48 protein-coding genes and 1 tRNA gene (2 of these 49 only partly in view) are annotated in these 57,671 nt (G+C 69.2%); 27 read left to right on the top strand and 22 right to left on the bottom strand.

The annotated features are described in order from the left end of the window. The 4 genes from ACO073_RS29625 to ACO073_RS29610 form a co-directional block, all read left to right on the top strand. A protein-coding gene (locus ACO073_RS29625) for a hypothetical protein (protein ID WP_422002940.1) crosses the window boundary here: on the top strand, positions 1-477 show its 3' portion. It extends 33 nt beyond the left edge of the window; the window shows 477 of its 510 coding nt (coding positions 34-510); its start codon lies off the left edge, out of view; it ends in the stop codon at positions 475-477. Next, on the top strand, positions 474-761 hold the full coding sequence (locus ACO073_RS29620; protein ID WP_422002938.1) for a hypothetical protein: 288 nt from the start codon (positions 474-476) through the stop codon (positions 759-761). Before ACO073_RS29625 ends, ACO073_RS29620 begins: the two co-directional genes overlap by 4 nt. Positions 762-826: 65 nt before the next feature. Beyond that, entirely contained in the window at positions 827-1,870 is a 1,044-nt protein-coding gene (locus ACO073_RS29615; protein ID WP_422002936.1) for an AI-2E family transporter, read from the top strand. After that, on the top strand, positions 1,867-3,084 hold the full coding sequence (locus tag ACO073_RS29610) for an META domain-containing protein (protein ID WP_422002934.1): 1,218 nt from the start codon (positions 1,867-1,869) through the stop codon (positions 3,082-3,084). The genes ACO073_RS29615 and ACO073_RS29610 overlap by 4 nt, the downstream gene beginning before the upstream one ends. Positions 3,085-3,121: 37 nt before the next feature. Here ACO073_RS29610 and ACO073_RS29605 read toward each other — a convergent pair whose 3' ends face one another. From ACO073_RS29605 to ACO073_RS29595, 3 genes are all read right to left on the bottom strand, one after another. Beyond that, the gene (locus ACO073_RS29605; RefSeq protein ID WP_422002932.1) at positions 3,122-4,624 is read right to left on the bottom strand and encodes a hypothetical protein; all 1,503 of its coding nucleotides are present in this window, start codon (positions 4,622-4,624) and stop codon (positions 3,122-3,124) included. Between the two features lie 203 nt (positions 4,625-4,827). Beyond that, positions 4,828-5,634 carry a universal stress protein gene (locus ACO073_RS29600; protein ID WP_422002931.1) on the bottom strand — a complete coding sequence of 269 codons (807 nt, stop codon included), beginning with the start codon at positions 5,632-5,634 and terminating at the stop codon, positions 4,828-4,830. A 140-nt stretch (positions 5,635-5,774) separates the two neighbouring features. After that, positions 5,775-6,437 carry a cysteine hydrolase family protein gene (locus ACO073_RS29595; protein ID WP_422002929.1) on the bottom strand — a complete coding sequence of 221 codons (663 nt, stop codon included), beginning with the start codon at positions 6,435-6,437 and terminating at the stop codon, positions 5,775-5,777. A gap of 105 nt (positions 6,438-6,542) precedes the next feature. On the opposite strand from ACO073_RS29595, the gene ACO073_RS29590 reads away from it, so the two are divergent. The 7 genes from ACO073_RS29590 (at position 6,543) to ACO073_RS29560 (ending at position 16,865) form a co-directional block, all read left to right on the top strand. Continuing rightward, the gene (locus ACO073_RS29590; RefSeq protein WP_422002927.1) at positions 6,543-6,860 is read left to right on the top strand and encodes a hypothetical protein; all 318 of its coding nucleotides are present in this window, start codon (positions 6,543-6,545) and stop codon (positions 6,858-6,860) included. 128 nt (positions 6,861-6,988) lie between these two features. Further along, a complete protein-coding gene (locus tag ACO073_RS29585; RefSeq protein ID WP_422002925.1) occupies positions 6,989-8,107 on the top strand; it encodes an NAD(P)/FAD-dependent oxidoreductase in 1,119 nt (372 codons plus the stop codon). A gap of 31 nt (positions 8,108-8,138) precedes the next feature. Further along, positions 8,139-9,878, top strand: coding sequence for an IlvD/Edd family dehydratase (locus tag ACO073_RS29580; protein ID WP_422002924.1), 1,740 nt, complete (start codon positions 8,139-8,141; stop codon positions 9,876-9,878). Next, positions 9,875-10,870, top strand: coding sequence for a glycosyltransferase family 2 protein (locus ACO073_RS29575; RefSeq protein ID WP_422002922.1), 996 nt, complete (start codon positions 9,875-9,877; stop codon positions 10,868-10,870). The genes ACO073_RS29580 and ACO073_RS29575 overlap by 4 nt, the downstream gene beginning before the upstream one ends. Before the next feature lie 64 nt (positions 10,871-10,934). Then, a complete protein-coding gene (locus ACO073_RS29570) occupies positions 10,935-12,284 on the top strand; it encodes a tetratricopeptide repeat protein (protein WP_422002920.1) in 1,350 nt (449 codons plus the stop codon). Between the two features lie 115 nt (positions 12,285-12,399). Further along, on the top strand, positions 12,400-15,303 hold the full coding sequence (locus ACO073_RS29565) for a FecR domain-containing protein (RefSeq protein WP_422002919.1): 2,904 nt from the start codon (positions 12,400-12,402) through the stop codon (positions 15,301-15,303). A gap of 158 nt (positions 15,304-15,461) precedes the next feature. Further along, a complete protein-coding gene (locus ACO073_RS29560; protein ID WP_422002917.1) occupies positions 15,462-16,865 on the top strand; it encodes a FecR family protein in 1,404 nt (467 codons plus the stop codon). On the opposite strand, the gene mobB is transcribed toward ACO073_RS29560, so the two are convergent. The 5 genes from mobB to ACO073_RS29535 all read right to left on the bottom strand — a co-directional run bounded on the left by mobB (position 16,862) and on the right by ACO073_RS29535 (position 19,856). Further along, on the bottom strand, positions 16,862-17,374 hold the full coding sequence (gene mobB, locus ACO073_RS29555) for a molybdopterin-guanine dinucleotide biosynthesis protein B (RefSeq protein WP_422002916.1): 513 nt from the start codon (positions 17,372-17,374) through the stop codon (positions 16,862-16,864). The genes ACO073_RS29560 and mobB overlap by 4 nt on opposite strands. Beyond that, positions 17,371-18,165, bottom strand: coding sequence for a formate dehydrogenase accessory sulfurtransferase FdhD (gene fdhD / locus ACO073_RS29550; RefSeq protein WP_422002914.1), 795 nt, complete (start codon positions 18,163-18,165; stop codon positions 17,371-17,373). Before fdhD ends, mobB begins: the two co-directional genes overlap by 4 nt. Then, positions 18,162-18,530, bottom strand: a complete 369-nt coding sequence (locus ACO073_RS29545; protein WP_422002912.1) for a hypothetical protein — start codon at positions 18,528-18,530, stop codon at positions 18,162-18,164. The genes fdhD and ACO073_RS29545 overlap by 4 nt, the downstream gene beginning before the upstream one ends. A gap of 146 nt (positions 18,531-18,676) precedes the next feature. Further along, positions 18,677-19,189 (bottom strand): DUF992 domain-containing protein, encoded by a 513-nt coding sequence (locus ACO073_RS29540; protein WP_422002910.1) that lies wholly within the window; start codon positions 19,187-19,189, stop codon positions 18,677-18,679. A 352-nt stretch (positions 19,190-19,541) separates the two neighbouring features. Beyond that, entirely contained in the window at positions 19,542-19,856 is a 315-nt protein-coding gene (locus tag ACO073_RS29535; RefSeq protein WP_422002909.1) for a hypothetical protein, read from the bottom strand. Between the two features lie 233 nt (positions 19,857-20,089). Between ACO073_RS29535 and ACO073_RS29530 the strand changes: the two genes are divergently transcribed. Further along, complete coding sequence (locus tag ACO073_RS29530) at positions 20,090-20,401, top strand: hypothetical protein (RefSeq protein ID WP_422002907.1); 312 nt, start codon at positions 20,090-20,092, stop codon at positions 20,399-20,401. Between the two features lie 38 nt (positions 20,402-20,439). Here the strand turns inward: ACO073_RS29530 and ACO073_RS29525 are convergent, their stop codons facing one another. Then, positions 20,440-21,252 carry a hypothetical protein gene (locus ACO073_RS29525; RefSeq protein WP_422002905.1) on the bottom strand — a complete coding sequence of 271 codons (813 nt, stop codon included), beginning with the start codon at positions 21,250-21,252 and terminating at the stop codon, positions 20,440-20,442. Positions 21,253-21,449: 197 nt separating this feature from the next. Between ACO073_RS29525 and ACO073_RS29520 the strand changes: the two genes are divergently transcribed. Together ACO073_RS29520 and ACO073_RS29515 are read left to right on the top strand one after the other, a co-directional pair. Beyond that, positions 21,450-22,445, top strand: coding sequence for a fatty acid desaturase (locus tag ACO073_RS29520; RefSeq protein WP_422002904.1), 996 nt, complete (start codon positions 21,450-21,452; stop codon positions 22,443-22,445). A gap of 3 nt (positions 22,446-22,448) precedes the next feature. Continuing rightward, positions 22,449-23,429: a class I SAM-dependent methyltransferase gene (locus ACO073_RS29515; protein WP_422002903.1), complete on the top strand. Its 981-nt coding sequence runs from the start codon at positions 22,449-22,451 to the stop codon at positions 23,427-23,429. A gap of 15 nt (positions 23,430-23,444) precedes the next feature. On the opposite strand, the gene ACO073_RS29510 is transcribed toward ACO073_RS29515, so the two are convergent. The 7 genes from ACO073_RS29510 to ACO073_RS29480 all read right to left on the bottom strand — a co-directional run bounded on the left by ACO073_RS29510 (position 23,445) and on the right by ACO073_RS29480 (position 34,364). Further along, positions 23,445-25,595 (bottom strand): hypothetical protein, encoded by a 2,151-nt coding sequence (locus ACO073_RS29510; protein WP_422002901.1) that lies wholly within the window; start codon positions 25,593-25,595, stop codon positions 23,445-23,447. Between the two features lie 686 nt (positions 25,596-26,281). Then, a tRNA-Sec gene (locus tag ACO073_RS29505) sits at positions 26,282-26,377 on the bottom strand. Positions 26,378-26,410: 33 nt separating this feature from the next. Next, the gene (gene selB / locus ACO073_RS29500) at positions 26,411-28,330 is read right to left on the bottom strand and encodes a selenocysteine-specific translation elongation factor (protein WP_422002899.1); all 1,920 of its coding nucleotides are present in this window, start codon (positions 28,328-28,330) and stop codon (positions 26,411-26,413) included. A gap of 45 nt (positions 28,331-28,375) precedes the next feature. Further along, complete coding sequence (gene selA / locus ACO073_RS29495) at positions 28,376-29,758, bottom strand: L-seryl-tRNA(Sec) selenium transferase (RefSeq protein WP_422003187.1); 1,383 nt, start codon at positions 29,756-29,758, stop codon at positions 28,376-28,378. 141 nt (positions 29,759-29,899) lie between these two features. Then, a complete protein-coding gene (locus ACO073_RS29490; RefSeq protein ID WP_422002897.1) occupies positions 29,900-31,141 on the bottom strand; it encodes a hypothetical protein in 1,242 nt (413 codons plus the stop codon). A gap of 10 nt (positions 31,142-31,151) precedes the next feature. Continuing rightward, positions 31,152-33,449: a xanthine dehydrogenase family protein molybdopterin-binding subunit gene (locus ACO073_RS29485; protein ID WP_422002895.1), complete on the bottom strand. Its 2,298-nt coding sequence runs from the start codon at positions 33,447-33,449 to the stop codon at positions 31,152-31,154. Between the two features lie 123 nt (positions 33,450-33,572). Next, positions 33,573-34,364, bottom strand: a complete 792-nt coding sequence (locus tag ACO073_RS29480) for a LamB/YcsF family protein (protein ID WP_422002893.1) — start codon at positions 34,362-34,364, stop codon at positions 33,573-33,575. 79 nt (positions 34,365-34,443) lie between these two features. On the opposite strand from ACO073_RS29480, the gene pxpB reads away from it, so the two are divergent. The 3 genes from pxpB to ACO073_RS29465 all read left to right on the top strand — a co-directional run bounded on the left by pxpB (position 34,444) and on the right by ACO073_RS29465 (position 37,909). Next, positions 34,444-35,169 (top strand): 5-oxoprolinase subunit PxpB, encoded by a 726-nt coding sequence (gene pxpB / locus ACO073_RS29475; RefSeq protein WP_422002892.1) that lies wholly within the window; start codon positions 34,444-34,446, stop codon positions 35,167-35,169. Beyond that, the gene (locus ACO073_RS29470) at positions 35,166-36,230 is read left to right on the top strand and encodes a biotin-dependent carboxyltransferase family protein (RefSeq protein WP_422002890.1); all 1,065 of its coding nucleotides are present in this window, start codon (positions 35,166-35,168) and stop codon (positions 36,228-36,230) included. The genes pxpB and ACO073_RS29470 overlap by 4 nt, the downstream gene beginning before the upstream one ends. Before the next feature lie 128 nt (positions 36,231-36,358). Then, a complete protein-coding gene (locus ACO073_RS29465; RefSeq protein ID WP_422002888.1) occupies positions 36,359-37,909 on the top strand; it encodes an acyl-CoA carboxylase subunit beta in 1,551 nt (516 codons plus the stop codon). Positions 37,910-37,913: 4 nt separating this feature from the next. Here ACO073_RS29465 and ACO073_RS29460 read toward each other — a convergent pair whose 3' ends face one another. Together ACO073_RS29460 and ACO073_RS29455 are read right to left on the bottom strand one after the other, a co-directional pair. Next, positions 37,914-39,257, bottom strand: coding sequence for a hypothetical protein (locus ACO073_RS29460; RefSeq protein WP_422002887.1), 1,344 nt, complete (start codon positions 39,255-39,257; stop codon positions 37,914-37,916). An 11-nt stretch (positions 39,258-39,268) separates the two neighbouring features. Continuing rightward, entirely contained in the window at positions 39,269-40,618 is a 1,350-nt protein-coding gene (locus ACO073_RS29455) for a hypothetical protein (RefSeq protein ID WP_422002886.1), read from the bottom strand. 87 nt (positions 40,619-40,705) lie between these two features. Between ACO073_RS29455 and ACO073_RS29450 the strand changes: the two genes are divergently transcribed. Next, entirely contained in the window at positions 40,706-41,530 is an 825-nt protein-coding gene (locus ACO073_RS29450; RefSeq protein ID WP_422002885.1) for a class I SAM-dependent methyltransferase, read from the top strand. A gap of 12 nt (positions 41,531-41,542) precedes the next feature. Here the strand turns inward: ACO073_RS29450 and denD are convergent, their stop codons facing one another. Then, the gene (denD, locus tag ACO073_RS29445; RefSeq protein WP_422002883.1) at positions 41,543-42,556 is read right to left on the bottom strand and encodes a D-erythronate dehydrogenase; all 1,014 of its coding nucleotides are present in this window, start codon (positions 42,554-42,556) and stop codon (positions 41,543-41,545) included. An 86-nt stretch (positions 42,557-42,642) separates the two neighbouring features. Here denD and ACO073_RS29440 point away from each other — a divergent pair, with 86 nt between their 5' ends. Together ACO073_RS29440 and ACO073_RS29435 are read left to right on the top strand one after the other, a co-directional pair. After that, positions 42,643-44,448, top strand: a complete 1,806-nt coding sequence (locus ACO073_RS29440; RefSeq protein WP_422002882.1) for a cation:proton antiporter — start codon at positions 42,643-42,645, stop codon at positions 44,446-44,448. A gap of 7 nt (positions 44,449-44,455) precedes the next feature. Then, a complete protein-coding gene (locus ACO073_RS29435) occupies positions 44,456-45,148 on the top strand; it encodes an endonuclease/exonuclease/phosphatase family protein (RefSeq protein WP_422002880.1) in 693 nt (230 codons plus the stop codon). Positions 45,149-45,312: 164 nt separating this feature from the next. On the opposite strand, the gene ACO073_RS29430 is transcribed toward ACO073_RS29435, so the two are convergent. The 3 genes from ACO073_RS29430 to ACO073_RS29420 form a co-directional block, all read right to left on the bottom strand. Continuing rightward, the gene (locus tag ACO073_RS29430) at positions 45,313-46,728 is read right to left on the bottom strand and encodes a phospholipase D-like domain-containing protein (RefSeq protein ID WP_422002879.1); all 1,416 of its coding nucleotides are present in this window, start codon (positions 46,726-46,728) and stop codon (positions 45,313-45,315) included. A 100-nt stretch (positions 46,729-46,828) separates the two neighbouring features. Next, positions 46,829-48,160 carry an aspartate aminotransferase family protein gene (locus ACO073_RS29425; RefSeq protein WP_422002877.1) on the bottom strand — a complete coding sequence of 444 codons (1,332 nt, stop codon included), beginning with the start codon at positions 48,158-48,160 and terminating at the stop codon, positions 46,829-46,831. Positions 48,161-48,332: 172 nt separating this feature from the next. Then, entirely contained in the window at positions 48,333-49,325 is a 993-nt protein-coding gene (locus tag ACO073_RS29420) for an MDR family oxidoreductase (protein ID WP_422002876.1), read from the bottom strand. A gap of 156 nt (positions 49,326-49,481) precedes the next feature. On the opposite strand from ACO073_RS29420, the gene ACO073_RS29415 reads away from it, so the two are divergent. From ACO073_RS29415 to ACO073_RS29385, 7 genes are all read left to right on the top strand, one after another. Then, positions 49,482-50,552 carry a hypothetical protein gene (locus ACO073_RS29415; RefSeq protein WP_422002874.1) on the top strand — a complete coding sequence of 357 codons (1,071 nt, stop codon included), beginning with the start codon at positions 49,482-49,484 and terminating at the stop codon, positions 50,550-50,552. A 102-nt stretch (positions 50,553-50,654) separates the two neighbouring features. After that, positions 50,655-51,533 carry a YgfZ/GcvT domain-containing protein gene (locus tag ACO073_RS29410; RefSeq protein ID WP_422002872.1) on the top strand — a complete coding sequence of 293 codons (879 nt, stop codon included), beginning with the start codon at positions 50,655-50,657 and terminating at the stop codon, positions 51,531-51,533. A gap of 59 nt (positions 51,534-51,592) precedes the next feature. Continuing rightward, positions 51,593-53,398 (top strand): gamma-glutamyltransferase family protein, encoded by a 1,806-nt coding sequence (locus ACO073_RS29405; RefSeq protein WP_422002870.1) that lies wholly within the window; start codon positions 51,593-51,595, stop codon positions 53,396-53,398. Positions 53,399-53,475: 77 nt separating this feature from the next. Continuing rightward, complete coding sequence (locus ACO073_RS29400) at positions 53,476-54,201, top strand: DUF1028 domain-containing protein (RefSeq protein WP_422002868.1); 726 nt, start codon at positions 53,476-53,478, stop codon at positions 54,199-54,201. Then, entirely contained in the window at positions 54,198-55,181 is a 984-nt protein-coding gene (locus tag ACO073_RS29395; RefSeq protein WP_422002867.1) for an ABC transporter ATP-binding protein, read from the top strand. Before ACO073_RS29400 ends, ACO073_RS29395 begins: the two co-directional genes overlap by 4 nt. After that, positions 55,178-56,254: an ABC transporter ATP-binding protein gene (locus tag ACO073_RS29390; protein WP_422002866.1), complete on the top strand. Its 1,077-nt coding sequence runs from the start codon at positions 55,178-55,180 to the stop codon at positions 56,252-56,254. The genes ACO073_RS29395 and ACO073_RS29390 overlap by 4 nt, the downstream gene beginning before the upstream one ends. After that, positions 56,251-57,671 carry the 5' portion of an ABC transporter substrate-binding protein gene (locus ACO073_RS29385; protein ID WP_422002865.1) on the top strand. 97 nt of this gene lie beyond the right edge of the window, so 1,421 of the gene's 1,518 nt are visible here — the first part of the coding sequence; the start codon lies at positions 56,251-56,253; its stop codon lies off the right edge, out of view. The genes ACO073_RS29390 and ACO073_RS29385 overlap by 4 nt, the downstream gene beginning before the upstream one ends.

The following is a 57,671-nucleotide window of genomic DNA, read 5'->3' as shown; positions in this document are numbered from 1 at the left end:
ATGCTGCTGAGCGCTCTGGCGGCCACGGCCGCCGCGTTTCCCGAATGCCGGGGCCGGGTCGTGCACCGGTGGTGGCCGGCCCTGCCTGCGTTGCTCGCCGCCGTCTCGGCGCTCGCGCTGATCGCCTATCCCACCTGGGGCGAGCTCAAGAATCCCGGTCTCTGGATGTTCGCCATCATCGCCTGCGTGGCCGGCGTGGCGCGCGGCTACACGCTCAACCTGGACGTCGACCAGATCCGGGGGCTGATCCGCCCGCAGCGCAGCTTCGACGGCACGCTTGCCGCCGCCGCCATGTCGGTGCTGGCGGTCATCGAGCTCGTCATCGCGGAGGTCAGGCCCGAAGACCAGCCCACCATGGAACTCGGCCTGACCCTTGCGGCGTCCTTCCTCGTGGGCCGGGCGGGCGCCCTCCAGTTTCGCGCCAAGGACGAGCCGCATGCCGACCTGGCCGATCCCTCGCGGCAGGCACGCGCATGACGCAGCGCCGCGAAAAGGAAGCCGCGACGATGGTCGAGACGCCGAGCCTCATCATGATCCAGTTCCTGCAGTGGGTGGACGAGCGGCCGCGCAGCCGTGAGGACGTCATGGAAGCGTGGCGCAGCTCCTGCCCGCGCTTCCCGGTGTGGGAGGATGCGCGGGCAGAGGGCCTCGTCCGCCAGTGCGGCGGCGAGCGGCGCGAACACCGCGTCGAGCTCACCGACCGAGGCCGGGCCGCGCTGCACGGCGCCGAGCGTCCGCCGCCGGCGGCGCGACAGCGATAGTCCCGGCGGCGGCCTCGCACAGAATCCTCAGGCGGCCACGCGCAACCTCGGGCTACTATGCCGGCATGTCGCTCCAGCGTGCCGCCCTGTGGGCCATCATCGTCGCGGCCACGATGTATCTCCTGGTCGCGGGCCGCGGCCTGATCCTGCCCTTCGTGCTGGGAATCGTCCTCTGGTACATGATCGATGCGCTGGCCGACGTGTTCGAGCAGCCGCGCCTGGCCGGGTTGCGCCTGCCCCGACCGCTCGCCCTGCTGGCGGCGATCTGCGTCATCGGCGGGCTGCTGTGGGTCGTCGGCCGGACGATCGGGCGCAACGTGACCGCGGTCGCCGCCGCCGCGCCGTCCTATGAGCGGCGCCTGCAGGCACTGATCAACGACGGAGCGAGGCTGGTGGGCCTCGACCAGGCGCCGACAATCAGCGAGCTCTTCGACCGAATCAGCCTCACCGACACCGTCGCCAGCATCGCCGGCGCCGCCGCCTCGCTCGTCAGCGTCGCAGGCATCGTGCTGGTCTATGCCGGATTCCTGTTCGTCGAGCAGGTGCGCTTCCGCCGCAAGCTCGCGATCATCCTGGGCTCCATCGAGAACCAGGCGCGCGTCCACTCCGTCCTCGACCAGATCGACCGCGACATCCGCGTCTACATCCGCATCAAGACGACCCTCGCCGTCGTGACGTCGACGCTCGCCTACTCGGTCATGGCCGCAGTCGGCGTCGACTTCGCCGGCTTCTGGGCCGTGCTGGTCTTCTTCTTCTACTACATCCCCACCGTCGGCTCGATCCTGGCCATCGTGGCGCCCGCCATCCTGACCCTGGTCCAGTTCGACCACCTCACGCCGTTCCTGATCGTGCTGCTGGTCTTCGGCACCATCCAGATCGTGACGGCCAATGTGATCGAGCCGGCCATCATGGGGCAGTCCCTCAATCTTTCCCCGCTGGTCGTCATCGTTTCGTTGATGGTTTGGGGTACAATATGGGGTGTCGTCGGCATGTTCCTGTGCGTCCCCATCATGGTCGTGGGACTGATCGTGCTGGCGCAGTTCGAGACCACCCGGCCGATCGCGGTCCTGCTGTCGGCCGACGGCACCATCCCGGAGTCGCACACATGAGGATCCCCGGCCTGCTCGCCAGCCTCATCGCGGTCTCGGCCGTCGCGGCCGGGGCGCAGACGCCGCCCGCCGCCGAACCGCCCGCCACGCCCCAGAGCAAGCCGCCCGGCCCGGAGGTCATGTATGCCTGCCCGGGCGGCTCCGACTTCACGGCGACCTTCTCCGCCGACGGATCGCTGGCCACCCTGCTCGTCCCCGGACAGCCCGAGATCGAGCTGTCGCGCCTGCGATCCGGCGCCGGCTTCGCCTACGGCGATTCCTACTACGAGCTGCGCGGCCGCGGCCGCGAGGCGACCTTGACGGCAGCCGGCCGTTCGCTGCGCTGCCATGCCGTCGGCCGCCCCGGCCAGCCTACGCGAACCTACCAGGGAGACGGACTCACGCTCACGCTGTTTCCCGACGGCGTGTTCCGGCTGCGCGAGCGCAAGCCCAACGAATCTCCTGTCCTCGACCTCGGCCAGTGGTCGCAGGAGGTCGAGGGCGGCGCCCGGCTGGTGCTGCGCGGCGGGATGGCGCGGCGCGCCTATCGCGAAGCCGACGGCGACCGGCTGATCGCCGGCGACGGCGCCACGCTCACCCGCGCGTCGACCGTCGATCCCGTCGGCGACAGGTTCGAGCTCGCCGGCCTCTATCGCGATACGCAGAACGGCGGTCTCTTCACCGAATGCGTGACCGGGCGCACCTATGCCGTCGCCCCGACGGGCGCCGAGCCCGACCTCGAGCGCGCCTGGACGGAAGCGACCCCGTCCAAGGAGGCCCAGCTCTATGTCGAGATCCTCGGCCGGTTCTCGCCGGGCGAGGTCGCCGCCGAGCGCTTCATCGCGCTGAAGGCGGGCGCGTCGTGCCCGCCGCAGCCGCCGCGCAGCGCCGCGCTTCGTGACACCGAGTGGCGGGCCGCCGATATCGACGGCCAGCGACCGACATTCGACGACTGGCGCCTGCGGCCGAAGCTCACCCTCGACGAGCAGGGTGGCTATACGGGCGCGACCGGATGCAACGTCATCGAGGGCCGTTACCAGCTCGACTCCGACGGGATCCGCTTCCTGGCGCCGACGACGACCCTGGCGGCCTGCCCGCCCGCGCTGGCCGCGTCCGAGCGTCGTTTCCTCGATGCGCTGGCAGCGGTGCGCCAGGCCCAGATCGCCGGGACGGTGCTCGATCTGCTCGACGAGAGCGGCAAGCGCCGCCTCCGGCTCGACGCCCACGGACGCTGAGCCGACCGCGGGCGGACGGCCAAGGGCCGGGCCGCCGTCAGGGCCGGGCGGCGGGATCGGCCGTCAGCACGACGACGTTGCCGCCCTCTTTGCGGCTGATCCGGAGGAAAGGCGTCACCTCGGCCGGCAGCGCGGTCGTCGCCGCGCCCGAGAACTCGCGGTCGACATCGTCGAACAGCCGCACGTAGAGCTTCCATTCGATCATGCCGGGCTCCATCGCCACCCGCACCGGCTCCCGCCAGTCCAGCGCGCGCACCCCGCTCTTCACGGCCTTGTCGCTGGGAAGGTCGCGAACCAGCGTGGCTTCGAAGCGGCCGATGGTCGCCGTGCGCGCTCTGGGGGAAGCCGGACGGGCGACCACGGCGATGCAGACCTGCCCCGGCGTCTCGGCGGGAACGAAGTCGACGGCGCCCGTGTTCAGGCCGGGATCGCCGTTGTCGTCCTGCCAGCCCAGCCGCTCCACGACGACGACGCGCAGACGTTCGCGGTCGAAACGCCATCCGGGCGGCGGATCGAAGCAGCGGCGCACCGTGCGCGTCTCCCCTTCCGGCGCCCGGGCGAGGATCTCCGGCGAGACGAGGGTGTTGGTCTCCTGCACCGCCGTGCGCACGCGCTGATCGAGGGCAAACGAGCCGGGACGGTCGGGCAGGACGGTGAACAGGAGCTGGAACGTCGCCGCCCGGCCACCGCCGCGCAGCGACAGCGTGCCGACGGCGAAGCTCGTGCGCCGGCCGTCGGTCGCGAAGGCGGTTCGCGGAACCACGAAGCGCAGGCGCTCGATGCCGACCGTGGCCCGCCCCCGCCAGGCGCCGATCGACAGCACCGCCGCCTCGCCCCGCGTCAGGTAGGAGCCGACGATCTCGACCGGCACAGGCGCGTCGGGCTCGCTGCCGGCCGCGAACTCCGGCGCATAGCGGGGCACGGGGGCCGCGGACCGCCGTTCCTCGGCCGGGAGGACCGGAGGCACGAGCGGCAGCGTCCGCTCCGTCGGCGCCGCGCCGTGAGCGTCGGCCTCCAGCGTGATCTCGCTGGCGCCGCGACGCGGCGGCACGAAGCGCGGCGAATAGGACAGGACCAGCGGAGACCGCTCCGGCGCCAGCCGCTCGACCCCGGCCACCGCGCGGGCGGCGGCCGCCATTGCCGCGCGCCGCGCCCCCTCCCCGGGCCGCTCGAGCGCATCGCCGAGCGCCAAGTTCAGCCGCGCCAGCTCGTCGAATGACCGGAGCCGGAACGCCGGCAGATCGTCAAAGGGCTGCCGGTCGCCGGCCTGCACGCGCGCCGCGAGCGCGTCGAGCAGCAGGCTGGCGGCGCGAAAGGCCGGCAGCAATGCGATCCGCGCCTCGCCGTCGGCGCGTGCCTGGAGGGCGGCCCGCTCGGCGCGCAGGGCGGCGAGCTTCTCCTCGACCGTGACGCCCGTCGTGTCGCCCTCTCCGGACAGGATCCAACCGGTCCCGCCGGCCACGAGGACGAGCACTGCGAGGAAGGCGACGATCAGGATGCGCCTTCGGCTGTCGTCGTGGCGAGAATGACCGGCGGTCATCCGGCGGGTTCTAAAGCATGATGAGATTGGCTGGAAACAGCCAATCTCATCATGCCCTCCGGCAACCTACGACAATCGTGCGCGCGGATGAGATGAGGTGGAAGCGCAAGCGATTCCACCTCATCTCATCCTGCTGTAGAGCATATCCCGCCGGACTGGAATCAGGTCGGACCGCCCCCGCAGCAGGGGCTTCGCCGGCGCGATCAGTAGGAGAACAGCACCGGCAGGGGCGAATGCAGGATGAGATGGCGGGTCATCCCGCCGAAGATCATCTGCCTCAGGCGGCTCTGCGTGTATGCGCCCTTGACGATGAGGTCGGCGCCGCCGGCCACGGCGGTGTCGACGATGGTCTGGCCGGCCGACCGGCTGCCCGGCTTCACGTGCTGGCTGGTGACGTTGAGCCCATGGCTGCGCAGGGACTCGGCAATCTCGGCGGAGGACGGGCCCGGCACCATGGCGCCATCGACGCTCAGCACGTCGATCGACTCGGCGCCGCTCAACACCGGCATGGCCAGCGAGATCGCGCGGGCGCTTTCGGTCGAACCGTTCCAGGCGAACAGGACCCGCTTGCCCACCATGCCGGTGAAGCCCTGCGGGACCACGAGAACGGGACGGCCGGAGTCGAACAATGCCGTCTCGAACACGCTCTCGGGCATCTTGGGCAATGCGCCGGGCTGCGGCATCACGATGAGGTCGAAGGCGCGGCCGATCGTGCCGATCGCCGTCGGGCCGGCATCGTCGGCCGTGCGCCACTCGGACACCAGGCCGGCGGCATGCTGATCGAACGCCTGCCGGACGGCGGCGACGCGCTGGCGCTCCTCGGCATCCTCCGCGAGGCCGCCGCCGATCGGCGCCCCCATGCCGGCGTCGGCCCAGGCCATGCTCATCACGCCGTACGACGGCGGCTCGAGCCCCACCAGCCTGGCCCCGAACTGGCGGGCCAGCTTGGCGGCCAGATCGAAGGCAGCCGGGTCCTCGGCCGTCCAGGCCATGGTCAGAATCGACTTCATCGCGCGCCTCCCCTGTCGAGGTACGATAGCACAAGGGAACGGATTCCCTTTGCCATCAATATCCTAGCCTTCTCCTGCGCCGACAAGCGCTGGGGAAGATTCGACAGGAAGGGGAGATCGCGCGTCCCGCGACAGGGCGCTCAGCGAATCTGCAACGCCGCGGGGACGACCCAGGCGAAGCGGTCGGACAGCGCCGCCAGCGTGGCTCGGTTGAGTTCGTTGGCGGTCACGGTCGGGCCGCCCGTGGCATCCGGCAGGTCGCGCGTCGCCACGGCGTCGGCAGGGACCGTGCTCATGTAGCCGTTGTCGGTCGCCGAGCGCACCGTCGCCGAGACGCACATGTGCGTCATGAAGCCGCCGACGATGAGGTTCTTCCGCCCGAAGGCCGCGAGGTGCGACGCGAGCTCGGTGCCGGCAAAGGCGTTGGGAAGCGCCTTGTCGACGATGGTCTCGCCATTCCGCGGCGCCAGCGGCGCGACGAACTCGTAGCCGCTGGATGTCGGATTGAAAGCCTTGCCCTTCGACTGGTGGCGGATATGCACGACGGGCGCGCTGGCGATGCGCGCCTTCTCGAGCAGCTCCGCCAGCGCGTCGATCGCCTTCGTCACGCCCGGGAGAGGCAACAACCCATCGGTGTATTCGCGCTGGGCGTCGATGATCATCAGGACGCCATCGGCCATGGTCGCCGGCGTGGGCGCCGCCCCCGCCATCTGCAGCATGGTCATTGCCATTTGATCGTCTCCGCAACTTATGGGTTGTACAAGCGTGGCCCGCATCAACGCCCAAGGCTTGCCGAATTGCAAGCCCTACGGACGCATTCCTTGAGCAAAGGACGGGAAACGCGCGGCGTCCCCGTGGTTCAATCCACCATGGACCCCTGCAAGGGCCGCTGGCAGGATGGAGCGCGCATGGACTCTCCCCGCGAACTCCTGGCCGCGACCCTGGCGCGCCGACCCGACCTCGATCTGCGGACGCTGTCGCTGACGATCGGGTGCAACCATGCCTACCTGCACCAGTACCTGATGCGCGGCACGCCGCGCGAGCTCCCCGATTCCGTGCGCCAGGCGCTCGCGCCCCTTCTCGGCGTGCCGGCGGACGCGTTGTGCGCCGCCTCGCCGCCCCTCACGACCGAAACTGCGGAAGCGGACACGCAAGGCACCGCGGCGCGCGACGACCGGCACGAGCTGCCCGTGTACGTCCTGGCGGAGCCGACGGCGCGCCCGTAAGCCATGCGCTACCGCGTCGGCTACCGCCTCATCGCTGAACGTGCAGGTCCGTCGTGCGGCGGGGACAGCGGCCCCGGCATCGCACACGCCGTGCAGCCTCCGCCCATCCGCCCGGCCGAAGGTGCCGCATGAAGACGATCGTCGTGGGCGGCGGCATCATGGGACTGGCGACCGCGTGGGGACTGACCCGCGAAGGCCATCAGGTCGAGCTCTTCGAGCAGGGTCCGCTGCCCGATCCGAGGGCTTCCTCGTTCGACGAGCATCGCCTGATCCGCCATCCCTATGGCGACCATGGCGGATACGCCGCGATGATCGACGACGCTTACGCCGCCTGGGACACGATGTGGCAGGACATCGGCCAGCGGCTCTATGCCTCGACCGGCACCCTGGCCCTGTCCGGATCAGGCGACAGCTGGGCCGTGCGTTCGGCAGCGGTGCTCGGCGCGATCGGCCGGCCGATGCTCGAGCTGACGGCCGACGCGCTGCGGCGGCGCGTGCCGCAACTCGACGTGACCGGCGTCGAGCGTGCCTTCTGGCTGGACACCGGCGGCGTCCTGTTCGCCCAGGACATCGTCGGCGCGCTCGCCCGCCATCTCTCCGGCCAGGCCACCGTGACGCTGCGGCCCCACACGCCGGTCGAAACCGTCGACCTGGAACGGGGTGTCGTGAGGGCCGGCGGCCGCGACCACGGGGCGGACTGCGTCGTCGTCGCGGCCGGCGCCTGGGCCGGCCGTCTGCTGGCCGAGACGGCTCGCCTGCAGCCTTCCCGCCAGATCGTCGTCTACTTCGACCTGCCGGCCGATCAGCGCGCCGCCTGGGCGACAGCCCCGATGATCATCGACAAGACGACGGACGTCGGCCTCTACCTCGTGCCGCCGGCGCAGGGACGCGGCCTCAAGGTCGGCGACCACACGTTCAGCCGCGTCGGCGATCCTTCCGACGATCGCGTGGCCACCGAGGACGAGATGCGGCCGCTGCTCGACCGCTGCCGCAGCCTGCTGCGCGATTTCGCGCGGTGGCGGATCGACCGGCTCAAGGTCTGCTACTACACCGTCACCGCCGACGAACGGTTCGTCGTCGAGAAGCGCGGCTCGAAGGGCTGGCTGATGTCGCCCTGCTCGGGCCACGGCTTCAAGTTCGGGGCGCTGATGGGCCTCGAGCTGGCGCGCACCATCGCCGGCGGACGCGACCCGGCGGCGCATGCGCGCTGGGCGGCCGGGCTGGAAGGCGATAAATCCTTCGGGTGAGATCGCCCGGAGAGCTAGGGAGAGGAACGTCATGGCATCCCGCAAAGGGCGCCCCGCCGGCGGACAAAAGGCGACCGGCCTGCGCCAGGGGCTGGCAAACTACGGCGATGCCGGCTTCTCGCTGTTCCTGCGCAAGGCCTTCATCAAGGCCGGCGGCTACTCCGACGACGCGCTCGACCGGCCGATCGTCGGCATCACCAACACGTTCAGCGACTACAATCCCTGCCACGGCAACGTGCCGGACCTGATCGAGGCGGTGAAGCGCGGCGTCATGCTGGCCGGCGCGCTCCCCATGGTCTTTCCGACCGTGTCGATCCACGAGAGCTTCTCCCATCCGACCAGCATGTTCCTGCGCAACCTCATGTCGATGGACACCGAGGAGATGATCCGCGCCCAGCCGATGGACTCGGTGGTATTGATCGGCGGCTGCGACAAGACCCTGCCGGCCCAGCTCATGGCCGCCGCGAGCGTCGACCGGCCGGCCGTCGTCCTGCCGGTCGGGCCGATGCTGGTCGGCCACTTCAAGGGCGAGGTGCTGGGCGCCTGCACCGACTGCCGACGCCTGTGGGGCCAGTATCGCGCCGGCACCTTTTCGGAGACCGACATCGAGCGGGTGAGCGAACGGCTGGCGCCGACCAAGGGCACCTGCATGGTGATGGGGACCGCCAGCACCATGGGCTGCATCGTCGAGACCCTGGGCATGGGCCTGCCGGGCAGCGGCTCGATTCCGGCGACGCATTCCGACCGGCTGCGCGTCGCCGAGGCGACCGGACGGCTGGCGGCGGAGATGGCGAGGAAGCAGGGCCCGCGGCCGAGCGAGATCATGACCGAGGCCGCCTTCCGCAATGCCCTCACCGTCCTGCAGGCGATCGGCGGCTCGACCAATGCGCTGGTTCATCTCACGGCCGTGGCGCGCCGGCTGGGCATCCGCCTCGAGCTCGAGGCGTTCGACGCGATCGGCCGCAAGGTGCCGGTGCTGGTCGACCTGAAGCCGTCGGGCGACCACTACATGGAACACTTCCACTGGGCCGGCGGCAATTCGCGCCTGATGCGCGAGATCCGCCCGCATCTCGACGAGACGTGCCGCACCGTGGCCGGCCGCACGCTGAGGCAGGTGATCGACGCCGCCGAGATGGTGCCCGGCCAGACGGTCATCCGCACGCCCGCCAACCCGATCAAGCCGACCGGCGGCATGGCGGTGCTGCGCGGCAACCTGGCCCCGCTCGGCGCGGTCATCAAGCATGCCGCCGCCTCGCCGGCGCTGATGACCCACACCGGGCGGGCCGTGGTGTTCGACTCCCTGGAGGACCTCGCCGCGCGCGGCGACGATCCGAAGCTCGACGTCAAGGCCGAGGACATCCTCGTGCTGCGCAACGCCGGTCCGAAGGGCGCGCCCGGCATGCCGGAGGCCGGCTCCTTCCCGATCCCCATGAAGCTGGCCCGCGCCGGCGTGAAGGACATGATCCGCATCTCCGACGCGCGCATGAGCGGCACCGCCTTCGGCACGATCGTGCTGCACGTGGCGCCCGAGGCCGCGGTCGGCGGGCCGCTCGCGCTGGTGAAGACCGGCGATCGCATCACGCTCGACGTGCCCAACCGCCGGCTCGAGCTGCACGTCGCCGCCCGCGAACTGGCGGCCCGGCGCAAGGCCTGGAAGGCACCGCCCCCGCCCGCCGGCAGCGACCGCGGATACACCGGCCTCTTCCACAGGGAGGTGCTGCAAGCCGACGAAGGCGTCGATTTCGGCTTCCTGGGCCCCGCCAAGCCGTGACGGATCCGACGCTTCCCGGCGTTTCCGTCGTCGTCACCTGCTACAACTGCCGCGACTATATCGCCGATGCCATCCGGTCGGTCGCGGTCCAGACCCTGCGCGACTTCGAATGCGTGATCGTCGACGACGCCTCGACCGACGATTCGGCGGCGGTCGTGCAGCAGCTTCTCGACGAGATCGCCGATCCCCGCTTCTCGCTGATCCGGCTGGAGAAGAACGTCGGCCAGACCGGCGCCACGCGGCGCGGCCTTGCAGCGACGCGCGCGACCTTCGTCTGCTTCCTCGATTCGGACGACCTCTGGAACGCCGACTTCCTCGAACGCCACCTCGCCGCCCACCTGAACGAGACCTATGCGGTCGGCTTCACCGCGTGCAATGCGCGCCTGATCGACGAAAGCGGCAAGCTGATCGCAGGCTGCGTCTACTGGTTCGGCAAGGATCGCGCGAGCGCCGACCGCGATCGCGCCTTCGTCCCCATCGATCCCGCCCGCGTTCCGACGCTCGACGTCGCCGCGGGGACGGCGCACTGGCGGGGACAGGTCCCCTATCGCCTCTACACCAAACGGGTGGTGCACTGGGTCTGGGTGAGCACCTCCTCGATGATGTTCCGCCGCTCGCTGATCGACCTCGTCTTCCCGGAGGACGACGAGGCCTTCCGGCTGCACATGGACTTCTATGTCGTGGTGATGGCCCAGATGGTGGCGGGCTCGCTGCTGATCGACGAGGCGCTCTATTCCTACCGCCTGCACGGCCGCAACGGCGCCGCCGACAATCCGGTGCTCGGCGGACGCCTCCACCTGTCGAGCCGCAACTGGGGCAACACCTACTCGGTCATGCTCGATCGCATGCAGGCCACGCTGGAACGGGAGCGCGACCGGTTCGAGGCCGCGCTCGGACCGCGCCAGTACCGCCGCGTGCTGCTGCGCATGAAGGCGGCCCGCGCGAACTGGCCGGTCTCCTGGCTGCTCGTGGCACGAAGCTGGCTCGCCTGATCATCTTGCAGTAGGATTACAGAACGTCGGAGCAGGAAAGGCTCCGCAGGGGAGAGTGCGCGTCTTGGGTGGGGTAAGGCGGTTCGTCTCGGTTTGGCTGGTGTGGCTCGGCCTGGGTGCCGACGCCTTTGCTCAAGGTCCGGTCGACGCGACCCCGGAACAGGAGCGCCAGTACAACGCGGCGTTCGACGAGATGCTGAAGCAGCCGGCGAACCTCGACGTGCTGTTCAAGTTCGCGACCATCGCGACCCAGATCGGCGACTATGAGGGCGCCATCTCAGCCCTCGAGCGCATGCTCCTTATCAGCCCCGACCTGCCGCGGGTACGGCTCGAGCTCGGCGTGCTCTACTTCCGTCTCGGCTCGTACGAGGTCGCCCGCACGTACCTCGAGACCGCGCTCGCCTCGCCCGCGCTGCCGCCGGAGGTGCGATCCCGCGCCGAGCAGTTCATGGCGGAGATCAGCAAGCGCCAGTCGCCCTCGCGCTTCCTCGGCGAGGTCTTTGCCGGCGTCCGCTATCAGTCGAACGCCAATCTCGGCCCGGCGACCTCGGCGGTCCGGCTGTTCGGCCAGGTCGCCAATCTCAACCAGTCCTCGCTCGGGACGGCCGACTGGGGCGTCGTGGGCTCGGCGATGGTCCGCCACATCTACGACCTGCAGACCCAGGACCGGGCTCAGATGGAGACCCAGCTCACCGCCTACGCCAACCGCCAGTTCCAGGTCTCGGCCGCGAACGTCGCCATCCTCGACCTGACGACGGGCCCGCGCTTCCAGGTCTTCCAGGGGATCTTCGAGGACGTCACGCTGAAGCCGTTCGCCACCGCAGGCTACATCTGGGTCAACGACACGCCGTTCTACGGCAGCTATGGCTCCGGGCTGGAGAGCGGGGTCCTGCTCACGAGCAAGCTGCGCAACACCTCCAATTTCGTATGGCGTCGCCAGATGCATCCCGACACCTGGTACGTGCCGTTCAACAGCCTTCTCTTCAACGGCGTCGAGTTTTCCGCCAACACGACCTTCCAGTACGCGCTGACCGAGTCGGTCTCGCTGTTCGCCAACGGCGCGGCCCAGCGCTACCAGACGGACAACGCGCCGTGGCAGAGCTACCAGCTCTACGGGGTCGGCGGCGCGATGCAGTTCCGTTTCGAGGATCCGCTGTTCAACAGCAAGCTGCCGTGGACGATCGGCCTCGCGGCGAACGTGCAGTGGTGGTCCTACGATCAGCCCGATGTCGTGGTCGACCCGGCCGTGACGCGCCAGCAGAACGACACGATCCTCAACCTGACCCTGTCCGTGCCGTTCGACGAACGGACGACGCTCACCGTGTCGGCGGGGCGTTTCGTCCGGTCTGCAAATCTGCCAAACTACTCCTTCGTCAATAACAGCACCCTGATCGGCGTGAGCTGGCGCTTCTAGGCGCCGTCCATCCGGTCGGACAACGCTTCATCGTCGCGTAGGCGCGTTCCCGGGCCGGCCTCTCGCCGGCGGCTCCAGCCGAACCGGGACGCCGGCTCCAGTCCGGGAGGTCCTGATGCCGAAGGTCGAACGAGCGCAGCGTGGACAGCGGCTGGCCTTGCTCGCCGCCACCGCATTCTCGGCCTCCTTCCTGGCCGCGCCGGATCCGGCAACCGCCAAGGTCGGCGTGACCTCGGCGACCAACGGCGACCCGCTCGGCCGGCCCCCGAGCGAGGCGGAACGCATCCTGCGCATCGGCATCGACATCCAGGCCAACGAGCTCGTCACGACGCGGGCCAACGATCGCGCCCATCTCGTCTTCCTCGACGGGACCTCCCTGACGGTCGGGCCCAATGCCCAGCTCACCATCGACCGGTTCGTCTACGACCCGAGCAGCAAGTCCGGCGATCTCGCGATCAATGCCACCCGCGGCGTGCTGCGGATCGTCGGCGGGCGCATCAGCAAGAAGAACGCCATCACGGTGACGACGCCGTCGAGCACGATCGGCATCCGCGGCGGCATCTCCCTGCTGGACGTGCAGCCCAATCGCACGGTCTCGACCTTCGTGTTCGGCTCCAGCATGACCGTGACCGGCGCCGGACAGACCCAGAGCGTGACCCGTCCCGGCTCCCAGGTGACGACCAATTCCGGTGCCACACCCGGCCAGCCGACGCTGGTCGGCCAGGGGTCGCTCTCCGGCCAGCTCACCCAGCTCGAGGGGGGTGGCCCGGGCACCGGCGGCTCGGCGACGACCCGCACGGCTGGCGCCGACCAGGCGGCGCAGACCTCGGGCTTCTCCGCCACCAATTCCGGCCAGGGCGCCGGCGTCGCCCAGGCACAGGGCGCGAACAATTCCTTCGGCAGCGGCCCCGGTCCCGCCAACCGCAATCCCAACGACACGGTGCCGAGCGCCATCAGCAACGCCCAGCAGGTACAGACGGAAGTCCAGCTAACGCAGAGCGCCGAGAATACCCCGCGCCCGACGACGACAACGACCGGCACAGGGACGACACCCACGCCGCCGATCGCGACGACACCCCAGCCCAGCACCCCCACGACCACCGTCCTGGTGACGCGCGGTCGGTTCGCCGCGGAGCCCCGCTATACCGGCTTCAACAACCAGACGCTCGGCGTCACGCCGGTCGCGCAGAACAACGTCAACCTGTCGCCCACGGGGACCATCAACGGCAACGGGACGGCGACCATCAACCTGGTGGACGGTCGTTCGTTCACCGTCCCATGGCAGCCCGGCGGGAACGAGTTCAGCGTCCAGCTCTCGCACCCCACGCTCGGTCCCCTGACCGGCACGGGCTACGTCAGCCCGACCGGCGACTTCTTCGCCTACGCTTTCCTCGACCAGGCGAACAAGAGGGTGGGCTTCGTGGGCGGCACGCCCACCACGCTGGCACAGTTCCCGACCTCCGGCGTCGCCACGTATACGCTGAAGACGCTTGGCGCCGCCGACGCCCTCCCCTTCGCCAGCCCGACGGTCGCCAACGATCAGGTCCTGCGCCAGTCGGCCACCACATCGCCCCTCTACTCGGCCTACTCGCCACAGACGGGCGGACCGGTCGGCAGCGCGTCGCCCGGTCCCCAGCGTTCCACCTTCATGCAATCCACGGTCTCGATCGGCGGTGTGGGCGCCGGGCAGAAGTCGTATGTCGGCCTTCTCGTTGGCGACTACTTCCGGGACTACAACAACGACACCAATTTCGCGTCGGGCGCCTACAGCGGCACCTACCGGATGGGCGGTTCCGAGAAGATCGGGCGCCTGGCGTCCGCCGAGTCGACCTTCGACACCGGCGGCGGCAACTCGGTCTTCGGACCGCAGGCCAACACCATGGTGCTGACGAACAGCAGCGCGCGCACCGACATCACGAGCAGCAGCGGCACGATCACCCAGGGTTCGACGACGCGAACCCCGCAGGCGGCGTTCGACCAGCCCTACACGAACCTTCCCGGCAGCGACTATTCGACGACCACCGTGGCGGTGAAGTCGACGACCCCCGGCAATGTCGGCCAGAGCCGCACCGACCAGACCCTGACCGGGTTCGTCGGCGGCATCGTCGAGCACCGCGACGCCTCCGGCAACATCAGCAACCGCGTGATCGGCGGCACGACCGCCGCTGGCGCCGGCAGCAACAACACGATCTCGCTCGAGACCAGCGCGACCAACAACCGGGCCGCGGCCACCATCACCATCTCTCAATGGGACGGGCCTTCCACGACGGCGACCTTCAAGCTCGGCGGCAACAGCGGCGCCAGCTACGCGACCAGCTCCTTCATCGACGACAAGATCTACGCCCTGCGCGATCGTCCCTCCGACGTGTTCGCGTCGAACACGACGACGCAGGTCACCCAGGGATCATCGGTGGCCGGCGGGTCCGACGTCACGTCGCGAACCACGCTGCTCAGCTACAACAGCGCGCCGGTCGCGCAGTTCTTCGCCGAGCAGGGCGTCACGCCCTGCGCCTGCGAGTTCATGACCTGGGGCTGGTGGAGCGGCGAGGTCCGCTACAATGCCGACAGCTCCTACAATCCCAACACCCGCGACCGCCTCCATCTCGCGACCTACGTCGCCGGCAAGATGACGTCGATCGCCGATCTGAACGCGCTCACCGGCACGGCGACCTTCACCGGCCACATGGTCGGCAACGTCCAGAACGGTGTGAATGCCTACGTTGCTGCCGGCACCTACACCAACCAGTGGAACTTCGCGAACCGCAACGGCGTCGCCACCATGGCGTTCGACGGCGCGACCTTCGGCGGCGGCTCGACGCCGAACACGTTCGGCAGCAGCGTCTCGCCCTCCATCAACACGACGTCGGTCGGCATATCCGGCAGCAACGGCCGCAGCGTGACGCTGAGCGGCGCCTTCTTCGACGGCGGTCCGAACCAGCCCGCGAAGGGACAGGGCGGCAACTTCGCCATCACCGGCACCGGCTACACCGCAGGAGGCATCTTCGCGGCCCAGCGCTGAGCGGCGACTGTTGCCAGGACGCAACATCCGGCGCTAATTCAGGCCGGGCCCCGAGTTGATCGGCAATTCGACACAATCCGGGCCTGAAGTTCCTTGGCCGCGCACGAGCGGCCCAGTTCTGTCGGAGGACGGCGCCCGTACGCCGCATGATGATCGTCATGACAGTTTCCGCTCTGTCGCGGCCTCGCCTGCTTCGCGCTGCGCTGGTCTCCGCCTCGATGCTTGTGGCGGGATCCCTCGCCGTCGGACCCGCGGCCGCGCGCGTCGGCGTCACCTCGGCGACCGACGGCGATCCGCTGGGCAAGCCGCCTGCCGAGGCCGAGCGCGTGCTGCGCATCGGCATCGACGTGCAGGCGAACGAGCTGATCACGACCAGCACCAACGACCGCGCCCATCTCGTGTTCCTCGACGGCTCGTCGCTGACGGTCAGTCCCAACGCGCAGCTCACCATCGACCGCTTCGTCTTCGATCCCAACAGCAAGACCGGCGAGCTGGCGATCAATGCCAGCCGCGGCGTCCTCCGGCTGGTGGGCGGCAAGATCAGCAAGACCAGGCCCATCACCATCACCACCCCGTCGAGCACCATCGGCATCCGCGGCGGCATCACGCTGCTCGACGTCCAGGCGTCCCGGACCGCCTCCACCTTCGTATTCGGCAAGAGCATGAGCGTGACCGGCGCCGGGGCGACGGAAAACGTCACCCGGCCCGGATCCCAGGTCGTGACCGCGCTCGGCGCCCGGCCCGGCCCGCCGACACTCCTGCCTCCGGGCGCCCTGTCGGGGCAGCTCGCCCAGCTCGAGGGCCGCGGCGCCCCGGCGGGGAAACCGGGCGGCGGCGGCGCGTCCGCTCCCGCCGGTGCCATCGACCGATCGATCCAGAGCTCGGGATTGTCGGCCGCCAATTCGGGCCAGACCGCGCGCGTCGTGTCGCTGCACACCGGCGAGGCCTTCGGCAGCGGGCCTGGCCCGAGCAACCAGAACCCCAACAATTCGGTATCCACGGCGATCGCCAGCGCCGGCGACAGCGCGGCGACTCAGCAGGCCGTGCAACAGGCTTCGGAAGAACGCCGCTACGAAACCCTTGATCCCGGCGTGATTCCGCCCACCTCGCCCGGCAGCACGCTCGATTTCACGCTGCTCAACATCGATCCCAGCAGCCGGCTCTCGACCATCAACGAGCTCGCGACACTCAACATGCAGCAGGCCACGGCCACCTACAGCGGTGCGGCGCTCGCGCTCATCAACGGTTCGAGCGTCGTCAGTGGCACCTATCAGAACGCCTGGAACTTCGGCGCGCAGAATGGCATCGCGACGGTGCGGATCGACAACACGGTCTACGGCGGCGGGACCGCGCCCAACACCTTCCTGATCAACAACGGGCCGGCCTTCCAGTCGACCAACCCTCTGCCGTCGACCTCGGGGCCGCAGGGTCGCAGCATCAACAACCTCATCGGCGTTTTCCTCTCGACGCCCACCACGCCCGCCAACCAGCAGCTCGGCACGTTCACCGTCACCGGGCCCAACAACTACAACGGCGTCGGCGTCTACACGGGCACCCGCTAGGCGGGGCGAGCGGCGGTCCGGGCCGACGGCAGGCGCTCAGCGATGAAATCCGCAATGGCCTCGATGTCGTCGCGGCGGAACCACGGCAGCCGCGTGTCCACCGGGCGGTCGTCGGCGGCAACCGCCACGATGTTCGGATCGGCGGGTGCCATCGGCTCGCCCGTGCCGCCGCGAACCTCGATCTTGGCGTGGGGTTCGCGCTTGTAGCCCTCGATCAGGACGAGGTCGGCCGGCGCCAGCCGTGCCAGGACCTCGGCCAGCGGCGCCTCCTCCTGCTCGCGCATGATGGCGTACCGGTGCCCGCCCACCACGGCGACCTCGGTCGCCCCGGCCGCCCGGTGGCGAAACGAATCCCGTCCCGGCTGGTCGATGTCGAGATCGTGATGGGCATGCTTGATCGTGTTGACGCGCCAGCCCCGGCGGACGAACTCGGCGACCAGCCGCTCGACCAGGGTGGTCTTGCCGGCGTTCTTCCAGCCGGTGACGCCGAACACGCGCGTGGCCGTCACGGTACGATCCGCTCGGGCCGGGCGTAGACCGTGAGGCGGCCCTCGCGCACGAAGGCGAGAAGGGCGATGCCAGCCTGCTGCGCCGTCTCGATGGCGAGCGACGTCGGCGCCGAGACGGCGGCGATGGCCACGGCGCCGAGCGCCGCCGCCTTGTGCACCATCTCGTAGGAGCAGCGGCTGGTGACGACGACGAACGCCCCGGGCCCCCGCTCCGTCGCGGCGATGGCGCCTCCCAGCTTGTCGAGCGCGTTGTGGCGGCCGACATCCTCGCGGACCGCCACCAGCGTGCCGTCCGCCCGCGCCCAGCCCGCCGCGTGGGTGGCGCCATTCACGCGATTGATGCGCTGCTCGGCCGGCAGGGCCGCCATCGCCCGCTCGATCGCCTGTCGCGAGACGCCGGACGGGTCCTGCACCACGGCCACCGGACGCAGCGCCGCCTCGAGGCTGTCGACGCCGCACAGGCCGCAGCCGGTGCGCCCGGCCAGGCTTCGCCGTCGCGCCTGCAGGCGCGCCATGCGCTGGCTTGCGATGTCGATGCGCACCTCGATGCCGCGCCCGACCGGCTCGACCTCGATGTCGTAGATTTCCCCCGCCTTGTCGACGATGCCCTCGGTCAGCGAGAAGCCCCGCGCCAGATCGTCGAGGTCGCAGGGCGTGGCCATCATCACCGCATGGCTGATGCCGTTGTAGACCAGCGCCACCGCCGTCTCCTCGGCCACGACCTCGTCCAGCGTCTCGTGCCCCGACGCCGTGAGTCGCTCGGCAGCGCGATGGATCGATCCCCCGCTCATCCGGCGACCTCGTCGATCCGAACCTGGCCGCCCTCGGCGTCGAAGAAGCGACCGCGGTTGAGGACGAGCGGATCGCGCTTCACCTCCGCCTCGACCTGGGCCAGCGTGAGGGCCGCCGCGAGGTCCGGGAGCGGCCCGCCGCCCTCCCCCAAGCCGACGAAGAACGCCGCGCCGTCCCACGCGCCCGCAGCGTCCAGCCGCCCGGTCGTCTCGCGCCAGGTCACGGCGCCATCAGTCAGGTGGACATACGACGATTTGAGCGGGACCAGCCTGTCGCCGTCCATGCGGATGGGCACGACGAACAGCGTGAACGCACCGCTGTCGGCCAGCTGATTGGCCAGCCAGAGGTCGAAGTCCGTCGTCATCGCGGACTCCGGATCGGTGCGAAGTCGCTCCGCACCACCTTCTTCGCGGCGGTCCGCCCGTCCAGGGGACAAGCGCTCACGGATCTGGCGGCGGTCGGCATGACAGGGTCGAGTTGACCCTGCCCGCCGGCCGCCCGCAAGCGCCGCTACTTCACGTACTTGAGTTCGACCTCGCCCACGCCCGCGGCGATGTTCAGGCCGACATTGCCCTCGACGCTCACGGGCTGGAGGGTGACCTGACCGTTGCCGCCACCGACCAGCACGTTGGCGCCGGCTCCGACGCCCACCGAGGCCGCGGCCGTCGCGCCGACATAGGTACCGTTCAGCGCGCCCGGCGCGATGTTGCCCGGCGCGAAGACCAGCCAGACCATCTGCGCTTCCTTGGTAAAGCCGATGTCGACGCCGTACTTCTTGATGGAGCCGGTGTACTTCTCGGCGATGCCGTCGGTTCGCGTGAACAGGCAACTCAGGTCCTTCGACGATCCGAAGACGAACCCGATGCCGCCGGCCACGGTGCAGCTCAGCGAGCCGACATTGGCGCCCGACCGGCCCTTGGCCGCGGGCGTGCCCGGCGTGGCGGGAGACTGGGCCGAGGCCGGGAGGACGGACACGGCCAGAAGCGCGGCAGCGCCCGTCGCGGCAAGAATGGATCGAAGCATCGACAGTCTCCTTGGATTGGCCGCCGCCCGCCGCGGGCGGCTGCGGAACAAACGCCGGCCACGTGCCAAGGCTGCGGAAAGAGGCGGCATGACGTGCCGCGCCCGGAGCAGATGCCGCCGAATTGCGGCATTCGTTTGAAATCCCGCCTCCGGGAAAATACGGATCAACCAGCGACCCCTGTGGGTAACGTCGGGCGAATCTTCAGGTCGCCGTAGGCCGGGCCGTTGAAAGTTGAGGGGCCGGCTGGACCCTGCGTTGGCCGGCGCGACCGCCTCCCCCCTGATACGTCGCCATGGCGGTCGCCGCGGCGCGGGATCCCCGGTCCCGCGCCGCTTGCGCGGGTCTTGCGGCTCAGGTGGACCCTTCGCCGCGCGCCTTGAGGATGAACCCGCGGGCGCGGAATTCCGAATCGCGGCGGATGGCCGCAGCGACGCGCGGGTCGCCATCGCGGTTCATCAGATCGATCAACTGGTCGGTTTCGCTCAGGCACGCGGCCGCAACGGTCTGCTCGAGAGAGGTCGCCGTCGCTGCCATCGAAGCGTCGGCCGTGGCATTGCGTTCGAGGCAGGCGTCGCGCGCCTTGTAGGCATTGTTGATGCGTGTCTGCAGCCGCCCGTCGCTCGGCGTGTGATAGGCGCCGGCGCAGCCGCCCAGCAGCAGGGTCACCAGAACAAAAGCGATTCGCATCGATCCCTCGAAGTGTGGCGGCAGGAGCCCGCGAAGCTCCGCCCCGGCCAAGCGATAGATAGATACCGTTCCCGAATTCGGGCGTCAGCCCGAGATTTGCCCTTGTTCCAGGGTCATCTGGACGAGAGACACTTGACGCGGCGAAGCGCCTGATGAAGGTAGCGCCCCAAAATCGATCAGCCCGAGGCTCGTTAATGCGAATCGTTCTTGTCTTGGCCCTCCTGTTCCTGGGCGCCTGCGAGGGTGGATTCGTCCGACCCACCGACCTCGGACGAAAGGTCAAGATCGAGAAGAGCTACGAGGCGCGCGAAGAGTGCCTGGAGCGCAATGCCGCCACCGATTCCGCCGCCGATCCGGCGACCGCAGCCCAGGCTGCGGCGATGGCCTGCAAGCCCGAGACCGACAAGCTGATCCAGGCGGTCGATTTCGATGGCGATGCCAGGGTGGCGGCCTCGGTCCGCCAGGATACCCAGTACCGCGCCACGAAGTACGTGATGAAGGCGCGCGGCCAGGCGCTCTACTGAAGCGCCCGGTTCCCCGCAGGGCCGGTCGGCGATCGGGGCTACTGCGGGATCGTGAGCATCCAGCGGGCGAGCGGCGCGCCCTCGGCCGGCGGCAGCTTCGCCGGCGCCCCGTAGAGCTTGACCGTGACGGCGCAGGCCTGGGAATAGGGGATCTTGTCCAGCCGGCCGAGCCGTTCGAGGTCCTCGACGCCGAATCCTGCACGCCCGAGCGCTTCCGGTAGCTCGGAGCCGGTGAGAGTCCGGGGTGTCGTCCCGGCACTCTTGCCGTTGCGATAGGCGGTCTCCTGTGACGCCAGGGATTTCCGGAGGAGGGACTGGCCTTCGGCGTCGAGCCGCCTGGGATCGCGAAAACCCGACAGGCCGACGTCGCGACAGAGCCGCTCGTCGCTTGCCTGCAGGTGCCGCATCAGGGCTTCCTGAGCGGCGATGGCGGCAAGCGCCGACGCGTCGTCGGCCTTGCGCAACGTCGGGATGATATACTGCTGCCGCATCTCGACCCCCGCCCGATTGGCGCGCGGCGCATCGGGCGAGCCCTCGCGGACGTCCTCCTCGATCGCCGCGCGGATCTTCGCCTCGACCTCGGGATGCTCGGCCATGACGAGCCCGACCAACGGCATTGCCCGCGTGGCCTCCAGCGCACGGTCGACGTCGGCGGCATCGGGCTCGCCGCTCCCGTGACGGAGGTAGGCGATGCCCAGGCTCGTCGCCGCAGCGGTCACGCCCGCCGCCAGCGCGACAGCGAGGAACTGGCCGGCACGACCCGACGTCGAGGCCGGCCGGGCCTTGCGGCGGAAGAGCACGCCGACGGCGGCGGCGACCGCGATTCCGATGATGACGGCGACATAGTCCATGCGCTCACTCCGGGCGGCTGCAACGCCCCCTTTTCCTCAATGCCGTACGGCGTCGGACGCGCGGGTCGCTTCGGCTGCCCACCCGGCGGCGACCTATCGCGACACCGTCGTAGCGGTCAACCCGCGGATGCCCCACGGCGCCATCGCCCTGCAGCATTCGGTGGAACCGGCTGGCGCCCATTGCTACAGTCGCGCGAATGGCGACATCCAGTCTGGCACGCGCGTCCGACGCCGAACCGACGTCCAGCGCCTCGGGTCGAAACGCGTCCGGAACCACCGCCGACGACAGGCCCCAGGCAACGCGACTTGCCGTCGAGGCGAAAGCCCTGGCGGTGCATGTGCCATGGCGGATCTGGCTCGACCTGGCGCGGCCGTGGGCGATCATCGGCGCGGCCATCGCCGCCTGCGCGCTTGCACCGACCGTGACCGTTGTCGCCATCTGCTTCGTCGTGATCGCGACCCAGCAGTACGCTCTCCTGATCCTCATGCACGATGGCCAGCATTCGCTGCTTCATCCGCGTCGTGCGGTCAACAACGCCATCGCCAAGTGGGCAATCGGCGCCCCCTGCGGCACCCCCTTCTCGCGGTCGCAGGCCCAGCATCTGGCCCACCACCAGACCGTGGGCAGCGACCGCGATCCGGCGTTCCAGTTCTACTGCCGCGACGAGCCGTCCCCCAAGCATGGCTTCACGTCGCTGGTCGTCCACTTCGTGCGCGTCCTCGTCCTCGGCCGCCTCGGCTATTCGCTCGTCGGCGAGGGGCCATCCAGGTCGAGCAAGAAGGTGGACGGAACGCTGGCGAGCTATGGTCCCATCCTGCTGGCGCAGGCCATCCTGTTCGCGATCTTCGCCCTGGCCGGCATCTGGTGGGCCTACTTCGTGCTGTGGGCGCTGCCGCTCGCCACGCTCGTGTCGTTCTTCGATGCCTTCCGGCAGTTCGCCGAGCATGCCGAGCCCGTTCCGGATCGGGACGCCGGTTCGCGCCTGATCTCGACGCAGTCGAACGTGATCGAGCGGATTTTCCTGGCGCCTTACGGCATGAACTATCACGCCGAGCATCACATGTTTCCCTTCGTCCCCTACTACAGGCTTCCCCGGCTTTCGGCCCTGATCCGCGGCTCGGCGGCCGCCGACACGATCTCATGGCGGCGTTCCTATCTCTCTTCTTTGGCAATCTACCTGCGAGGCCTCTAGCGCATGCCCAAGCGCGCCATCAGGACCGTCGAGCTGCGATGCTACATCTGCGGGTCCACCGACAGCCGACCGATCGCCTCCGGCGTGGATCGCGAGTACTACGTCAGCGACGACGTCTTCACCGTGGTGGAATGCTGCAACTGCAGCTTGCGATTCCTCAACCCGCGGCCGATCGTGGAAGAGCTGGGGACGATCTATCCCGCCAACTACTACTCCTACAACATGGACGCCGATCCGGCGGAGCTGGGCCTCGCCCAGCGGCTTCGCCACCGTGTCCACGGCAGGCGGATACGCTCGCTCCTGCGGCATCTCGACGGCCGGACCACGATCGATCTTCTCGATGTCGGCTGCGGCGACGGGTGGATGCTCTACCTGTTCAAGTCGGCCGATCCGACGCGCATCAAGACATACGGCGTCGACATCAATCCCGACGTCTGCGCCGCCGCCCAAAAGCGCGGCCACGTCGTCTATTGCGGCCTCTTCGAGGATGTCGAGTTCGATCGCCAGTTCGACGTCATCAATCTCTCCAACGTCATCGAGCACGTCACCGATCCGGTGGCCGTCGTGAAGAAGGCGGCCCGGACATTGCGCCCCGGCGGAATCCTGATCCTCGAGACGCCCAACCGCGATTCATGGGACGCGAGACACTTCGTCAACGGCGCCTGGGGCTCGTACCACATTCCGCGCCACTTCACGTTCTTCAATCCGGCCACCCTCGCCCGGATGGGCGCCCTCGCCGGCTTCGAGGTCCTCGAGACCCAGTTCACGCCGGCGCCGACGCAATGGGTGTGGACGATGCACAACCTCCTCCTGAAGCGCGCGCCGAAGCTGGCTGCCATCTTCGAGCCGCGCGACTGTTTCGTCTCCGGCCTGAAGCCGTTCGTGCTTCTGAGCTTCTTCGCGATGTTCGACTGGATCGGCCTCAAGCTCACCGGCCAGACCTCGAACATGACCGTCGTCCTGCGCTCAACAGCCGCTGGGTGAGATTGCGGACCCCCCTTAGGGCGAACTGGTCTTTTTTCTTTTGTAGACGACGAGATCGTCTCCCGTCGCATACGAGGCATAATGTTCGCCGAACTTCGGGAACATCGCCAGCGGGTGATTGCTGCGCAGGAGATTTTCATACTTCTTCTGCACAAAGACATACTCTGAGGCGGCACGCTCGAACTTGGCCTTCATGGCATTCACATCGCGCTCGATCAGCACGTGGATGATCGGCAACACGGTCGATGCCGGCTTTCGCTGGGCTCGCATGAGGTAGGCCCAATCCTCTTCAGCGTAGATCCAGACCGGCTCGGATTCCGTGGAATGCTTCCGAATCAAATCGACATCGCTATCGCTGAACATTGCCGTCACTTTCCCGGAGAGCGGGTCCCCGCTTTGCGAGCCGGATACCACGCCCATCAGCCGGTTGAGCACAGACGGAAAATTTCCCCAGCTAGCATGGTACTTTACGTCAGCGCCGGGATAGTTCTCCCGGAAGGTGTGAAGGAACAGAAGAAAGGCCGCAAGTGACAGGGCAAATGCACCGGCGTTCGCCCAGCCCGGGCGCCATCGGTTCACTTCGATTGCTTTTCGCAAGGCAAATACGACCCAGAACCCCAGGACGACGATCAGAGGGCCACCGTTCGCATGTCCGAGCCCCAGGAAGCTGCGGTACAGGAACTTCACGAACAGAAGCAGTCCGAACGCACTGCAGAAGACCAGGGCTTGGTCAGCGCGGCCCAGCACGCGGTTCGTCCAGGTCTTGTAGTAGAGCAAGGCAAGCAACAGCGTCGCAAGACCTGGAACGACCAGGCATTGCATCCATGTCCAATGCTTGAGGTCCCAGGGAAGGGGATAGTTGCCGAATCCAAGGACGCTGTACACGATGAGAGGTCTGAGATTCCCGACCAGGAAATCCAGACTGAGAGCGCCCCATCCGTAGGCAAGCACGGACATCACAGCGACTCCCGCAAACGCAGTCGCGAGCAGCAACACGGAACGCTCGAGGAATTCCTTCCAGGACAGTGAGCCGACGAACAGCACGGTGACGAATGCGAGTGACGTGTGTATGCCGGTCTCCGTATTGTTCATGATCGCGAGTGCGCTCAACAGACCCGCAGCGACTGCAGATCGCGCATTCGAAAGGCCATACTTCAAAAGCGCAACGGCACAGATCGGGAAGAACACGAAGCGAAGTGGAGCGCTGCTGGGCTCATGCCAGGGAATCGAGTGCGCCAGAAAGATCAACATGAGCAACGTAAAGACGAATCCCCAGAACCGGCTCGCATACAACCTCGACGCAAGGTAGTAATACAGTGCCGAAAAGAGGATCATGCCGACCGTCATCGCATACAAATATCGAGCAATGACTTGGGCTATGTCGGAGGTCAGCATCCAGGAGAAGATGTACGGGACGCCGAAACTATATTGAGAGAAATAGTCGACGTTCGGAAGGTTGCCCGGCACTTGCGACAGGAGCGCGGGGCCGATCAGGTAGGAGATCGCGTGGGCATTCTTCAAGTCCCAACCGTCGAGAAGCGCACTGAACGGCAGCGGCCAGAAGACCAGGTAGAAGAATACGACGGCACCAACGTCGCCGAGATATCCCGAGATCGACATTGGCATCGATCTCTCGCCGGGGAAGAAACTACCGGCTTTGGAGGTATCGGCCACTGGCGCCGGAGACACCTTGCGATACCAGAAAAGCAGCGCGATGTAGGCGATCAATCCGAGCCAGGCGGGCCATGCACTTCCGTTCTTGTAGATGATGTGCTGCGCCAACAGGCTGGTGCACGCCAGCATGACCGCAAGGACCGAGAGAGTCACACAGACCGCGCTCCAGGCGGCCAGCCGCAACAGGGGGAGCGGTCGATACATGGCGGCCCATGTTGAAAGCGAGAAGCAGAGCACGACGCCCAACACGTAGTGCGCCGCCGCCGTGGATGGCGTCGGCCTTTGCCAGTCGACGAGGACATCCGTCCCTGAAGCAACCGAAGTCAAGGATACGAGCGGATGCAAACCCAGGGAAAGAAGAGCGCCCAACGGCAACACAAGTACCGCGTTCAGAGCCGCCGACCAGTCAATCGCTTCCTGGTCCGCCCCGTCCCGATGGACCTTCAGCCGCTTGGCAAGGAATGCACCAGAAATGCTCCTGAAAGCCGCCATGGACACGAAGGCGCGCCGATTGGTCTGAATGCTTCTCCTGAGACTTCGAAGACGGGCACTCAACATTTGGTCAACAGTTCCATTCTGCGCTGCCGGCGGACCTACAGGGGCATCGCCGACTTTCAGTATACAACCTAGCATCCGATGAGGTCGCCTCTGACCTTATGGAACCTCTGGGAAGTTGGCCGGGCGTTCCTGGATCAACGGATGTTCGCCGGCGCGCGGCTGGCCCCGGGCTGGTTGCGGAGGACAAACCAGGCGGAAAGGTAGTGGCATGGCCCCGGGGCCCTACAGTCCTCCCCTGAGCCGGCAAGGCTCAGCCTCCCGTCAAGGCGCTGTTTCCACTGGCGGCGCCCCCGCGACCCAACGGGTCGTCGATAAGTCTTCGCCACAGGGGGCCGTCCGCGATGAACGGCCCGGGAAGATCTGCAGTGCCAGTGACTCGGTGACTGCCGATGGCGCGACGGACATTGAAGGCGTCAATGTGTCGCCGCCGCGTTGGATCGCAGCCCAACGGACCCCGACGGCGTCCAGACACCCTCAAAGTTGCTTGCGGTAGCGTACGCCTTTTTTCTCGCCGCGCGCGGCCTTACGCGGCCGGACGTGAACGACACACCGGACGCTACCCGTGGAGAGGCCGATGGATACGACCTTTCCGGCCCTTTCCGGGCGACTTCGGACGGGGCTGGCGGAAGAGAGTGGGAGTCGAACCCACTAAGAACCGGCTAACGGCCCTCTCTGGCTTTGAAGGCCAGCCGCCCCACCGGGAGCGCTTCTCCTCCGTCGACGATCTTTGCCCGAGAACGACCGACCTGTCACGTCGCGGCCGCAGCGGCCGCCTCCGGCGCCGTCGGACCGAACTGCTGGAGCTTCTGCGGCACAGTGCGCCGCAGGTCGCCGCGGCGGACGGTGATGCCGTGGCGGTCGAAGAACTCGAGGATCTGGATCGCCACCTTGCGGCCGTTGTCGAGCTTGTCGCGGAACTCCGCTGCCGTGAACTCGCGGCCGAAGGCATGGGCGATGCCGATCATCTCCGCCACCACCGGACGCAGGAAATACTGGTCGGGCGCTACCTCGACGACGCGGCCGACCTTGGCCAGGCGCTGCAGGAGCTTGCGCATCTCGGGCTCGGGCACGCCATGGGTGCTGGCGAAATCGCGGACGCGCGGCGGCCTGTAGCGGTCGCGATCGAGTTCCGCGGCGATCTTCTGCCAGAGGGCCTCGTCGCGGGAGCCGAGCTTCAGCGAATGTCCGCGCAGGCGCAGGAACGGACCGTCGACCAGCACGGTCTTGGCCCCGACTTCCTGATCGATCAGTGCCTTGAAGACCGGGACGGGCCAGCGCCGCGCCAGCGCCAGGCGCAGCCGCTCGGGCTGCAGTCCCGGCGTGTCCGGCCGCGCCTCGTGATGCGCCTTCAGCGTATCGACGATGTCCTGCCGCGCCGCCGCCATGGTGGCGGCATGGAAGCCGTAGCCGTCGAGGCTCGTGCCGTCCGCCGCCTCGAGCAGGGCGGCGACATCCACCGGTCGCAGGTTCCGCGTCAGGCCGAAGCGCGCGGTCTCGACGAAGCCCGAGTCGAGCGACAGGAGCCTGTCGAGCGCCACCGGGTCGGGCTCGCCCAGCGCCGCCAGCTCGGCCAGCCGCCGCGGCGCCCGCCGGTTGCGCGGCGGGCCGAACGGATCGATCACGCTGGCGCCGCCTATCGTGCGCAGCGCCGACGGATCGCGCAGGATGACGCGGTCGCCGGCCAGGGCGCCGACCTTCTCGTCGAGCACGAGCTGTGCCATTGCCGTCTCTCCCGGCGCCAGCCGCTCGCCCTCGAGCAAGGCGACGCGCCCCATGACGTGTGCCGAGCCGAGATGCACGTGCGCGGGCGACCAGTGCTTCAGGGGCTGCTCTTCCGAGGCGAGCAGCTTCAGGCGGACGTCGAGCCGGTCGGTCGGCGCGTGCAGCTCGGGGCTGACCACCCAGTCGCCGCGGCGCACGGCGTCCTTGGACAGGCGCGGTCCGGCGAGGTTGAGGGCGCAGCGCTCGCCGGCGCGCCCGATCTCCGCCGCGCGGTTCTGCGCATGCAGCGAGCGCACGCGCGCCTCCAGGCCGGACGGCGTCAGCAGCAGCCGGTCGTCGACCCTGATCTCGCCGGCATGCACGGTGCCGGTCACCACCACGCCGGCCCCCGACAGGACGAAGCAACGGTCGACCGCGAGCCGCGCGAAACCGGTGACGCCCTTGCCGCTTTCGCCGAGCGCCAGCAGCCCGGCCTTGAGCTCGTCGATGCCGCGGCCGGTGATTGCCGACACCGGCATGATCTCCGCACCCCGCAGCGAGGTCGGCTCGAGCAGGGCCTCGATCTCGGCCATGCGCTCCAGCAGCAGGTCGTCGTCCGCGAGGTCGGCCTTGGTGAGCGCCACGATGCCGCGATCAAGCCCCAGCAGGTCGACGATCTGCAGGTGCTCCACGGTCTGCGGCTTGATGCCCTCGGCGGCCGACACGATCAGCAGCGCGGCGTCGATGCCGGTGGCGCCCGCCAGCATGTTGTGCACGAAGCGCTCGTGACCAGGCACGTCGACGAAGCCGAGCTGGCGGCCGTCGCCCAGATCCGAGTAGGCGTAGCCGAGGTCGATGGTGATGCCGCGCGCCTTCTCCTCCTTCAGGCGATCGGCATCGACACCGGTCAGCGCCTTCACCAGCGCCGTCTTGCCGTGATCGATATGGCCCGCGGTGCCGACGATCATGGCGCATCCCCTGCAGGCAACGCCGGACGCGGGGCGGGCAACGGACTAGCGGTCGCCGGCATCGAGACCTTCCAGCTGGCGGACGAAGGTCGCCTCGTCGTCCAGGGTACGCAGGTCGAACAGCAGCGCGTCGTCGCCGATGCGCCCGATCACCGGCACCGGTAGCCGACGGAAGGCGGCGGCCAGGCGGTCGAGACTCCGGCCGCGCAGCGCGATGGCGAAGGACGGGAGCAGGTCGACCGGCAGCGCGCCGGAGCCGATCTGGCCGCGCACCGGCTCGATGGTCGCCTCTGCCCGGCCGGCCAGCGCAGCGCCGACCGCGGGCAGCAGCCGCTCGGCGGCGGCGCGGATTTCGTCCGCCGGCCGGGCGAGCGCGCGCACCGTCGGCAACCGCTCGGCCAGGCGCGACGGATCGCCGTAGAGGCGCAGCGTCGCCTCGAGCGCCGCGAGCCGCACCTTGTCCAGCCGAAGCGCGCGCTTGGTGGGATGGCGCGAGACGCGCTCCACCAGATCGCGCCGGCCGACGATCAGGCCGGCCTGCGGGCCACCCAGCAGCTTGTCGCCGGAGAAGGTCACCACGTCGATGCCGGCCGCGATCGCCTCGCGCGCCGTCGGCTCGTGCGGCAGACCCCAGCTCTCGAGGTCCACCAGGGTGCCGCTGCCGAGATCCTCGATCACCGGCAGGCCCCTGTCGCGCGCGAGCGGGACCAGGTCGGCGGCCGGGACCGTCTTCGTGAAGCCGGTCACCGCGTAGTTCGACGGATGCACCTTCATGATCGCCGCGGTCTCGGGGCCGATCGCCTCGGCATAGTCGCGCAGATGCGTGCGGTTGGTCGTGCCGACCTCGACCAGGCGACAGCCGGCCTGCGCCATGATGTCGGGGATGCGGAAGGCCCCGCCGATCTCGATCAGCTCGCCGCGCGAGACGATCACCTCGCGGCCGCCGGCCAGGGCCGCCAGCACCAGCAGCACGGCGGCGGCGTTGTTGTTGACGGCGGTCGCCGCCTCGGCGCCGGTGAGCCGCTGCAACCAGGGCGCGATATGGTCGTCACGCTCGCCCCGGCCACCGTCGGCCAAGTCGTACTCGAGGGTCGTCGGCGAGCGCATGGCGGCGACCGCCGCCTCGATGGCCTCCTCGGCCAGCAGGGCGCGTCCGAGATTGGTGTGCAGCACCGTGCCGGTGAGGTTGAAGACCCGCCGCTGCGAGGGTTCCACCAGGCCGGCCAGCCGCGCCTCGCACCAGCGCGCACAGGCCGCTTCGTCGCCGACGTCGGCGCTGCCGCGCCGGGCCTCGGCCCAGGCCCGCAGCGCCTCCACCACCAGCGGGCGGCCGGCCCGGGCGATCAGCGGCGCGAGCGCCATCCATCCGGCCATACGGTCGATCGAGGGCGGACGCCCGAGGGTCGGACGGGTCTCAGAGGCGCGCAAGGCGCGGTCGGCACGCGACACGGGTCGTTTCCCCAGCACATATGGGCCGGACACGAGGGCCCGGCGGCGCCAATCTGGCCCAGGCGCGGCATCGGATCAATGGACACGGGCCGCCGGCGCGGCGGCCGGCCGATGTCGAACTCAGGGCTTCTTCTGCAGGCCCCAGGTCTCGGCGAGCTGGGCGGCCATGCGCGTGGCCATCAGGCGGTTGCCCGGGCTCTCGGACTTGGCGTCCCGCCAGTAGTGGATGTGGTCGGCGTAGATCGTGCCCTTCTCGTTGGCGAAGATGTCGCCGAGATCGAAGACCGCGAGCCCGCGCTCGCGCAGCGTCAGCATGCCGGCCACGATCCTGCGATAGAGAGGACCGTAGGAGAGGTCGCCCACGATGCGCTTCTCGTCCTCCGTCAGCACCTTGCCGTAGGCCGGTGCCGGCTGCAGGAAATAGGCCGACTTCAGGCCGTAGTCGCGCGCCAGCACCTCGGTCGCCCGCCAGTATTTCTGGTAGAGGCCGAGTTGCACCTCGAACTCGCGCGGCGCGTCGCGGCGGATGTCCTCGGGCATCTTGAAGATGCTGTTGAGCGTGGTCTTCTTGGTCGAGTTGAAGACGTCGTGTCCCTTGGCGACGTCCTCGATGCCGCGCACCACCATGTAGGCGGCGTGCGAATGGCCGAGCAGGGGATTGGCCGCCAGCGCCCCGGAAATGCGGCCCATCACCCAGCCGATCGCGGCATCGCCGAAATTCTCGTCGGCCACGAAGGGATTGACCTCGATGAAGTTGCTGAGCGGCCGCTCCAGCCGCTCCTCGGCGCCCGGCCAGAAGAAGTAGTGCTCGTTGAAGCCGCTGAGGTTGACGACGGCGTCGACCGAGCTGGCGTAGAGGGCGAAGAGGATGAAGGGCTGGGGCTCCTTCCAGGCGCCGTCGCCGCCGTTGAGGATGCGCCACGGCTTGCCGTTGGGGCTGACGTACTTCTTGTTGAGCTCTTCCTCGAGATAGCGCGGCGCCGGGGGCTGGGAGTTCTGCGCGAGCTGAGAGGCGACCGATCCGCCGACCAGGATGATCGTGTAGTAGTCCGGATCGCGCACGGTCGGATAGTCGGGCCCGTACAGGCCGACATTGTTCACCCAGGGCTGGCCGCACGGCGGATTCGCGTGGTGCACGAAGCCGACATAGGGGTGCGGATAGAGCGTGTCGACGTAGCGGCAGGTCGTGCCCTTTGTGGCGTCGCGCAGGTAGGTGTTCTGTGTGCGCTCGAAGAGCTGCGGCGCCGGCGTGTAGCGGCCGTCCTCGATGTAGAGCCACGCGATGGCAGCGACCTCGACGGTCGCCAGGGCGAGCAGGATGCCGAAGAGGACCGAGATCCAGCCGAAGATCCGCTGCTTCATCGTGTCTCCATCAGCGTCCGGCTTCCCGGATCGCCTGCCAGACTCGCTGCGGTGTCGCCGGCATCTGGACGTTGCGCACGCCGAGCGGCCACAGCGCGTCCATGATGGCGTTCATCACCGTAGGCGTCGAGCCGACCGCGCCCGACTCGCCGACGCCCTTGGCGCCCAGCGGATTGGTCTTGGCCGGCACGCTGTCGTCGAGCGTGTTGGAAAAGGTCGGGAAGGTCGAGGCGCGCGGCATCGCATAGTCCATGAACGAGCCGGTGATGAGCTGGCCGGTCTCGCGGTCGTAGACGTTCTCCTCGAGGAGCGCCTGGCCGATGCCCTGGGCGCAGCCGCCATGGATCTGGCCGAACACGATCGGCCGGTGCAGCGGCCGGCCGACATCGTCGACCGTGGTGTAGCGCTTCAGCTCGACATGGCCCGTCTCCGGATCGATCTCGACCTCGCCGACATGGGCGCCGTTGGGCCAGGCGATGCCTTCGACGGAGTTGACGTTCTCGATGAAGATGCGCTTGTCGGGCTGCCGCGCGGCCAGCTCGCCGAGGCCGATGGCGCGATCGGTGCCGGCGATGGTGAAGCGGCCGGAGGCATAGACGATGTCGGCGACGCTGGCCTCCAGCGCATCGGCCGCCAGCTCCTTGCCCTTGTCGACCAGCTTCTCGCTGCCGCTCAGCACGGCCGAGCCGCCGATATAGGCCGAACGCGAGCCCATCGAGCCGACGCCGCCGACCCGGTCGGAATCGCCCATGGCGATCTCGATCTGCGACGGGTCGATACCCAGCAGCTCGGAGGCGAGCTGGGTGAAGCTGGTCTGCAGCCCCTGCCCCATGCCCTGCGTGCCCATCCAGATGACGACCTTGCCGTCGGCCTTCACCTCGTAGTGCGCCATCTCGTTCATGACCATGGCCGAGGTCCATTCGACATAGGAGGCGAGGCCGCGGCCGTACAGCTTGCCGCGCTTCTCGGCCTCGGCCTTGCGCGCCGGGAAGCCGTTCCAGTCGGCGGCCTCCAGCGTCTTGGTCAGGAAGAGGTTGAAGTCGCCGGTGTCGTACTTCTCGCCCATCGCCGTCGTGTAGGGCATCTGGGCCGGCGTCACGAAGTTGCGCCGCCGCAGCTCGGCCGGATCCATGCCGATCTGGCGCGCCGCCGAATCCATCAGCCGCTCGAGGTTCAGCAGGCACTCCGGCCGGCCGGCGCCGCGATAGGCGCCGACCGTGGCCGAGTTGGTGAGCACGCAGGTGATCTTGAGGTCGATCACCGGAATGTCGTAGGTGCCGGTCGTGACCTTGGGGCCGACGAACAGGGGGATGGCGATGCCGGCGCCCGACGGGTAGGCGCCGACATTGGCGAAGGCCTCCATGCGCAGCGCGGTGATCCGGGCGTCCTTGTCGAGCGCCATCGAGACCTTGTGCAGCTGGTCGCGGCCGGCGGTGGCGGCGGCGAACTCCTCACTGCGCTCGGCGCGCCACTTCACCGGGCGCTTCAGCACCTTGGCCGCCCAGACGGCGACCGATTCGTCGGGCTGGATGCCCGTCCGCATGCCGAAGCCGCCGCCGATGTCGCGCACCAGCACGCGCACCTTGTCCTTGGGCATCTTGAGGACGACGTCGGCCAGCAGGTCGCGCGTCACCGAGGGATTCTGGCTGCCGATGTGGACGATGATCCGGTCGCCGTCCCACTCGGCCATGATGGCCCGCGGCTCCATGGCGTTCACGATCAGCCGCTGGTGGACGATGTCCATCGACACGGTATGGGCCGCCGCGGCGAAGGCGGCGTCGGCCTTGGCGGCATCGCCGAAGCGGTTGAAGCCGACCCGGTTGCCCGGCGCGCCCTGCCAGATCTGCGGCGCATCGGCCTTCAGCGCATCGTCGATCTCGGTCACCGACGGCAGCGGGTCGTAGTCGATCTCGACCAGCTCCGCGGCGTCCTGCGCCTGGCCGCGGCTTTCGGCCACGACGGCGACCACGGCCTCGCCGAGGTAGCGCGCGACCTCGTGTGCCAGCGGCCGGCGGGGCGTCATGTCGGGCTTCTTGCCGTCGGCGTTGGGGAACATGGCGGGCAGCGCGAAGTAGCCGCAGCCTTCCTTTTCCATGTCGGCCCAGGTGAAGACGCCCAGTACGCCGGCTGCCTTGCGGGCGGCCTCGGAATCGATGCGGGTGATCCTGGCATGGGCGTGCGGCGAGCGCACCAGCACGACATGTGCCTGGTCGGGCCGGGCCTGATTGTCGGTGAATCCGCCCGTGCCGGTCAGAAGCCGGTTGTCCTCGACACGCTTGATATACTGGGCCTTGCCGAACGCTACCATCACGCCACTCCCGCCGCTCGAAGTCCGACCTGTTCGGAATCGGACCGGACTATAGCGGCGAAGCGGCCCGGGCTCTCGCGGCCATTTCGCCGCTGCCCGGGACGGGGTGGCGCGGAATCCGCCCTAGTCGAGGGAAGGCATCTCGGTCAGCGGCACGATCCGGATGCCGGCGCCCTCGAGCCCCTCGCGCACGGCCCGGGAAACCGCAACGGCCGTAGGGCCATCGCCGTGCACGCAGATCGAATCGACCCGGCAGGGAATGCGCTTGCCGGAGGTAGAATAGATCGCCTGCTCGTCGACCATGCGGCGGACGTGCGCCACCGCCTGCGCCGCATCCTTGATCATCGAGTTGGTTTCCTTGCGCGGCGTCAGCATGCCGGCATCCGTATAGGTGCGGTCGGCGAAGACTTCCTCGGCGACCCGCAGCCCGGCCCTTCGCGCGGCCTTGCCCTGCTCGGTATTGGCCTGGGCGAGAAAGATCAGGTCGCGGTCGGCCGCCTTGGTGGCGCGGCAGATCGCGTCGCACATCTCCGCGCTTTCGGCCGACATGTTGGCCATCATGCCGTGCGGCTTCATGTGCGTGACCTTGGCCCCGTGCAGGGCGGCGATCGCCTGCAAGGCGCCGATCTGGTAGGCGATGTTGGCCTCCAGTTCCTTGGTCGTGAGGTTGATCACCCGCCGCCCGAAGCCCTGCAGGTCGGCGAAGCCGGGATGGGCGCCGATCGAGACCCCGTTCTCCTGGCAGAGCTTCACGGTATCGACCATCACTGTGGGATCGCTGGCGTGAAACCCGCAGGCGACATTGGCCGATTTCACGATCTTCAGCACCTCGGCATCGTTGCCCATCACCCACGGGCCGAAACTCTCGCCCAGGTCGGAGTTGATGTTGACGAAACCGGCATTGGTCGCGGCCATGGGAAGCTCCTTCAACGACGAAAGGTCCCCGCTGCGCTCGGGATGACAGCGAGTAGACGCTGATTATATCCTAGCAGATGTGAGCGTACGGTATCTTTCCTGCGGCGACACCGCCTTCTCCGTCGAGTTCGGCAACGAGATCTCTCCGGACATCAACGGCCGGGTGATGGCGCTGCACGCCGCGATCGGCCAGGCGGGAATCGCCGGCATCGTGGAGACGGTGCCCTCCATGCGGGCCCTGATGGTCTGCTACGACCCGACGGCGACGACCCGCGCCGACCTCCAGCCCGCGATCGACGCGCTGATCGCGCGCGGCCTGCCGACCGGCCAGGCCGCGCGGCAGGTGACCATCCCGTGCTGCTACGACGACCCCGACTTCGCGCCCGACCTCGACGAGGTCGCCGGCCGCACCGGAAAGTCGCGGGAGGAGGTCATCGCCGCCCATCTCGCCTCGCGCTTCAAGGTCTACGTGCTGGGCTTCATGCCCGGTCTCGCCTACATCGCGGGCCTCGACCCCTCGCTCGCCCTGCCGCGCCGCTCGCAGCCGCGGGTGCGCGTCCCGCGCTCGTCGGTCGCCATCGCGATGGACATGACGACGATCTACCCCTTCGAGAGCCCCGGCGGCTGGCACCTGATCGGCCGCACGCCGCTCTGGATGTTCGACCAGCGCCGCGAGCAGCCGGTGTTCCTCGCGCCGGGCGATTCGCTCGCCTTCCAGCGTATCGACCGCAAGGTCTACGACCGCATCGCGCGCGAGGTCGAGGCCGGCAGCTTCGCCTGGGACCGGCTGGTGGAGGCGGCATGAGCGGCCATCTCAAGGTCGTCCGCGCGGGCCTGTTCGACACGCTCCAGGACCTCGGCCGCACCGGCTTCATGGCGCTCGGCATGCCGACGGCCGGGGCGATGGACCGGATCGGCCTGCGCCTCGCCAACGCGATGTGCGGCAACCCGGCCGGCATGGCCGGGCTCGAGATCGGCGTGATGGGACCCGACCTGCTGGTCGAGGCCGAGAGCGTGCGCATCGCGCTCGCCGGGCCGCTGTCGGCCAGCCTCGTCGAGGCGCCGGATGCCGCCCCCAAGCCGCTGGAATCGGATCGCACGCATCTGCTGAAGCGCGGCCAGGTCCTGCGCGTCGGCATGGTCGAGGGATCGAGCACGGCCTATCTCGCCGTCGCCGGCGGCTTCGCGCTGGCACCCTTCATGGGCAGCCTCTCGACCTATGCCCGCGCCGGCGTCGGCGGTCTGAAGGGTCGCAAGCTCGCTGCCGACGATGTCCTCCCCTTGGTGCAGGAGGCGGCGCCGCCGGGCGACGAGAAGAAGCTCGCGCGGCCCTTCGACTATGGCAGCGGGCCGGTCCGAATCGTCTGGGGGCCGCAGGACGACTATTTCAGCGCCCGCGGCCGCAAGACCTTCATCGAGTCCGAGTATCGCGTTTCCAAGGAAGCCGACCGCATGGGCATCCGCTTCGAGGGCCCGACGATCGAGCACGCCACGCCGGTCGACAAGGGCGGCGCCGACATCATCTCCGACGGCATCGCGCCGGGTGCCATCCAGGTGCCGGGCGCCGGCCTGCCCATCGTGCTGCTGGCCGACCGCCAGACGGTGGGCGGCTATCCGAAGATCGCGACCGTCGCCTCGGTCGACCTGCCCCGGCTCGGCCGTCTTCTCCCGGGCAACGCCGTGACGTTCACCTCCGTGACGGTCGAGGAGGCCGAGGCGCTGCGGCGCGACCAGGAGGCGCGGCTGGCCCGGGCGATCGCCGAGCTTCAGACGGCGCGGCCGCCCGGCGGCATCGACCTCGTGCGGCTGTACGAGGAGAACCTGATCGACGGCATCGTCTACGAGCGCGAGGCGCTTCCGGGCTAGAGCGAGACCCGCGGCCGCCCCTCGTTTCGTCCTTCGGCCCCGCTCGGCCCCCGTGCCGCATTCGCGGTAGCCCCTGCCCGGCTGCGTTGCTACGACAGCGAAGCGCAACGAAAACCGAGGAAATCGTCATGAGCTGGCAGCCCGAGATGGACGAACTGCGCCGCCGTCAGGAGATGACTAAGCGCATGGGCGGCGCCGACAAGGTCAAGCGCCAGCATGACGGCGGCCGGCTGACAGTGCGCGAGCGCATCGACCGGCTGGTCGACCCGGACAGCTTCCGCGAGATCGGCAGCGTCGCCGGCAAGGCGGAATACGATGGGCGCAACGACCTGGTCGACCTGACGCCCGCCAATGCCGTGATGGGTCGCGCGAAGATCGACGGCCGGCACGTCGCCGTCACCGGCGACGACTTCACGGTGCGCGGCGGGTCGGCGGACGCGACGATCAAGGAAAAGGACATCTTCATCGAGCGCTACGCCAACCAGTACCGCGTGCCCTTGATCCGCATGATCGAGGGCTCGGGCGGCGGCGGCTCGGTCAAGACCATCGAGACCACCGGCCGCGCCAACGTGCCGGGCGTGCGCGGCTGGGAATGGGTGGTGCGCAACATGGGCACGGTGCCGACCGTCGGGCTGGGCCTGGGCTCGGTCGCCGGGCTGGGCGCCGCCCGGCTCGCCGCCACGCACTATTCGGTGATGGTGAAGGAGGTCTCGGCCATGTTCGTCGCCGGGCCGCCGGTCGTGAACCGGCTGAGCCCCAAGCAGTTCGACAAGCAGGAGCTCGGCGGCTGGGAGATCCAGCTGCGCGCCGGCGCCATCGACGAGGCGGCCGACAGCGAGGACGAGGCCTTCGCGCTCGCCCGCCGCTTCCTCTCCTATCTCCCCTCCTCGGTCCACGACGCGCCGCCGCGCGGCCCGGTGACCGACGATCCGGCGCGCCGCGAGGACACGCTGTTCGACGCCATCCCGCGCGACATCCGCAAGGTCTATCGCATCCGGCCGATCGTCGAGAAGATCGTCGACCAGGGCAGCTTCTTCGAGATGGGCAAGCTCTATGGCCGCTCGGTGGTGACCGGCCTCGCGCGCATCGACGGCTGGCCGGTGGCGGTGATGGCGAGCGACCCCATGTTCTACGGCGGCGGCTGGACAGCCGACGCCTGCCAGAAGGTGGCGCGCTTCGTCGACATGGCCGAGACCTTCCATCTGCCGGTCGTCTACTTCTGCGACTGTCCCGGCTTCCTGATCGGGCTGGAGGCAGAGAAGAGCGGCGTCATCCGCCAGGGCGTGCGCACCATGTCGGCCATGTTCCAGACCACGGTGCCGTGGTGCACCTTCATCATCCGCAACGCCTTCGGCGTGGCGGGCGCCGCCCACCAGAACGGCGCCCGGCTCAACTGGCGCTACGCCTGGCCGTCGGGCCGCTGGGGATCGCTGCCGCTGGAGGGCGGCATCGAGGCGGCCTATCGCGCCGACATCGACGCCGCCGACGATCCCAAGGCCAAGATGGCCGAGATCGAGGACCGGCTGAACAAATTGCGCTCGCCCTTCCGGTCGGCCGAGACCTTCTGGATCGAGGAGATCATCGACCCGCGCGACACACGGAAGATCCTCTGCGAGTTCGTCGAGCTGGCCGCCCCGGTGCGCGGCAGCGGCCCGACCAGCCACTGGATGCGGCCCTGAGGCCCTACTTCTTCCAGCCGTAGGCCTCGAGCCGCGGCAGCGTCCCGCAGGCCGGGTCGAAGGGCGGATTGCTGCGATAGTCCTTGTCGACCAGCACATAGGCACGGCCCGGCGTGCGGCTCACGAGGGCGCTCATGGCCGGGAGCGACCAGTCCTGGGCGAACAGCTTGTCCGGCCAGTCGAGCAGCGGCAGGTCGGCGGCGCGGATCGCGCCTTCCCGCGTGTCGACCAGCGCCCGCATGCGCCCGAGATAGTCCGACCACAGGCCGGTCAGCACGAGGTCGGGGACCGCGGCCGCCACCAGAAGCATCGTCATCGCGAGGGCCGCGCGCCGCGACACCGTCGGCAGGCGCAGCACGGCGAGCAGGCGCGGTGGCCGGTCGCGCCAGGCGACGGCGATCCACAGGCTGCCCAGCAGGACCGCCAGCAGGCCGCCCGCCGCCTGGCGCGCCAGATAGTGGGACGGCGGGTAGAGGATCGAATGCTCGTGCAGCAGCCGGTACCACGGCGTCAGGGCGAGCGCCGCGGCCGCAATGCCGACGACGACCAGAGGACCGCTTCCCTGCAGCCAGGCCGGGCGAAGGAGGGCCCCCAGGCCGCACAGGACCAGCCCGACCACGGGAATGGCGAACTGCAGGTTCTGCCAGAAATCGAGCGTCATCGACCGCACCTTCACGAAGTGCGGATGGTCCCAGTAGTCGACGATGGTGACGCCCGCGACGATCGCCGCCGCCGCGAAGGCGAGGGCGGCGATCGTCAGCAGCAGTCGGACCGGCGGCGCCGCGCCGCGAGCCGACCACAGGAGGATCGCCGCCACGAGCGGGCCGAGATAGACCATCGCCTCGTAGGACCGCACGCAGAGCAGGCCGAGGATGAGCGCCAGCAGCGCGTCGCCGAGCGGCCGGCCGGACGGCCGCAGCGACGTCGCCACGGCAGCGGTCGCGGCGGCGAACGCCACGTTGTACTCGCCGACGATGAAGAACGAGGTCGGCAGGTAGACCGTGGCGACGACGGCGACCACGATGGCCAGCAGCAGCCCGTCGTCGCGCACCCGGGCCAGCGCCAGGTGGTAAAGCGCCGTCGGCAGCCCGAACAGCGTGGCCGAATAGACCATCGACAGCAGCCACGTGTCGCGCACGCCGAGTTGCGCCAGCGCCAGCACCGGTGCCTGCGTCACCCAGTCGACATGGGCCCGCGCGGTGTAGAAATCGTGGACCTGGCCGAGCTCGAGGATGTTCGCGAGGAAGGCCGACCCGTCCCAGAAGAGCGCCCGGCTGTTGAACGCGGACCAGGCCGACAGCGACCACAGCAGCAGGACGACGAGACGCTGGAGGGCCGGCGGCGGCACGGCAGGGCCCGCTAGTCGCGCCAGGTGTACTGGCCCAGGGGATAAGGCTCGCCTGGCGGGAACGGTTGCCAGGCGTTGAACTCCCGGGGCGGCGCGATGATGCCGTCGCCTCGCCGGGCCCGAAGCGCGAGGCTCTGGCTGGGCAGGATCCAGGCCTCGACGAGCAGGTCGTAGGGATGCTTGGACAGCGGCGAATCCTCGAAGGCGATGACGCCTTCGCGGCCGCGCACCGTGTCGCGCACGGCATCGAGGTACGAGACCCAGTTGCGCGTCAGATAGATGTCGGACGGCAGGAGCGCGATCAGGACGACGAGAGCGAACGCGAGGAAGCGTCCGGCCGCCTCCGGCCGCGTCAACGAGAGGAAGACGGACAGCCGTTCGCGCAGGGGCGAGCCATAGGCCCAGATGAACAGCACGATGGTGATCACCACCAGCCCGGCGCCCTGGCGAGCCACGTACTGGGATTTCGCCAGCGGCCGCACCAGCGTGTCGCTGAGGCCGAGCAGCGGCGACAGGGCGAGTGCTGCGAGACAGACGGCGGCCCAGCGGTAGGGTCGGCCGGTCGCCAGGTCGCGCGGGCGCACGAGGCCCCAGACGATGACGATCAGGGCGCCGGCCACCGCGAGGTCGAACTGCAGGTTCTGCCAGAAGTTCGAGGCCGTCTGGATGGTCTCGTCCAGATGCTCCTCGGAGTAGGGCTTGGCGAGGGAATGGATGGCCACGAACACGCCGGCCACGAAGCCCGCGACCGACAGGAGATGGAGTGCCGTGGGCAGCCAGGGCCGCGCCGGCGCCCGCCACACGGCATGGAGGACCATCAGCGACAGGAGCGGCCCGAGGTAGATCATGGCCTCGTAGGTCCGGACGGCGACCCCCGCGAGCACCACCAGGAACAGGCCGTCGAGCACCGTGAGACGACGGGCCGTGACCAGGCGCACCGCCACCAGGACGGCGATTGCGTAGGCCGTATTGTATTCGCCGACGATGAAGAAGGAGGTCGTCATGAAGACGACGCCGATGGCGGCGATCACCGAGGCCAGCAGGACCGGGTCGTGCCGGGTCCGCACCAGGGCCAGGTGGTAGAGGGCCGTCGGCACGGCGAACAGCCCGATCGACAGGAGCCGGGCCAGCAGATGCAGGTCCGTGACGCCCAGGAAGACCGCGGTGATGATGGGAATCTGGCCCAGCACCATGGCGTAGAGCCGCGGCGTGTAGAAATCGAAGAACCACTCGCGCCGGGCGATCTGGACGAGGAAGGCCGAGCCGTCGACGAACAGCCCCCGGCTTTCCCAGCTGTGCCAGAGGGCCAGCCCCCAGATCAGGCCGACCGTCGTGCGGTAAGCGACTTTGGTCGATAGCATGCGCAAGAGTGCGGGCTCTACCCGAGCCCCGGGGCCGGCGCAAGCCGGCTTGCAGCGTCCAAAGAGCGCTGTTAGCAAGGCGCCGCAATGCAAGGACCCACAACGCTCAGTTGGGAGAAGGTCGACGCCATTCCGGGCTGGTTCATGTTCCAGTCCTATTGCGTGTGGCGCGCCCTCCTCGACCAGCAGGCCGACATCTCCGGCGACCTCTTCGAGATCGGCGTCTGGCGCGGGCGATCCGCCTCGCTGCTCGCCTCCTACCGCAAGGGCAGCGAGAAGCTGTACCTGTGCGATCTCCGCCTCGACGAGGAGGCCGTCACCCGGGCCATCCGGTCGGTGGGCACCGAGCCGGCCAACATCGTGCCCCTGTCGGGGCCCTCCTCCGACCTGCCGGCCAAGCTCGATCTGCAGGCCATGCACCAGACGGTGCGCTGGTTCCACATCGACGGCGAGCACACCGGCACCGCGGTCTACCGTGAGCTCGAGCTGGCGAACCGGATCGTCAACACCGAGGGGATCGTCGTGATCGACGATTTCTTCTCGCCCCGCTATCCCGCCAACACGACCGAGGTCGTGCGCTACCTCGAGAAGAACCCGTTCCACTTCCGCCTGCTCGCGGTCGGCTTCAACAAGGGCTACCTCTGCCGGCCCGAGAGCCTGCCGCGCTACATGGACTTCATGGCCTCCGGCATGAGCCGCGCGCTGGGCGGCTACGGCGCCCGGACGACGATCTTCAAGACCACCGGACCGTGGGACACGGACGCGGTCGGCATCACCGACTATGTCGACGATGCCGGCCCGATCGCGGGTCCCGACAACGAGCCGCAGCGCTGGCACATGATGCGCACGCGGCACGTCTGGGGACCGCTGCGCCACCTGCAGAACGGCTGGCGCATGCTGACCGGGCGGTAGCGGCCCGCTCCGTTAGGCCGCCGTCGGCGCCGCCGTCACGAGCTTCATCTGATCGTCGAGGTCGTCGGCGATGAAGTTGCGCACCACCTCGTCGAGGTCCCTGTCGGTCTCGAAGCCGAGCCGGCGTGCCCGCTGCGAGTCGATCCCCTGGGGCCAGCCGTCGCAGATCTTCTGGATGGCGGGATCGTGCTCCCAGGTGACCTTGCCCACCTTGCGGTTGCCGGCGTGGCGGCCGACCGCCTGCTCGAGCTCGCGGGCCGTCACGTTGATGCCGTTCAGCAGCAGCGTGCGGCCCGGCCCGAACGCATCGGGCGGCAGATCGTGCAGCCGGACGAAGGCATCGACCGTCTTGCGCGGGCTCAACACCACCATGATCGTCGACGGATCGACCGGGCAGACGACGTCGACGCCTGTCAGCGGCTCGCGCACCACCGAGCTCGCCCAGGTCGAGGCCGCCTTGTTGGGCAGGCCGGTGCGCACGCAGATGGTCGGCAGCCGCACCGCCGTGCCGCGCAGGAAGCCCTTGCGCGTATAGTCGCGCACCAGGAACTCGCCGATCGATTTCTGCGCCCCGTAGGACGTCTGCGGCGTGAGCGCGGTCTCGTCGGTGACCGCCGGCGGCAGGTCGCCGCCGAAGGCGGCCAGGGAGCTCGTGAACACCACGCGCGGGTTGGTGCCGAGCGCGCGGCAGGCTTCCAGCACGTTGCGCGTGCCGTCGAGATTGACCCGGTACCCGAGGTCGAAATCGGCTTCGGCGCCGGCGCTGACCACGGCGGCGAAGTGGAACACCGTCGCCGCCCCCTGCACCACGGACTGCACGGTCGCGAAGTTGGCGATGTCGCCGGCCAGCGTCTTCACCCGAGGATCATCGAGGCCGGGGCCGCTCGCCTTGCCCACGTCGAACAGGAGCAGCTCGCTCACCGGCTCCGGCTTGCCCGAGAGGCCGGCGATGGCGCCATCCTGCAGGATGCGTCGGGCCAGCTTCTTGCCGAGAAAGCCTGCACCGCCGGTGATCACCACCTTCATGTCGTCTCCGTCCCTGGGGTCCGGCCTGTTGGCGGCCGCGGACGAAAGTGTGCACAGATCGGCGCGCGCAGTCTATGTTTGGCGCAATGGCGGGAACGCAAGAGATCTTCGTCTTCAAGGACGCCTTGATCGTGTTGGGCACGGCGGCCGTCGTCGCACCCGTCGTGCATCGTCTCAAGATCAGTCCGGTTCTGGGCTTCCTCGCGGTCGGCGCCGCGCTGGGCCCGCATGGCCTCGGCCGGCTGGCGCCGCATTCCCAGGTCGTCGACCTTTTCACGGTCACCGGCGAACCGCAGATCGCGTTCATCGCCGACCTGGGGATCGTCTTCCTGCTGTTCTTCATCGGCCTCGAACTGTCGCTGCGCCGCCTGATCACGATGCGCCGACTGGTGTTCGGCCTGGGCGGCCTGCAGGTGGTGCTGACCACGGCCGTGCTGAGCCTCGGCGCGCTCCGGCTCGGCCTGCCGCCGGCCGCGTCGCTGATCGTCGGGGCCTGCCTCGCCCTCTCCTCGACCGCGATCGTCATGGAGCTCCTGTCCGGCCAGCACCGCATGATGTCGACCACGGGCCGCACCAGCTTCGCCATCCTGCTGGCCCAGGACCTGGCCGTCGTGCCGCTCCTCTTCCTGATCGGTGCCCTCGCCGGACCGGCGGACGGTGCGTCGGTCGCCGAAGGCATCGCCGTCGCCCTGGCCGAGGCGGCCGTCGCCGTGCTGACGATCGCCGTCGTCGGCCGGCTCGTGCTGAAGCCGCTGTTCCGGCTGGCGGCAGGCACCGATAATCCCGAGTTCTTCATGGCGGCGACACTGCTGATCGCCGTCGGCTCCGGCGTCGTCGCCGCCTATGCCGGCCTGTCGATGGCGCTGGGCGCCTTCGTCGCCGGGCTGCTCCTGGCCGAGACCGAGTACCGCCGCGCCGTCGAGGCCATGATCGATCCGTTCCGCGGCCTGCTGCTGGGCGTGTTCTTCTTCTCGGTCGGCATGCATGTCGACCTCGCCTTCATCCTGCACGAGCCGCTGGTCGTTGCCGGCGGCTTCCTCGCCATGATTCTCGTCAAGGCGCTGCTGCTCGCTCCCCTGGCCCGGCTGTTCGGCACCCCCTGGTCGGCCAGCATCGAATCGAGCCTGCTGTTGGCGCCGGGCGGCGAGTTCGCCTTCATCGGGATCGGCCTCGCCGTCACGGTCGGCCTGGTCGAGCCCGAGGTCGCCGCCGGCGTCCTGGCCGTCGTGTCGCTCACCATGGCCTCGCTGCCGTTCATCGCCCTGCTGGCCCGGCGCGCCGGCAACCTGTTCGTGCGCGCGGTTGCCATCGATCCGCAGTTCACGGTGCTGCCGCCCGACGACCAGACCAGGCGCGTGATCGTGGTCGGCCACGGCCGGGTCGGCCAGCTGGTCTGCGACCTCCTGGAGAAGCACGCCATCGACTATATCGCCATCGATCGCGACGCCGCCGCCGTCGAGCGATGGCGGCGGCTGGGGCGGCCGATCTACTACGGCGATGCCTCGGCACCCCTTTTCCTGCGGCGCTGCGGCCTCGACGAGGCCACCGGCGTGATCGTCACGCTCGACACGGCGGCCGTCGACGACGTCGTGCGGGCGGTGCGCGCGCGGCGACCCGACGTGATGCTGGTGGCGCGCGCGCACGACGCCCAGCACGCTCGACACCTCTACACGCTGCAGGTCACCGATACCGTGCCGGAGACGATCGAGGCCAGCCTCCAGCTCGCCGAATCCTCGCTGGTCGCGCTCGGCATCCCGATGGGGCTGGTGATCGCGTCGATCCACGAGCGGCGCGAGATGGTGCGGCGCGAGCTCCAGGCCGCGGCCGGCACCACCTCGTCGATCACCGAGCAGATCCGCCACGCCCGGCGCGAGAAGATCCCCAGGTCATGAGGACAAGTTGAAGGTCATAAGCTGGAACCTGCTGCGCCTGACAGGGGCGGCCGTCGAGGATGTGGCGGCATTGGTCGACCGCGAGAAACCGGACGTGATGCTGATGCAGGAGGCGACGCGCCACATCGGGGACCTGCCGTCTCTGGTCGGCGGCCATTTCCACCGCCTGTCCTGGCTGGGCCGCATCCACGGGCTGGCCGTGTGGAGTCCCCATCGCTTCGGCGTGCCGCGCGCCCTGTCGCTGCCGGCCTCGCGACTGCCCGGGCGCCTGCCGCGCCGCCGAGCCCAGCTCGTGCAGATCGGCGACATCACCCTCGCCAACGTCCACCTCTCGCACGGCCAGCTGCTCAATCGCCGGCAGCTCGGCCGCATCGCGGCCGCCCTACGCGGCAAGCCGTCGGCGATCATCGGCGACTACAACATCGTCGGGCCGGTCCTGCTGCCGGGGTTCGCCGATGTCGGTCCCCGCGAGCCGACGCACTACGCGAGCAACGTCGTGCCCTTTCGTCTCGATCGCTGCCTGGTGCACGGACTCTCCTGCCGCACCGCCGACGCGCTGGCCTTCGGCCCCTCCGACCACCGGCCGATCCGGCTCGAGTTGGCCCTTGCCGAAGGATGGGGACTGGACGGAAGCGGCTTGCGGGCCCGCCCGGACATGCGGCCGATCAGGCGGGACCGCCTGCGCCGCCTCTATCGATAGGGCGCGGCGACGTCTGGTCGATTCATTGCTTGAAGCGATCGGAGCGCGGACCTCCAGGCCCGCATCATGATCGTGAGCGGACCTGGAGGTCCGCGCTCCAACGACGCGTCACGGAGTGACGCGCCCCAGCCATGCCCCTCTCATCCAGAAGCCGCTGCTCGGGATCAGAGATAGGGCTGCAGCAGGCGGGCCGCGGCGCTGCGCAGGCGGATCAAGAGGGAATCGGCGTCGAGCTCCTCGACGCCGAGCTCCCGCCCCTTCCCGGTGAGCGCGTTCAGCCGGGCCGCGAGGTCGCTGTCGTGAAGCTCGACATTGACCTCGAAATTGAGCCGGAAGCTGCGCGTGTCCCAGTTGGCGCTGCCGATCAGCGCCCAGCTGTCGTCGACGAACATCAGCTTCGAGTGATCGAACGGCGCGGGCACGAGCCACACCCGGCAGCCGGCCACGATCAGCGGCCGCAGCGGCACGCGGCGTGCCCAGTCGAGGATGGCGTGGTTGGAGTTTTCCGGGAGGACGATGTCGACCCTGACGCCGCGCAGGGCGGCGAGGCCCAGCGCCATGGTCAGCGGCTCGGGCGGCAGGAAGTACGGCGTGACCACCCTGACCGAACGCTGGGCGCAGGAGATCGCGTGCAGCGCCACGAATTCGATCTGCTCCATGTCCTCGTCGGGCCCCGAGGTCACGACGCGGGCCGTTACCGAACCTGCCTTCTCCAGCGGCGGAAACCACTTGTCGGTCAGGAGCTTCTCACCGGTCGTGAACAGCCAGTCGTCGGCGAAGGCGTCGGCCAACTGCTCGACCACGGGCCCCTCGAGCTGGAAGTGCGTGTCGCGCACCACGAACGGCGGATCGTCGGCCTGGATGTTCTCGGCGCCGATGTTGAGCCCGCCAGTGAAGGCGATGCGGCCGTCCACGACCATCACCTTGCGATGGTTGCGCAGGTTCACGAACGGCATCCGCCACGGCAGGTAGGAATGGAGGAAGCGCGCGACCGGCACGCCCGCCTTGTGCAGGGCGTGGTAGGTGCCCGACCAGAAATAGCCGCCGCCGACACCGTCGATCAGCACCCGCACCTCGACGCCCCGACGCTGGGCTTCGATCAGGGCACGGTGGAAGCGCTCGCCGGCCCGGTCGGAGCGGAAGATGTAGCTCACCAGGCCGACGCTCTTCTCGGCCGCTTCGATCGCCGCCAGCATGCGGGGATAGGCCTCGTCGCCGCTGCGCAGGATCTCGACCTTGTTGCCCGGCTCGCAGGCCAGGCCGGTCAGGCGGCCGATCGCGAACTCGAGCGGCGTCATCTTCTCCGGCGCCAGCTCGTTCGCCAGCGCCGCCGCCCCCGAGTCGAGCAGTCGCCGCCGGCGCAGGCGCTGGGCCCGGCGCTTGACCCGGTTGATGCCCATCGTGACGTAGAGCAGCGCCCCGAGATAGGGCGAGAGCCAGGCGATGCCGATCCAGGATACCGCCGCCCCGACGTTGCGCTTGTGCAGCAGCACGTGGACCGTCACGGCACCGGCGAGGGCGACGTGTCCTGCCGCAGCCGCCGCGCCAACCAGTGCTGTCAGGCTGTCGTCGAGAGTCACGCGGCGGGTATAGCAGGTTCGCCGGAGCGTTTTCCTCCACAGAGGCCGAACGTCCGGATGCTTCCCTCCGCGGGAGCCCGCGGAGGGAAGGAGCCTTGGCCTAGGCCGCCTGCTTGATGGCCTTGCCCGCGAGGTCGATGATCTCGTCGATCTGGGCCTTCTCGATCACCAGCGGCGGCGACATGGCAATCGTGTCGCCGGCCTGGCGAACCATCAGACCGAGCTCGAAGGCCTTGATGAAGGTATCGAAGCCCCGGGCGCCGGGGGCATCCTTGCGGGCTTCCATGTCGATGCCGGCCGCCAGACCCAGGTTGCGGATGTCGGTGACGCCCGGCAGACCCTTCAGCGAGTGCACGCCGTCTTCCCAGTACTTCGACAGCTCGGCGCAGCGCTCGAACAGGCCCTCGTCCTTGTAGATGTCGAGCACGGCCATGGCGGCGGCGCAGGCCAGCGGATGGGCGGAGTAGGTGTAGCCGTGGAAGAGCTCGACCACGTTTTCAGGGCCGTTCATCAGCCCGTCGTAGACATGCTTGCGCACGAAGACGCCGCCCATCGGCACCGTCGCGTTGCTGATGCCCTTGGCCACCGTCATGAGATCGGGGATGACGCCGAAGTAGTCGGCGGCGAAGCCCGTGCCGAGACGGCCGAAGCCGGTGATGACCTCGTCGAAGATCAGCAGGATGCCGTGCTTGTCGCAGATCTGGCGGAGACGCTGCAGGTAGCCCTTCGGCGGCGGCAGGTAGCCCGTGGAGCCGGCGCACGGCTCGACGATCACCGCGGCGATGGTCGAGGCGTCGTGCAGGGCGACCAGGCCTTCGAGCGCGTCGGCCAGCTCGGCGCCATGCTCGGGCAGACCGCGCGAGAAGGCGTTCTTCGACGGCACGTGAGTGTGCGGCAGATGGTCGACGCCGGGCAGCATCGTGCCCCACTGCTTGCGGTTGTTGACCATGCCGCCAACCGAGATGCCGCCGAAGCCGACGCCGTGGTAGCCGCGCTCGCGGCCGATCAGGCGGGTCCGGGTGCCCTGGCCGCGGGCGCGTTGCCAGGCCAGCGCGATCTTGAGCGCGGAGTCGACCGCCTCGGAGCCGGAGTTGCAGTAGAAGGCGTGGTTGAGGTCGCCCGGCAGCATGGCGGCGTGGCGCGCCGCCAGCTCGAACGACTTCGGGTGGCCCATCTGGAAGCTGGGCGCGTAGTCCATCTCCTCGAGTTGGGCGGCGATGGCGGCCTTGATCTCCTCGCGGCCATGGCCGGCGTTGACGCACCACAGGCCGGCCGTGCCGTCAATCACCTTGCGGCCTTCCGGCGTCCAGTAGTGCACGCCCTTGGCCCGCGCCAGCAGCCGGGGGTTCTTCTTGAACTGCCGGTTCGCCGTGAACGGCATGAAGAAGGCTTCGAGATTGTTGGCGGTGGGCGCTGTGGCAGGCGGTGTCATGTGGCGGACCTTCGGCATCGGTTGAACGGGAGCGGCCATCCCGCCACGCCCGCGAGGCCCCTTTGCCTCACGGCAAGGGGTCACGGTCGCGCCGGAATGTCAGCGGACTGGCGAACCTATCACTTGTGCCGGCCCCGGGCCACGCGACCGCGTATGGCTGGCTTGAGGAATTCTAGCGGGCGACGTCGACCACGACCCGTCCGCGCACCTCGCCCTTCAGGATCCGGGGCGCCAGAGCCATGAGGTCGCCCAGCCCGACCTCGGACACTGTGGAATCGAGCTTGTCGAGCGGCAGGTCGCTGCCGAGGCGCCGCCAGGCCTCTTCGCGCGGCGCCTTGGGCAGCATCACCGAATCGATGCCGTACATCGTGACGCCGCGCAGGATGAAAGGCAGGATCGAGCCGGGAAATGCCGGGCCACCGGCCAGACCGCAGACCGCGGCCGCGCCGCCGTATTTCACCTGCGCCAGCGCACGGGCCAGCATGACGCCCGAGACGGTGTCCACGACCCCGGCGAAGCGCTCCGTCAGCAGCGGACGATCGGGGGCCTCGGCAATCTCCTTGCGCTCGATCACGCTCGCGGCGCCCAGCCCCTTCAGATAGTCGGCCTCCTGCGGCCGACCGGTGGCAGCGGCGACCGCGAAACCGAGCTTGGCCAGGATGGCGACGGCCACCGATCCCACGCCACCCGCGGCGCCGGTGACCAGGATTTCTCCGGCTTCCGGCCGGATCCCGTGCTTCTCCAGCGCCATCACGCACAGCATCGACGTGTAGCCCGCCGTCCCGATGGCCATTGCCCGCCGAGTCGAGATCGACGCGGGCAGCTTCACCAGCCAGTCGCCCTTCACGCGCGCCTTGGTGGCATAGCCGCCCCAATGCAGCTCCCCGACGCGCCACCCGTTCAGCACTACCTTGTCGCCCGGCCGGAAAGCCGGGTCCTCGGAGGCCTCGACTGTGCCGGCGAGGTCGATGCCGCCGACATGCGGCCAGGTCTTCACCAGCCCGCCGCCTGTGGTCAGGACCAGACCGTCCTTATAATTCAGGGTCGAGTACTCGACCTCGACCGTGACGCTGCCGGCCGGCAACCGGTCCGGCGGCAGCGTCTCGACCGCACCGCTCACCTTGCGGTCGGCGCCCTGGGTCAGCACAAGCGCGCGAAACGACATCGAGAGACTCCTGAAAATGGATGCAGCTGGCATCGAACGCCGCTTCTGTCCACAGGCGTTCGATCTTGTCATGAGCTACGACGGATTAGACCCGTCCGGCGCAGGGCGTTATCTTACATTGCACGATGGGTTCCAACCCCTGCCCGGCTCGCGCAAATGACGAGGGCAGACGGTCGTGAAAACGTCGATCTGCCGCCCGCCGGGGGAGATTTGCTGTGCATCGAGCGTATTGAGAGCATGCTGAGTGCTCGCGCGTTGCCGATCCTGTCCACGATCCCGCGTTCGGGAACTTGGTTTTTGCGGTATGCAATCTCGTTTCTTCGCCATCTCGAGAGCGGCGGACGGATCGATGACCGGCTGACCGGCAGGGTCGTCGGGGATCCGGCAGGCCCTCGCTTCGATTTTTCGCGCTTCAAGGGCGGACCTCTTTTCGCCGTGGAGGAGATCCTCCCTGCCGAGCATCTCTTCATCGGTCATACCGTCTGCCCCGGCTTCGCGAATCTCGCGAGAAACTTCGCATGGTGGCCGCAGACGAACTTCCACGTCCGCGGCTACGACTACTTTCACGAGGGCCTGAACTATCGCTACACGCCGGTCGAGCTGGCGCCGTACGACTATGTGACGGTCCGGGTGTCAGCGGTGGAGCGCGCGGCCGCGCGCGGTCGCGGCGCGCCGATTGCCCTCGTGTACCGCAACCCGCTGGACCAGGCGGCGTCGTATTTCCGCTACGGCCAGGAGCACAAGGATCCGGCCTACAACCAGCTCGACGGGGTGCCGCTGGCCGCGGTGCCGTTCCGCGACTACCTGCTGCGCGCCGCCCTGCCGTCCTATGCCCGGCAGTTCGTTTCCTTCCAGGCCCTGGCGGAGATGTACCCGCATCAGGTGCGCCTCTTCTCGTACGAGAGGCTGATGGCCGACCGTGTCGGGACGATGGGCGAGATCCTCGCGCATCTCGCCGGCGCGCGCCGCGACTGGTCCTTCCTCGAGGATGCCGTCTTCCTCTCCCGCCGCGGGAACATGAGAGCAATCGAGAAGGCGATCGGCCACTCGCTCGACGGCACGCGCAGCGGCGCCGGGAGCCACATGCGGCCGGCAATCGCACATCGATCCGAGAGCGACCCCGATCACCGGCTGCGCGACGAGGCTGTGGCCCTGCTGGAGGCCATGGGCGTCCATACGGGCCTGTTCGACTGGGCCATCCCGGCGCCGGCCGCCAACGCCGCCTGACGGTTCTCGTGAACGTCACCCGCCGGCCGGATTCGGGTATCGTCGGCTGACGGTCCCGGGCAGCGCCTTGCCAAGCGGAGGGCTTGCCCCCAAATCTGCTGGATGCCTGCCGTCGCCTATACCTTGCTCCCCCATCGCGGCGTCATCGCCGTCGGCGGCCCGGACCGCGTCGCCTTCCTGCAGGGCCTGATCTCGAACGACACCACCCGGGTGGCCCCGGACAGAGCTATCTGGGCCGCCCTGCTGACCCCACAGGGACGCTTCCTCAACGAGATGTTCGTGGTCGACGGCGGCGATGACACGCTGCTGCTGGAGACCGAGCGCGACCGGGCGGCGGCGCTGGCCCGCAAGCTCAGCCTGTACAAGCTCCGGTCGAAGGTCACGGTCGAGGACCGCAGTGCCACCCTCGAGGTGGCCGCCCTGTTCGGGCCGGACGCACCGTCTTTGCTGCCGGTCGCCGGCGCCGTCGGCTTCGTCGACCCCCGGCTGCCGGAGCTGGGCGTGCGGCTGCTGGCGCCGGCCGGCCAGGCGGGCGCCCTGCTAGCGGCGCGCGGCGTCGCGCAGGCCCCTCTGGACGCCTACGATACTCATCGGCTGGCCCTGGGGGTTCCCGACGGCAGCCGCGACCTCGTGGTCGAGAAGGCCTTGCTGCTCGAGAACGGCTTCGACGAGCTGCACGGGATCGACTGGCAGAAGGGATGCTACATGGGCCAGGAGCTGACGGCCCGCACCAAGTACCGGGCGCTGATCCGCAAGCGCCTGTTCCCGGTGAGGATCGAGGGTTCGCTGCCGCCACCCGGCACCCCCGTCAGCCTCGACGACCGGGAGGTCGGCGAAGTGCGATCGGGCTCCGGCGGGCGGGCCCTCGCCTTGCTGCAGACCGAGGCAGCGCGAGCCGGCGCGGACCTGTCGGCGGGCGGCGCCCGGGTCATTCCGGAGGTGCCGTCCTGGATGCGACTGCCGGCCGATACCGCCCCCTAGCGGCGCCGCCGCCGCGGGCCTAAGGTCTCCCCCGCCCGACGCGCAAGGAGACCGGCCCAGTGAAGCTGATCAACCCCAACCCCTTCACCACCCGCCCCGAGATCGTGGGCACGTTCGGGGTTGTGACCTCCACGCACTGGATCGCCACCGCGGTCGGCATGGGAATCCTGGAGCGCGGTGGCAACGCCTTCGACGCCGCCGTGGCCACGGCCTTCACCCTGCAGGTGGTCGAGCCGCATCTCTGCGGACCGGGCGGCGACGTGCCGCTGATCTTCCACGCCGTCGGCAAGGGCAAGACCGAGGTGATGTGCGGCCAGGGCGTGATGCCGGCCAAGGCCACGATCGGCCACTTCAAGGGCCTGGGCCTCGACCTCATTCCCGGCACCGGGCTGCTGCCGGCCGCCGTTCCCGGCACCTTCGACGCCTACATGCTGATGCTGCGCGACTACGGCACCATGACGCTGGCCGACGTGCTGACGCCGGCCGTCGGCTACTGGATGAACGGCCATCCGCTGGTCGAGCGCGCCTCGGCCACCATCGCCACCGTGAAGGACAATTTCCGCGACAACTGGCCGACCTCTGCCGCCGTCTACCTGCCCGGCAACGAGGTGCCGCGGCCAGCCGAGCTCTTCCGCAACCAGGCGGTCGGCAACACCTATCTCCGTATCATCAAGGAAGCCGAGGCCGGCGGCGGCGACCGCGAGGCGGTGATCGAGCGCGCCCGCAAGACATGGTCGCAGGGCTTCGTCGCCGAGGCGATCGACCGCTTCTACACCCACGAAGAGCTGATGGACGTGTCGGGTCAGCGCAACAAGGGCCTGCTGCGCGGCGAGGACATGGCGAAGTGGCAGGCCACGGTCGAGGCGCCGCTCACCTACGACTACGGGCGCTACACGGTGTGCAAGGCCGGCCCCTGGGCGCAGAGCCCGGTGACCCTGCAGCAGCTCGCGCTGCTCAAGGGCTTCAACCTCGACGGCGCCGACCCGACCAGCGCCGACTTCATCCATACCGTCGTCGAGGCGAGCAAGCTCGCCTTCGCCGATCGCGAGGCCTTCTACGGCGATCCCAAGTTCGTCGACGTGCCGATGCAGACGCTGCTGTCGGAGGCCTACAACGCCGACCGGCGCAGGCTCGTCGACCCGGCCAGGGCGTCGCTCGACCAGCGGCCGGGCAAGGTCGAGGGCTATGGCGGCGTCATTCGGCTGCGCAAGGCCGACGGCAGCCGCGCCGCCGTGGCGGCCAGCGGCGCCGGCGAGCCCACAGTCGGCCGCATGGGCCAGATGAGCGGCGACACGGTGCATTTCGACATCGTCGACAAGGACGGCAACATGGTCTCGGCCACGCCCTCGGGCGGCTGGCTGCACGGCTCGCCGGTCGTGCCCGAGCTCGGCTTCCCGATCGGCACGCGCGGCCAGATCATGTGGCTCGAGGAAGGCCAGCCCTCCTCGCTGGCGCCCGGCAAGCGGCCGCGCACCACGCTGACGCCGACCCTCGCTCATCGCGATGGCGAGCCGTACATGGTCTGGGGCTCTCCCGGCGGCGACCAGCAGGAGCAGTGGATCACCCAGATGTTCCTGCGCCACGTCCATTGCGGCATGAACCTGCAGGAAGCGATCGACGCGCCGGCCTGGCACAGTGAGCACTTCCCCTCCTCCTTCTGGCCGCGCACCGCCCGCCCGGGTGTGCTGGTGCTGGAGGGCCGCATCCCCGAGGAGACGGCCCGGGAATTGCGTAAGCGCGGCCATGAGGTCGAGATGAACGACGACTGGTCCGAAGGTCGCCTGACGGCGGCAAGCCGCGAGGATCCGTGGCGCAAGGCCGCGGCCAACCCGCGCGGCATGCAAGGCTACGCCGCCGGCCGGTAACCGCGGTGCTTTGTCATACGTCTTCCGGGCCGCAAGCCGGAGGCTCGCGGCCCGGGAAAGCATGAACGCCTAATCGCATGACCTGGTCGATCATCTTTCGCGAGCGTGATGGCGACGGCGCCACGCGCCGCATCGCCGTCGCGGTCGCGACCAAGTTCTTCGCCGTCGGAGCCCGGGTTCCGTATGTCGAGCCGCTCAAGGGCGCCGTCTGCACCCAGGCGCTGCTCAATCCTCTCTATGGACCGCACGGACTGCGGCTGATCCGCGAAGGCGTCGGCGCCACCGACCTGGTGCGCCTCCTGATCCAGCCCGACGCCGGTCGCGAGCATCGCCAGGTCCACGTCCTCGGCGCCGACGGCCGCTTCGCCGCCCACACCGGCGCGGACTGCGTGCCCTGGTGCGGCCACTGGGTGGGCGAGGACCTCTCGGTTGCCGGCAACATGCTCGCCGGGCCCCAGGTGATCGCCGAGACGGTGCGATACTTCCGCGAGAACGAGGCCATGCCGCTGCCGCGGCGCCTGATCGGCGCCCTGCGGGCGGGCGAGAAGGCGGGCGGGGACAAGCGGGGCAAGCAGTCGGCAGCTCTGGTCATCTACGGCGACCAGGACTTCTCCGAGCTCGACCTGCGGGTCGACGACCATGTCGAGCCGCTGCTCGAGCTCGCACGCCTCGAGGCCGCCAGCCGGGAGCACTGGACGCATTTCCGCGCCTTTCTCCCGACGCGCGAGAACCCGGCCGGCACCTTCGATCGCCGGACGATCGAGGCGGGCATCGAAAGGAGCCTCGCGGCACGACGCCAATGAGCAGTCCCCTGCTCGACCTGCGCCAGCTTGCGGTCTCCTTCGCCACCGAGGACGGGACGGTCCAGGCGGTCGACGGCATCGACCTTGCGCTCGAGCGCGGCCGCACGCTGGGGCTGGTCGGCGAGTCCGGCTGCGGCAAAAGCGTGACCTCGCTCGCCGTGATGGGCCTGCTGCCGCGCGAGAGCGCCCGCGTGACGGGTCAGGTCCGCTTCGAAGGACGCGATCTCCTGACCCTGCCCGACAACGCCGTGCGCGACCTGCGCGGCGCCCGTCTGGCGATGATCTTCCAGGAGCCCATGACCTCGCTCAATCCGGCCTACACGGTGGGCGACCAGATCATCGAGGCGATCCAGCAGCACCAGCACCTGTCCGCCGGCGACGCCCGCGCCCGGGCCATCGACATGCTGCGCCTCGTGCGCATCCCCTCGCCCGAGAAGCGAATCGACGACTACCCCCACAAGCTCTCGGGCGGAATGCGACAGCGCGCCATGATCGCGATGGCGCTGGCCTGCGGGCCGCAGCTGCTGATCGCCGACGAGCCGACGACGGCACTCGACGTCACCATCCAGGCGCAGATCCTCGACCTCATGCGCGGCCTGCGCCGCGACACGGGGACCGCGATCATCCTGATCACCCACGATCTCGGCGTCGTGGCCGAGATGGCGGACGACGTCGCCGTCATGTACGCCGGCCAGATCGTCGAGCGGGCGCCGGTCGATGCGCTGTTCGCGCGGCCCGAGCATCCCTACACGGTGGGCCTGCTGGGCTCGATCCCCCGCCTCGACGAGAAGCGTGACCGCCTGCCCTCCATCGAGGGCCGCGTGCCCGACATGGCGCGGCCGCCGGAGGGCTGCCGCTTCGCCGCCCGCTGTCCGTTCGTCGAGCCGGCCTGCCGCGAGACCGCGCCGGCGCTGGTCGAGGTCGCGACGGGACACCTGACGCGCTGCCGACGCGCACCGCTGTCGCAAGTCCTGCAATGAGCCCGCTGCTCGAGGTCTCGGGCCTGGCCAAGCACTTCCCGGTCCGCCGCGGCGCCTTCGGCCTCGTCTCGGGACATGTGCGCGCGGTCGACGGGATCGACTTCGCGCTCCACGCCGGCGAGACGCTGGCCGTGGTCGGGGAATCGGGCTGCGGCAAGTCGACCGTCGGCCGGCTGGTGCTGCGGCTGCTCGAGCCGACGGAAGGGCAGATCCGCTTCGAGGGCGAGGACCTGCTCGCGCTCGACGATGGCGCGATGCGGGCCCGCCGCCGGCGCCTGCAGGCGATCTTCCAGGACCCCTATGCCTCGCTGAACCCGCGCATGACCGTCGGCGCCATGCTCGGCGAGCCCCTGATGCTGCACGGGCTGGCGCGCGGGGAGGCGGCGCGCCGCGCCCGCGTCGGCGAGTTGCTCGAGCTGGTGGGGCTGCGGCCCGACCATGCCCGTCGCTATCCGCACGAATTCTCCGGCGGCCAGCGCCAGCGCCTGGCCATCGCCCGCGCGCTGGCGGTCGAGCCCCGTCTCATCGTCGCCGACGAGCCGGTCTCGGCGCTCGACGTGTCGATTCAGGCCCAGGTGATCAACCTGATGCGCTCGCTGCAGCGGCGCTTCGGCCTGGCCTACATCTTCATCAGCCACGATCTCGCGGTCGTGAAGCACATCGCCGACCGCGTCGCCGTAATGTACCTCGGCAAGATCGTGGAGACGGCGACGACCGACGAACTTTTCCGCAGCCCGCGCCATCCCTACACGCGCGCCCTGCTTGCCGCGGTGCCGCTGCCCGATCCGACCGTCGTCCGCGAGCGCGCCCTGCTCGAGGGCGACATACCGAGCGCGATGGCGCCGCCACCGGGATGCCGATTCCATACCCGCTGCCGTTTCGCCCGCGACGCCTGCCGGCGCGACGAGCCGGCGCTCGCCGACGACGGCGCGGGACATGCCACCGCCTGCCCCTGGTGGCCCGAATTTCCCCCGCCGCCGGCCCTGATCGGGCCCGAGGGCGCGGCCGGGGATCGCCTTCGCCTGTCGCGGCTGCAGGCCGCCTTCGTAACGACCCAAAGGGAGGTTTCATGAGGAAGATCGCGAGACGCCTGGCGCTTTCGCTGGCGCTGGCCACGGTGGCCGGCGGTGGCGCGCTGGCCCAGGGCCAGCTCCGCATCGGCCTGGCCGAGGATCCCGACGTGCTCGACCCGACGCTGGCGCGCACCTATGTCGGGCGCATCGTGTTCGCGTCGATCTGCGACAAGCTGTTCGACATCGACGAGAAGCTGAACGTCGTACCGCAGCTGGCGCTCGGCCACGAGACCTCGGCCGACGGCAAGACGGTGACCATCAAGCTGCGGCCCGGCGTCAAGTTCCACGACGGCGAGGCCTTCGACGCGGCCGCGGCCAAGTACAGCCTCGACCGCCACCTCACCATGAAGGGCTCGTTCCGCAAGCCCGAGCTGGGCTCGGTGGAATCGGTCGAGGTGGTCGATCCGCTCACCATCAAGCTGAGCCTCAAGGCGCCCTTCTCGCCGCTGCTCGCCCAGCTCACCGACCGCGCCGGCATGATGGTCTCGCCCAAGGCCGCCGAGGCGACCGGCGACAAGTTCGGCCTGAAGCCGGTCTGCGCCGGCCCCTACAAGTTCGTCGAGCGGGTTCAGCAGGACCGCATCGTGGTCGAGAAGTTCGCCGACTACTGGAACAAGGACCAGGTCTTCATCGACAAGATCACCTACCTGCCGATCGTCGACGGCACGGTGCGGCTCGCCAACCTGCGATCGGGCGGGCTGGACATGATCGAGCGCGTGCTCGCCACCGACATCAAGACGGTGCGCGACAATCCCAAGCTCAAGCTGCTCAAGGCCGTGTCGCTCGGCTATCTCGGCCTGACGATCAACCTCGGCAACGGCGCAAAGGCCGACAGCCCGCTGGGCAAGGATGCCCGCGTGCGCCGCGCGCTCGAACTGTCGATCGACCGCGACGCGCTGAATCAGGTCGTGTTCAACGGCGAGTTCGTGCCGGGCAACCAGTGGATCAACCCGACCAATCCCTACTACCAGTCGGCCTTCCCGATCCCCAAGCGCGACGTCGCCAAGGCCAAGGCGCTCCTGAAGGAGGCTGGCGTCACCGGTCCGCTGTCGCTCGACTTCATGGTGCCCAACGGCCCCGAGACCCGTGCGGTCGCCGAAGTGGTGCAGTCGATGGCGGCTGAGGCCGGCTTCGACCTCAAGATCAGGGTCACGGAGTTCGCGACCTCGCTGAAGCAGGCCGAGGACGGCAACTTCCAGCTCTTCCTGATCGGCTGGAGCGGCCGCAGCGATCCCGACGGCAACTCCTACTCGTTCCAGACCTGCAACTCGCCGCAGAACAACGCCAAGTTCTGCGACAAGGAGGTCGACGCGGCGCACGCCGAAGCCCGGGCCAAGAGCGACTTCGCGGAGCGCAAGAAGGCCTACGAGACCGTGGCGCGGAAGTTCCTCGCCGAGGGCTCGATCATCTACCTCTA

It is taken from the genome of Reyranella sp. (genome assembly GCF_965229815.1).
GTDB lineage: Bacteria > Pseudomonadota > Alphaproteobacteria > Reyranellales > Reyranellaceae > Reyranella.
This window is presented reverse-complemented; position numbering and strand designations above follow the sequence as displayed.

Excerpts from the sequence above, each read along its gene's own strand:
- ACO073_RS29620 (WP_422002938.1), top strand. The coding sequence starts at position 474 with ATGACGCAGCGCCGCGAAAAGGAAGCCGCGACGATGGTCGAGACGCCG.
- ACO073_RS29420 (WP_422002876.1), bottom strand. The coding sequence starts at position 49,325 with ATGTCGTTTCGCGCGCTTGTGCTGACCCAGGGCGCCGACCGCAAGGTG.
- ACO073_RS29515 (WP_422002903.1), top strand. The coding sequence starts at position 22,449 with ATGCCCAAGCGCGCCATCAGGACCGTCGAGCTGCGATGCTACATCTGC.
- ACO073_RS29525 (WP_422002905.1), bottom strand. The coding sequence starts at position 21,252 with ATGGACTATGTCGCCGTCATCATCGGAATCGCGGTCGCCGCCGCCGTC.
- ACO073_RS29510 (WP_422002901.1), bottom strand. The coding sequence starts at position 25,595 with ATGGCGGCTTTCAGGAGCATTTCTGGTGCATTCCTTGCCAAGCGGCTG.
- ACO073_RS29605 (WP_422002932.1), bottom strand. The coding sequence starts at position 4,624 with ATGACCGCCGGTCATTCTCGCCACGACGACAGCCGAAGGCGCATCCTG.
- ACO073_RS29560 (WP_422002917.1), top strand. The coding sequence starts at position 15,462 with ATGACAGTTTCCGCTCTGTCGCGGCCTCGCCTGCTTCGCGCTGCGCTG.
- ACO073_RS29470 (WP_422002890.1), top strand. The coding sequence starts at position 35,166 with ATGAGCGGCCATCTCAAGGTCGTCCGCGCGGGCCTGTTCGACACGCTC.
- ACO073_RS29395 (WP_422002867.1), top strand. The coding sequence starts at position 54,198 with ATGAGCAGTCCCCTGCTCGACCTGCGCCAGCTTGCGGTCTCCTTCGCC.
- ACO073_RS29540 (WP_422002910.1), bottom strand. The coding sequence starts at position 19,189 with ATGCTTCGATCCATTCTTGCCGCGACGGGCGCTGCCGCGCTTCTGGCC.
- fdhD (WP_422002914.1), bottom strand. The coding sequence starts at position 18,165 with ATGAGCGGGGGATCGATCCATCGCGCTGCCGAGCGACTCACGGCGTCG.
- ACO073_RS29545 (WP_422002912.1), bottom strand. The coding sequence starts at position 18,530 with ATGACGACGGACTTCGACCTCTGGCTGGCCAATCAGCTGGCCGACAGC.
- ACO073_RS29455 (WP_422002886.1), bottom strand. The coding sequence starts at position 40,618 with ATGCTATCGACCAAAGTCGCTTACCGCACGACGGTCGGCCTGATCTGG.
- selB (WP_422002899.1), bottom strand. The coding sequence starts at position 28,330 with ATGATCGTCGGCACCGCGGGCCATATCGATCACGGCAAGACGGCGCTG.
- ACO073_RS29450 (WP_422002885.1), top strand. The coding sequence starts at position 40,706 with ATGCAAGGACCCACAACGCTCAGTTGGGAGAAGGTCGACGCCATTCCG.
- ACO073_RS29415 (WP_422002874.1), top strand. The coding sequence starts at position 49,482 with ATGACGAGGGCAGACGGTCGTGAAAACGTCGATCTGCCGCCCGCCGGG.
- ACO073_RS29520 (WP_422002904.1), top strand. The coding sequence starts at position 21,450 with ATGGCGACATCCAGTCTGGCACGCGCGTCCGACGCCGAACCGACGTCC.
- ACO073_RS29400 (WP_422002868.1), top strand. The coding sequence starts at position 53,476 with ATGACCTGGTCGATCATCTTTCGCGAGCGTGATGGCGACGGCGCCACG.
- ACO073_RS29425 (WP_422002877.1), bottom strand. The coding sequence starts at position 48,160 with ATGACACCGCCTGCCACAGCGCCCACCGCCAACAATCTCGAAGCCTTC.
- ACO073_RS29390 (WP_422002866.1), top strand. The coding sequence starts at position 55,178 with ATGAGCCCGCTGCTCGAGGTCTCGGGCCTGGCCAAGCACTTCCCGGTC.
- ACO073_RS29485 (WP_422002895.1), bottom strand. The coding sequence starts at position 33,449 with ATGGTAGCGTTCGGCAAGGCCCAGTATATCAAGCGTGTCGAGGACAAC.
- ACO073_RS29565 (WP_422002919.1), top strand. The coding sequence starts at position 12,400 with ATGCCGAAGGTCGAACGAGCGCAGCGTGGACAGCGGCTGGCCTTGCTC.
- ACO073_RS29465 (WP_422002888.1), top strand. The coding sequence starts at position 36,359 with ATGAGCTGGCAGCCCGAGATGGACGAACTGCGCCGCCGTCAGGAGATG.
- ACO073_RS29590 (WP_422002927.1), top strand. The coding sequence starts at position 6,543 with ATGGACTCTCCCCGCGAACTCCTGGCCGCGACCCTGGCGCGCCGACCC.
- ACO073_RS29410 (WP_422002872.1), top strand. The coding sequence starts at position 50,655 with ATGCCTGCCGTCGCCTATACCTTGCTCCCCCATCGCGGCGTCATCGCC.
- ACO073_RS29610 (WP_422002934.1), top strand. The coding sequence starts at position 1,867 with ATGAGGATCCCCGGCCTGCTCGCCAGCCTCATCGCGGTCTCGGCCGTC.
- ACO073_RS29580 (WP_422002924.1), top strand. The coding sequence starts at position 8,139 with ATGGCATCCCGCAAAGGGCGCCCCGCCGGCGGACAAAAGGCGACCGGC.
- ACO073_RS29440 (WP_422002882.1), top strand. The coding sequence starts at position 42,643 with ATGGCGGGAACGCAAGAGATCTTCGTCTTCAAGGACGCCTTGATCGTG.
- denD (WP_422002883.1), bottom strand. The coding sequence starts at position 42,556 with ATGAAGGTGGTGATCACCGGCGGTGCAGGCTTTCTCGGCAAGAAGCTG.
- ACO073_RS29480 (WP_422002893.1), bottom strand. The coding sequence starts at position 34,364 with ATGGCCGCGACCAATGCCGGTTTCGTCAACATCAACTCCGACCTGGGC.
- ACO073_RS29615 (WP_422002936.1), top strand. The coding sequence starts at position 827 with ATGTCGCTCCAGCGTGCCGCCCTGTGGGCCATCATCGTCGCGGCCACG.
- ACO073_RS29490 (WP_422002897.1), bottom strand. The coding sequence starts at position 31,141 with ATGAAGCAGCGGATCTTCGGCTGGATCTCGGTCCTCTTCGGCATCCTG.
- ACO073_RS29600 (WP_422002931.1), bottom strand. The coding sequence starts at position 5,634 with ATGAAGTCGATTCTGACCATGGCCTGGACGGCCGAGGACCCGGCTGCC.
- ACO073_RS29585 (WP_422002925.1), top strand. The coding sequence starts at position 6,989 with ATGAAGACGATCGTCGTGGGCGGCGGCATCATGGGACTGGCGACCGCG.